53 protein-coding genes, 2 tRNA genes and 1 pseudogene (1 of these 56 running past the window's edge) are annotated in these 57473 nt (G+C 72.8%); 43 read left to right on the plus strand and 13 right to left on the minus strand.

Translation table 11 applies throughout. The features are described 5' to 3' along the window. Positions 1-171: 171 nt before the first annotated feature. Entirely contained in the window at positions 172-432 is a 261-nt protein-coding gene (gene rpsT, locus ASF82_RS05035; RefSeq protein WP_056054191.1) for a 30S ribosomal protein S20, read from the minus strand. Positions 433-668: 236 nt separating this feature from the next. Between rpsT and ASF82_RS05040 the strand changes: the two genes are divergently transcribed. The 5 genes from ASF82_RS05040 (at position 669) to hemW (ending at position 6297) form a co-directional block, all read left to right on the plus strand. Continuing rightward, positions 669-1856 carry a pyridoxal phosphate-dependent aminotransferase gene (locus tag ASF82_RS05040; protein WP_056054195.1) on the plus strand — a complete coding sequence of 396 codons (1188 nt, stop codon included), beginning with the start codon at positions 669-671 and terminating at the stop codon, positions 1854-1856. A 142-nt stretch (positions 1857-1998) separates the two neighbouring features. After that, positions 1999-2313 carry a hypothetical protein gene (locus tag ASF82_RS05045; protein ID WP_156369920.1) on the plus strand — a complete coding sequence of 105 codons (315 nt, stop codon included), beginning with the start codon at positions 1999-2001 and terminating at the stop codon, positions 2311-2313. 108 nt (positions 2314-2421) lie between these two features. Further along, positions 2422-4272 (plus strand): translation elongation factor 4, encoded by a 1851-nt coding sequence (gene lepA, locus ASF82_RS05050; RefSeq protein WP_056054197.1) that lies wholly within the window; start codon positions 2422-2424, stop codon positions 4270-4272. A gap of 4 nt (positions 4273-4276) precedes the next feature. Continuing rightward, entirely contained in the window at positions 4277-5068 is a 792-nt protein-coding gene (locus ASF82_RS05055) for a DUF1990 family protein (RefSeq protein ID WP_082514327.1), read from the plus strand. A gap of 2 nt (positions 5069-5070) precedes the next feature. Then, on the plus strand, positions 5071-6297 hold the full coding sequence (gene hemW / locus ASF82_RS05060; RefSeq protein WP_056054200.1) for a radical SAM family heme chaperone HemW: 1227 nt from the start codon (positions 5071-5073) through the stop codon (positions 6295-6297). A gap of 66 nt (positions 6298-6363) precedes the next feature. On the opposite strand, the gene ASF82_RS15195 is transcribed toward hemW, so the two are convergent. Then, a complete protein-coding gene (locus ASF82_RS15195) occupies positions 6364-6903 on the minus strand; it encodes a DUF4870 domain-containing protein (RefSeq protein ID WP_082514328.1) in 540 nt (179 codons plus the stop codon). A gap of 248 nt (positions 6904-7151) precedes the next feature. Between ASF82_RS15195 and hrcA the strand changes: the two genes are divergently transcribed. The 11 genes from hrcA to leuA all read left to right on the plus strand — a co-directional run bounded on the left by hrcA (position 7152) and on the right by leuA (position 18445). Next, on the plus strand, positions 7152-8174 hold the full coding sequence (gene hrcA / locus ASF82_RS05070) for a heat-inducible transcriptional repressor HrcA (protein WP_056054204.1): 1023 nt from the start codon (positions 7152-7154) through the stop codon (positions 8172-8174). A 139-nt stretch (positions 8175-8313) separates the two neighbouring features. After that, positions 8314-9426, plus strand: coding sequence for a molecular chaperone DnaJ (dnaJ, locus tag ASF82_RS05075; protein ID WP_056054207.1), 1113 nt, complete (start codon positions 8314-8316; stop codon positions 9424-9426). Between the two features lie 2 nt (positions 9427-9428). After that, a complete protein-coding gene (locus ASF82_RS05080) occupies positions 9429-10172 on the plus strand; it encodes a 16S rRNA (uracil(1498)-N(3))-methyltransferase (RefSeq protein ID WP_056054210.1) in 744 nt (247 codons plus the stop codon). A 56-nt stretch (positions 10173-10228) separates the two neighbouring features. Continuing rightward, positions 10229-10651, plus strand: a complete 423-nt coding sequence (locus ASF82_RS05085; RefSeq protein WP_056055846.1) for a histidine triad nucleotide-binding protein — start codon at positions 10229-10231, stop codon at positions 10649-10651. Continuing rightward, positions 10641-11729, plus strand: coding sequence for a PhoH family protein (locus tag ASF82_RS05090; protein ID WP_056054213.1), 1089 nt, complete (start codon positions 10641-10643; stop codon positions 11727-11729). Before ASF82_RS05085 ends, ASF82_RS05090 begins: the two co-directional genes overlap by 11 nt. Then, positions 11726-12187: an rRNA maturation RNase YbeY gene (gene ybeY / locus ASF82_RS05095; RefSeq protein ID WP_056054216.1), complete on the plus strand. Its 462-nt coding sequence runs from the start codon at positions 11726-11728 to the stop codon at positions 12185-12187. Before ASF82_RS05090 ends, ybeY begins: the two co-directional genes overlap by 4 nt. A gap of 7 nt (positions 12188-12194) precedes the next feature. After that, complete coding sequence (locus ASF82_RS05100) at positions 12195-13499, plus strand: hemolysin family protein (protein ID WP_056054220.1); 1305 nt, start codon at positions 12195-12197, stop codon at positions 13497-13499. Beyond that, complete coding sequence (gene era / locus ASF82_RS05105; protein WP_056054223.1) at positions 13496-14434, plus strand: GTPase Era; 939 nt, start codon at positions 13496-13498, stop codon at positions 14432-14434. The genes ASF82_RS05100 and era overlap by 4 nt, the downstream gene beginning before the upstream one ends. Positions 14435-14534: 100 nt before the next feature. Continuing rightward, a complete protein-coding gene (locus ASF82_RS05110; protein WP_056054226.1) occupies positions 14535-15809 on the plus strand; it encodes a sensor histidine kinase in 1275 nt (424 codons plus the stop codon). Further along, positions 15806-16492 (plus strand): response regulator transcription factor, encoded by a 687-nt coding sequence (locus tag ASF82_RS05115; protein WP_056054229.1) that lies wholly within the window; start codon positions 15806-15808, stop codon positions 16490-16492. The genes ASF82_RS05110 and ASF82_RS05115 overlap by 4 nt, the downstream gene beginning before the upstream one ends. Before the next feature lie 192 nt (positions 16493-16684). Then, complete coding sequence (gene leuA, locus ASF82_RS05120; RefSeq protein ID WP_056054232.1) at positions 16685-18445, plus strand: 2-isopropylmalate synthase; 1761 nt, start codon at positions 16685-16687, stop codon at positions 18443-18445. 285 nt (positions 18446-18730) lie between these two features. On the opposite strand, the gene ASF82_RS05125 is transcribed toward leuA, so the two are convergent. Then, positions 18731-19393: a trimeric intracellular cation channel family protein gene (locus ASF82_RS05125; RefSeq protein ID WP_056054235.1), complete on the minus strand. Its 663-nt coding sequence runs from the start codon at positions 19391-19393 to the stop codon at positions 18731-18733. Positions 19394-19427: 34 nt separating this feature from the next. On the opposite strand from ASF82_RS05125, the pseudogene recO reads away from it, so the two are divergent. Then, positions 19428-20147, plus strand: a pseudogene (gene recO / locus ASF82_RS05130) (DNA repair protein RecO); the annotation flags it as partial. 143 nt (positions 20148-20290) lie between these two features. Further along, positions 20291-21091 carry an isoprenyl transferase gene (locus tag ASF82_RS05135; RefSeq protein WP_056054240.1) on the plus strand — a complete coding sequence of 267 codons (801 nt, stop codon included), beginning with the start codon at positions 20291-20293 and terminating at the stop codon, positions 21089-21091. A gap of 3 nt (positions 21092-21094) precedes the next feature. Here ASF82_RS05135 and ASF82_RS05140 read toward each other — a convergent pair whose 3' ends face one another. Both ASF82_RS05140 and ASF82_RS05145 read right to left on the minus strand, forming a co-directional pair. Next, the gene (locus ASF82_RS05140; RefSeq protein ID WP_056054243.1) at positions 21095-21766 is read right to left on the minus strand and encodes a hypothetical protein; all 672 of its coding nucleotides are present in this window, start codon (positions 21764-21766) and stop codon (positions 21095-21097) included. Between the two features lie 59 nt (positions 21767-21825). Further along, on the minus strand, positions 21826-22815 hold the full coding sequence (locus ASF82_RS05145; protein WP_082514330.1) for a LysR family transcriptional regulator: 990 nt from the start codon (positions 22813-22815) through the stop codon (positions 21826-21828). Between the two features lie 81 nt (positions 22816-22896). Here ASF82_RS05145 and ASF82_RS05150 point away from each other — a divergent pair, with 81 nt between their 5' ends. The 6 genes from ASF82_RS05150 (at position 22897) to ASF82_RS15510 (ending at position 28563) form a co-directional block, all read left to right on the plus strand. Beyond that, a complete protein-coding gene (locus ASF82_RS05150; RefSeq protein WP_056054246.1) occupies positions 22897-23985 on the plus strand; it encodes an aminotransferase class V-fold PLP-dependent enzyme in 1089 nt (362 codons plus the stop codon). A 151-nt stretch (positions 23986-24136) separates the two neighbouring features. Further along, positions 24137-25522 (plus strand): glycine--tRNA ligase, encoded by a 1386-nt coding sequence (locus tag ASF82_RS05155; RefSeq protein ID WP_056054249.1) that lies wholly within the window; start codon positions 24137-24139, stop codon positions 25520-25522. A 266-nt stretch (positions 25523-25788) separates the two neighbouring features. Further along, entirely contained in the window at positions 25789-26064 is a 276-nt protein-coding gene (locus tag ASF82_RS15500; protein WP_056054254.1) for a hypothetical protein, read from the plus strand. A 671-nt stretch (positions 26065-26735) separates the two neighbouring features. Further along, complete coding sequence (locus ASF82_RS15505) at positions 26736-27692, plus strand: hypothetical protein (RefSeq protein WP_056054257.1); 957 nt, start codon at positions 26736-26738, stop codon at positions 27690-27692. Next, positions 27689-28402: a DsbA family protein gene (locus ASF82_RS05170; RefSeq protein WP_056054259.1), complete on the plus strand. Its 714-nt coding sequence runs from the start codon at positions 27689-27691 to the stop codon at positions 28400-28402. Before ASF82_RS15505 ends, ASF82_RS05170 begins: the two co-directional genes overlap by 4 nt. Beyond that, positions 28399-28563, plus strand: a complete 165-nt coding sequence (locus ASF82_RS15510; protein ID WP_156369921.1) for a hypothetical protein — start codon at positions 28399-28401, stop codon at positions 28561-28563. Before ASF82_RS05170 ends, ASF82_RS15510 begins: the two co-directional genes overlap by 4 nt. Before the next feature lie 75 nt (positions 28564-28638). Here ASF82_RS15510 and ASF82_RS05175 read toward each other — a convergent pair whose 3' ends face one another. Then, entirely contained in the window at positions 28639-29199 is a 561-nt protein-coding gene (locus tag ASF82_RS05175; protein WP_082514331.1) for an aminoacyl-tRNA deacylase, read from the minus strand. A 15-nt stretch (positions 29200-29214) separates the two neighbouring features. Between ASF82_RS05175 and dusB the strand changes: the two genes are divergently transcribed. From dusB to ASF82_RS05225, 10 genes are all read left to right on the plus strand, one after another. Further along, positions 29215-30372, plus strand: a complete 1158-nt coding sequence (gene dusB / locus ASF82_RS05180; protein ID WP_056054265.1) for a tRNA dihydrouridine synthase DusB — start codon at positions 29215-29217, stop codon at positions 30370-30372. 107 nt (positions 30373-30479) lie between these two features. Beyond that, the gene (locus tag ASF82_RS05185; protein ID WP_056054268.1) at positions 30480-31751 is read left to right on the plus strand and encodes a deoxyguanosinetriphosphate triphosphohydrolase; all 1272 of its coding nucleotides are present in this window, start codon (positions 30480-30482) and stop codon (positions 31749-31751) included. Between the two features lie 82 nt (positions 31752-31833). Further along, a complete protein-coding gene (gene dnaG / locus ASF82_RS05190) occupies positions 31834-33741 on the plus strand; it encodes a DNA primase (protein ID WP_056054271.1) in 1908 nt (635 codons plus the stop codon). Between the two features lie 178 nt (positions 33742-33919). Further along, complete coding sequence (locus tag ASF82_RS05195; protein ID WP_056054273.1) at positions 33920-35551, plus strand: ABC transporter substrate-binding protein; 1632 nt, start codon at positions 33920-33922, stop codon at positions 35549-35551. 141 nt (positions 35552-35692) lie between these two features. After that, complete coding sequence (locus tag ASF82_RS05200; RefSeq protein ID WP_156369972.1) at positions 35693-36784, plus strand: ABC transporter permease; 1092 nt, start codon at positions 35693-35695, stop codon at positions 36782-36784. 1 nt (position 36785) lies between these two features. Continuing rightward, on the plus strand, positions 36786-37796 hold the full coding sequence (locus ASF82_RS05205; RefSeq protein ID WP_056054279.1) for an ABC transporter permease: 1011 nt from the start codon (positions 36786-36788) through the stop codon (positions 37794-37796). Continuing rightward, on the plus strand, positions 37793-39553 hold the full coding sequence (locus ASF82_RS05210; protein ID WP_082514332.1) for an ABC transporter ATP-binding protein: 1761 nt from the start codon (positions 37793-37795) through the stop codon (positions 39551-39553). The genes ASF82_RS05205 and ASF82_RS05210 overlap by 4 nt, the downstream gene beginning before the upstream one ends. A gap of 2 nt (positions 39554-39555) precedes the next feature. Further along, positions 39556-40476: an ATP-binding cassette domain-containing protein gene (locus ASF82_RS05215; RefSeq protein ID WP_255354145.1), complete on the plus strand. Its 921-nt coding sequence runs from the start codon at positions 39556-39558 to the stop codon at positions 40474-40476. Then, positions 40473-41486 (plus strand): D-isomer specific 2-hydroxyacid dehydrogenase family protein, encoded by a 1014-nt coding sequence (locus tag ASF82_RS05220; RefSeq protein WP_056054282.1) that lies wholly within the window; start codon positions 40473-40475, stop codon positions 41484-41486. The genes ASF82_RS05215 and ASF82_RS05220 overlap by 4 nt, the downstream gene beginning before the upstream one ends. Before the next feature lie 145 nt (positions 41487-41631). After that, positions 41632-41704: transfer RNA gene (locus tag ASF82_RS05225), tRNA-Asn, on the plus strand. Between the two features lie 178 nt (positions 41705-41882). Here the strand turns inward: ASF82_RS05225 and def are convergent. After that, the gene (gene def, locus ASF82_RS05230) at positions 41883-42449 is read right to left on the minus strand and encodes a peptide deformylase (protein ID WP_056054287.1); all 567 of its coding nucleotides are present in this window, start codon (positions 42447-42449) and stop codon (positions 41883-41885) included. A 40-nt stretch (positions 42450-42489) separates the two neighbouring features. Between def and ASF82_RS05235 the strand changes: the two genes are divergently transcribed. From ASF82_RS05235 to ASF82_RS05275, 9 genes are all read left to right on the plus strand, one after another. Continuing rightward, positions 42490-43404, plus strand: coding sequence for a DMT family transporter (locus ASF82_RS05235; protein ID WP_056054290.1), 915 nt, complete (start codon positions 42490-42492; stop codon positions 43402-43404). 145 nt (positions 43405-43549) lie between these two features. Then, positions 43550-44788: a glycosyltransferase gene (locus ASF82_RS05240; RefSeq protein ID WP_056054294.1), complete on the plus strand. Its 1239-nt coding sequence runs from the start codon at positions 43550-43552 to the stop codon at positions 44786-44788. A 29-nt stretch (positions 44789-44817) separates the two neighbouring features. Then, positions 44818-44891, plus strand: a tRNA-Ile gene (locus tag ASF82_RS05245). 89 nt (positions 44892-44980) lie between these two features. Beyond that, positions 44981-45298 carry a hypothetical protein gene (locus ASF82_RS05250; protein ID WP_056054298.1) on the plus strand — a complete coding sequence of 106 codons (318 nt, stop codon included), beginning with the start codon at positions 44981-44983 and terminating at the stop codon, positions 45296-45298. A 766-nt stretch (positions 45299-46064) separates the two neighbouring features. Beyond that, positions 46065-47195, plus strand: a complete 1131-nt coding sequence (locus ASF82_RS05255; RefSeq protein ID WP_056055849.1) for an LLM class flavin-dependent oxidoreductase — start codon at positions 46065-46067, stop codon at positions 47193-47195. Positions 47196-47272: 77 nt separating this feature from the next. Next, the gene (locus ASF82_RS05260) at positions 47273-47905 is read left to right on the plus strand and encodes an FMN reductase (RefSeq protein WP_056054301.1); all 633 of its coding nucleotides are present in this window, start codon (positions 47273-47275) and stop codon (positions 47903-47905) included. Between the two features lie 91 nt (positions 47906-47996). Next, positions 47997-48872 (plus strand): DUF1684 domain-containing protein, encoded by an 876-nt coding sequence (locus tag ASF82_RS05265; RefSeq protein WP_082514333.1) that lies wholly within the window; start codon positions 47997-47999, stop codon positions 48870-48872. A 47-nt stretch (positions 48873-48919) separates the two neighbouring features. Further along, the gene (locus ASF82_RS05270; RefSeq protein WP_056054304.1) at positions 48920-50575 is read left to right on the plus strand and encodes a bifunctional 3'-5' exonuclease/DNA polymerase; all 1656 of its coding nucleotides are present in this window, start codon (positions 48920-48922) and stop codon (positions 50573-50575) included. 225 nt (positions 50576-50800) lie between these two features. Then, positions 50801-51292 carry a DUF3145 domain-containing protein gene (locus ASF82_RS05275; protein WP_056054307.1) on the plus strand — a complete coding sequence of 164 codons (492 nt, stop codon included), beginning with the start codon at positions 50801-50803 and terminating at the stop codon, positions 51290-51292. A gap of 107 nt (positions 51293-51399) precedes the next feature. On the opposite strand, the gene fabF is transcribed toward ASF82_RS05275, so the two are convergent. The 6 genes from fabF to aceE form a co-directional block, all read right to left on the minus strand. After that, a complete protein-coding gene (gene fabF / locus ASF82_RS05280; protein ID WP_056054310.1) occupies positions 51400-52638 on the minus strand; it encodes a beta-ketoacyl-ACP synthase II in 1239 nt (412 codons plus the stop codon). A 112-nt stretch (positions 52639-52750) separates the two neighbouring features. Beyond that, positions 52751-52999 carry an acyl carrier protein gene (locus ASF82_RS05285; protein WP_056054313.1) on the minus strand — a complete coding sequence of 83 codons (249 nt, stop codon included), beginning with the start codon at positions 52997-52999 and terminating at the stop codon, positions 52751-52753. An 80-nt stretch (positions 53000-53079) separates the two neighbouring features. Then, positions 53080-54090, minus strand: a complete 1011-nt coding sequence (locus ASF82_RS05290) for a beta-ketoacyl-ACP synthase III (protein ID WP_056054315.1) — start codon at positions 54088-54090, stop codon at positions 53080-53082. Continuing rightward, complete coding sequence (locus ASF82_RS05295) at positions 54087-55007, minus strand: ACP S-malonyltransferase (protein ID WP_056054318.1); 921 nt, start codon at positions 55005-55007, stop codon at positions 54087-54089. The genes ASF82_RS05290 and ASF82_RS05295 overlap by 4 nt, the downstream gene beginning before the upstream one ends. 102 nt (positions 55008-55109) lie before the next feature. After that, complete coding sequence (locus tag ASF82_RS05300) at positions 55110-56321, minus strand: CdaR family transcriptional regulator (protein ID WP_056054320.1); 1212 nt, start codon at positions 56319-56321, stop codon at positions 55110-55112. A 37-nt stretch (positions 56322-56358) separates the two neighbouring features. After that, a protein-coding gene (aceE, locus tag ASF82_RS05305) for a pyruvate dehydrogenase (acetyl-transferring), homodimeric type (RefSeq protein WP_056054324.1) crosses the window boundary here: on the minus strand, positions 56359-57473 show its end. It continues 1630 nt past the right edge of the window; the window shows 1115 of its 2745 coding nt (coding positions 1631-2745); its start codon lies beyond the right edge, outside the window — the gene reads right to left on this strand; it ends in the stop codon at positions 56359-56361.

Raw genomic sequence — 57473 nt, forward strand, 5'->3', positions numbered from 1 at the left:
GGGGGCCGCTCCGGCGGGCATCCCGCAGGAGTTGCCGACAGGGCCCGCCCGCAGCCGCGGCCGCCGGCCGCGGGCACGACGAAGGCCCCGTCTCCGAGGAGACGGGGCCTTCGTCGTCGACGACCAGGTCGTCGGGGATGCTGCGTCAGCGACGCCTCACCGGGGGTCGGCTCAGAGAGCGCTGACCTGCTTGGCGATGGCCGACTTGCGGTTCGCGGCCTGGTTCTTGTGGATGACGCCCTTGCTGGCGGCCTTGTCGAGCTTCTTCGCCGCGAGGGCGAGGGTGCTGGTGGCCTTGTCCTTGTCGCCCGAGACGATGGCCTCGCGCGTGGCGCGGATCGCGGTCTTGAGCTCGCTCTTGACGGCCTTGTTGCGGTCCTGGGCCTTCTTGTTGGTGCCGATGCGCTTGATCTGCGACTTGATGTTTGCCACGTTCGCTACTTCCTTGGTTTCTGTGTCTGGACGAGTGATGCGCCAGCCGACCGGAGGACGGTGCGTCCTGCCCGGGCTGCCGCCGGTGCTGCCACCGGAGCGGCTCACGGCTGGGATCGCGTTCCGTCAGTTCAGACGTAACGCGCAAGCCAACAGGCAACGTTACCAGTCGCGTCCGTCATCCTCAACGACCGAGGGGCCGGAGGCGCGGCGTGTCGCCCGTAGTACCGTTCAGCATGCCTTCGCTCGCCCCGCACGTCGCGTCCGTCCCCACCTCCGGCATCCGACGGATCTTCGAGATCGCGGCGAAGCTGGACGACGTCGCGATGCTCGTCGTGGGGGAGCCCGACGTGCCCGTGCCGCACCACGTCGCCGACGCGGCGAGGCGCGCCTGGGCCGACGACCGCACGAACTACACGCCGAACGGCGGCGTCCCCGCGCTCCGCGAGGCCCTCGTGGCGAAGCTCGCGCGCGAGAACGACGTCCACGTCGACGTCGAGCAGGTCTGGGTGACGGTCGGCGCCACGCAGGCCCTGCACCAGACGATGGGCCTGCTGCTGGCCGCGGGCGACGAGGTCCTCGTGCCCGACCCCGGCTACACGACCTTCACGATGAACGCGCGGATGCTCGACGCCGTCCCCGTGCCCTACGCGCTGTCGCCCCAGCGCGGCTTCGTGCCGCACGTCGACGACCTCGAGAAGCTCGTCACGCCGCGCACCCGGGTGATCATCGTCAACTCGCCGTCGAACCCCCTCGGCGTCGTCTACGAGCGGGAGGTGCTCCAGTCGCTCCTCGACTTCGCGGCGCGCCACGACCTCTGGGTGATCAGCGACGAGGTCTACGAGTACTTCACCTACGGCACGCCCCACGTCAGCCTCGCGAGCCTCGACGCCGACGACCGCGTCTTCAGCGTCTTCTCGACGAGCAAGACGTACGCGATGACCGGGGTCCGGGTCGGCTACCTCGTGACGCCGCGCGGCCTCGCCGACACGATGCGCACGGTGCAGGAGGCCGCGATCAGCTGCGTCGCCGAGCCCGACCAGCTGGCGGCCCTCGCGGCCGTGCTCGGCGACCACTCGCCGGTCTCCGAGGCCCGCGAGCACTACCGCAGCAACCTCGAGCTGGCGAAGGGCCTGCTCGACGAGCGGGGCATCCGCTACCTCGACCCGCAGGGCGCCTTCTACCTCTGGATCGACGTCGGCCACGCCTCGCAGGGCGACGTCGCCGCCTGGGCGGAGGACCTCTTGTTCCAGCACCGCGTCGCCGTCGCGCCGGGCAGCGCGTTCGGCCGCTCCGGCGAGGGCTGGATCCGCGTCTGCCTCGCCTCGTCGCCCGAGGTGATCACGCGGGGCCTGGCCGCGCTGCCCGCTCCCGGCGACCCGCGACGCCCGCTCGGCCGCGCCTCCGTCGTGTCGTCCGACTGAGCGTCGCGTCACTCGGCTGACCCGTCCGGTGTCTTCGGCACCCCGTCCTGCGTCTCAGGCACCCCGGGCGAGGGCGGGCCCCCGGCCGTTTCCGGGGGTCAGCCCCCGAGGAGTCGCGGGTCGATTTTCCTAGGCTCGGTGCATGACCTCGACCACCACCGCCCCCGCCCCGTCCCCCTCCGTCGCCGCCCCCGCCGCCGCCTCCGCGCCCCTCAGCATCACGAGCCTCGTGCTCGGCCTGGTCTCCGTCGCCGCGGGCTTCACCCTCGTCGTGCCGATCGTCGGCCTCGTGCTCGGCGTCCTCGCGCGCCGTCGCGAGCCCGAGGCGCGCACGTTCTCGACGATCGGCATCGTCGCCAACGCCGTCATGCTCGCGGGCGCGGCGATCGTGCTGGGCCTCGGCCTGGCCGTGGGCGTCCCGCTCGGCGTCGCGCACCTCCTCGGCGGCCTCGGCTAGGCGGCCCGGGCCGACCCGCCGGGGGCGCGGGTCGGCGCTGCCGGGCCCTCGCCGCGTCGCCGGCGTGGGAGAATGCTCGGACCCCCGCCCGCCACCCCAGAGGACCGTGTGAGCCCCCAAGCACTCCGAGCACTCGAGCCGGCCCAGACCGCGCCCGAGCAACTCCGCAACTTCTGCATCATCGCGCACATCGACCACGGCAAGTCGACGCTGGCCGACCGCATGCTCGGCATCACCGGCGTCGTCGAGAGCCGCGCCATGCGCGCCCAGTACCTCGACCGCATGGACATCGAGCGCGAGCGCGGCATCACGATCAAGAGCCAGGCCGTCCGCATGCCGTGGGAGCGCGACGGGGCGACCTACGCGCTGAACATGATCGACACCCCCGGGCACGTCGACTTCAGCTACGAGGTCTCCCGATCGCTCGCCGCCTGCGAGGGCGCGATCCTCCTCGTCGACGCCGCGCAGGGCATCGAGGCCCAGACGCTGGCGAACCTCTACCTGGCGCTCGAGAACGACCTCGAGATCATCCCGGTGCTCAACAAGATCGACCTGCCCGCGGCCGACCCCGACAAGTACGCGGCCGAGCTCGCGAGCCTGATCGGCGGCGACCCCGCCGACGTCCTCCGCGTCAGCGGCAAGACCGGCATGGGCGTCGAGGAGCTCCTCGACCGCGTGGTCGACCGCATCCCGTCGCCGGTCGGCGTCGCCGACGCGCCGCCGCGAGCGATGATCTTCGACTCGGTCTACGACAGCTACCGCGGCGTCGTCACCTACATCCGGATGATCGACGGCACGCTGCACCCTCGCGAGAAGGTGCAGATGATGTCGACGAAGTCGACGCACGAGATCCTCGAGATCGGCGTCTCGTCGCCGGAGCCGGTGCCGAGCGCGGGGCTCAGCGTCGGCGAGGTCGGGTACCTCATCACCGGCGTGAAGGACGTCCGGCAGTCGAAGGTCGGCGACACCGTCACGACCCACGCGAAGCCGGCCACCGAGGCGCTGCCGGGCTACACCGAGCCGCTCCCGATGGTGTTCTCGGGCCTGTACCCGATCGACGGCAGCGACTACCCCGACCTCCGTGAGGCGCTCGACAAGCTGAAGCTCTCCGACGCGGCGCTGGTCTACGAGCCCGAGACGTCGGTGGCCCTCGGCTTCGGCTTCCGCTGCGGGTTCCTCGGCCTGCTGCACCTCGAGATCATCACCGAGCGGCTCGAGCGCGAGTTCGGCCTCGACCTGATCACGACGGCGCCGAGCGTGGTCTACGAGGTCACGGCGGAGGACGGCAAGACCGTCACCGTGACCAACCCCAGCGAGTTCCCCGGCGGCAAGATCGCCAGCGTCCGCGAGCCGATGGTGAAGGCCGCCATCCTCGCCCCGAAGGACTACGTCGGCGTGATCATGGAGCTGTGCCAGCAGCGCCGCGGGTCGCTGCTCGGCATGGAGTACCTCGGCGAGGACCGCGTCGAGATCCGCTACGCGATGCCGCTCGGCGAGATCGTCTTCGACTTCTTCGACAGCCTCAAGTCGAAGACGGCCGGCTACGCGAGCCTCGACTACGAGCCCACCGGCGAGCAGGAGGCCGACCTGGTCAAGGTCGACATCCTGCTGCAGGGCGAGCAGGTCGACGCCTTCAGCGCCATCGTCCACCGCGACAAGGCGTACGCCTACGGCGTGCTGATGACCGGGCGCCTCCGCGAGCTCATCCCGCGCCAGCAGTTCGAGGTGCCCATCCAGGCCGCGATCGGCGCGCGGATCATCGCGCGCGAGAGCATCCGCGCGATGCGCAAGGACGTCCTCGCCAAGTGCTACGGCGGCGACATCACCCGCAAGCGCAAGCTGCTCGAGAAGCAGAAGGAGGGCAAGAAGCGCATGAAGACCATCGGTCGCGTGGAGGTCCCCCAGGAGGCGTTCATCGCCGCCCTCTCCGGCGACACGGAGAAGAAGGACAAGAAGTAGCCCCATGCGCCGAGCCACCCACACCGAGACCCGGACCACCTACGGCGAGGTCGGGGCCACCCAGGCCGCCGACCTGATGCAGTACCCGCCGGTCGGCTTCACCCCGGTCGAGTACCGCACCCGGGTGGGCCACGGCGACGCGCGCTTCGAGGCGGCCTGCATCGCCGCCCTGACCTGGAAGATCCAGGAGCGCAGCGGCATCACGGTGCGCGTCGACGACGTGCCGCCCGCCGACGACACCGGCTACGTGCCGGTGACGTTCGACGAGTCGGGCGAGCCGGTCGACCCGGCGCACTGGAGCGAGGAGCGCCCCGACGAGTCGCGCTACGCGCCCGACGGCACGCCCTTCCTCACGGCCGGCACGACCGCGACGCTCGTCATCTCTGCCTGGGGCCGCCAGGTGGAGGCGCCGGTGCGGGTCGTCTACGTCGTCGACGAGCCGAAGCGCAAGGGCTTCGCCTACGGCACGCTCGAGGGCCACCCCGAGAGCGGAGAAGAGAGCTGGATCGTCGACCAGACCGACGACGGCTCGGTGTGGCTGACGATCCGTGCCTTCTCGCGCCCGAGCACGTGGCGCTGGCGCCTCGTGTCGCCGTTCATGAAGCGCACGCAGACCCTCTACACGAAGCGCTACCTCCAGGCCCTGAGCCAGAACGACGAGACCGGCGACGCGAGCGAGACCGTGCCGAGCGTCGACGACGTCGACCTCGCGGCCGCCGCCGAGGCCGCGGCGGACGACGAGGAGTCGCGCCGTCACGGTCCCGACGAGGTCCGCGACGTGCGTCCGGGCCACTGACGGTGCCCGGAGCCCTCCCCGTCGCCGACCCGGCCCCCGCCGACGGAGCCCTGCCCGCCTCCGTGGTCGAGGGCGTCGCCGACCGCGACCTCGGCGTCTACCTCCACGTCCCGTTCTGCCGTGTCCGCTGCGGCTACTGCGACTTCAACACCTACACGGGCGACGAGCTGCGCGGGGCCCGTCGAGACGACTACGCCTCGCAGGCGGTGGCCGAGGTCGCCCAGGCCGGCCGTGTGCTCGAGCGGGCGGGCCTGCCGCCGCGCCGCGCCTCCACCGTGTTCTTCGGCGGCGGCACCCCGACGATGCTGCCGCACACCGACCTCGCGACGATGCTGCGCGCCGTGGTCGACACCTGGGGGCTGGAGGCGGGGGCCGAGGTCACGACGGAGGCCAACCCGGACAGCGTCGACGCGGAGTACCTGCGCGCCCTCGCGGCCGCCGGCTTCACCCGGGTCAGCTTCGGCATGCAGTCGGCCGTGCCGAGCGTGCTGGCGACGCTCGAGCGCACCCACGACCCCGAGCGGATCCCGCTCGTCGTGGCCTGGGCGCGGGAGGCCGGCCTCGACGTCAGCCTCGACCTCATCTACGGCACGCCGGGCGAGACCCTCGACGACTGGACGCGGTCGCTCGACGTCGCGCTCGCGCAGGAGCCCGACCACCTCTCGGCCTACGCCCTGATCGTCGAGGACGGCACGAAGCTCGCCCGGCAGATCCGTCGCGGCGAGGTCGCGCAGCCCGACGACGACACGGCCGCCGACATGTACGAGCTGGCCGACGCCCGCCTGGCCGAGGCCGGCTACGACTGGTACGAGGTGAGCAACTGGTCGAGGGGCGTCGAGCACCGGTCGCGCCACAACCTGTCGTACTGGACGGGCCAGGACTGGTGGGGCGTCGGGCCCGGTGCGCACAGCCACGTGGGCGGCGTCCGCTGGTGGAACGTCAAGCACCCGGCCGCCTACGCCCAGCGGATGACCGCGGGGGAGTCGCCCGGGGCGGGGCGGGAGACCCTCGACGACGAGACGCGCCGGGTCGAGCGCGTGCTGCTCGCCGTCCGCACCCGGGACGGCCTGCCGACGAGCGACCTCGACGCGACGGGCCGGGCGGCGGTCGCCGGGCTCATCGCGGACGGCTGGATCGACGGCCGCGCCGCCCTAGCAGGCCGTGTCGAGCTGACGCGCACCGGGCGCCTGATGGCCGACGCCGTCGTCAGCCGGCTGCTCCCGGCGTGACGCGAGGCGCGCCTCCCCGGGGGAGACGCGCCTCGGTGGGTGCGGCGACGCCGTCGCCTCGGCGGGCTACGCCTTGATGAACTCGATCGTCAGCGGGTACTTGTAGTACTCGCCCTTGTTCGCGGCCAGGGCCGCGAGGATGCTGAAGACGAGGATGACGATGGCGACGGCGGCCGAGATCAGGTAGCCGACGAGCACGATCCAGAGCAGGGCACCGACCACGCTCGCGATCGTCATCGTGATCTGGAAGTTGAGCGCCTGACGCGTGTGCTCCCGGATGAACGGACCGCGGTCCTTCAGCACGAGGTAGCCGACGAGCGCCGGGATGAACCCGAACAGGATCCCGCCGACGTGGATCAGCGTCGACCAGAGCTTCTCGTCCTCGGGGCGGAGGGGCTGGCCGGCCTGCTGGTAGCCGGCACCGCCGCCCGGGGCCTGCTGCCCCCAGGGCTGCTGCTGGCCGTAGGGCTGCGGGCCGCCCTGCGGCGCCTGCTGGCCGGGTGCCTGCTGGCCGTACGGCGGCGGGCCGGGCTGGCCGGCCGGGCCGCCCTGGCCGGGCTGCTTCGCGTAGGGGTCGTGCGGCTCTGCGGGCGGGGTGTCGGTCATCTGCTCACCTGGTTCGTCGTGGTCGGAGGTGACGGCCTCCCGCCCCGGAGGGGCCGGTGCCCGAGGGCGTCGACCGGACCGCGCGGTCCGGTGTCCGTCACGCCGAGCATAGGACAGGGAGGCGCGGCGCGAGTAGGTGCCGCCAGGCCGGTGGCGTAGCATTGGCAGTCTGGTACGGCGAGTGCCAGCCGGTCCGTGTCGACGCCCTCGGGGCGCAGCGGGCCCGTGGTGCGATGAGGAGGTGTGCGGTGGTCTCGGAACGAGGGCTCGAGGTGCTGCGCGTCATCGTGCACGACTACGTCGCCTCCCGCGAGCCCGTGGGCTCGAAGTCCATCGTCGAGCGGCACCAGTTCGGCGTCTCCGCCGCGACGATCCGCAACGACATGGCCCTCCTCGAGGAGGAGGAGCTCATCGCGGCCCCGCACACCTCGAGCGGCCGCGTCCCCACCGACAAGGGGTACCGCCTCTTCGTCGACCAGCTCGCCGACCTCCGACCGCTCAGCGCCGCGCAGCGCCAGGCGATCGAGACCTTCCTCGGCGACTCCACCGACCTCGACGAGGTCCTCGGCCGCACCGTCCGCCTGCTCAGCCAGCTGACGAACCAGGTCGCCCTCGTCCAGTACCCCTCCTTCTCCCGGGCCCGCGTCCGCCACGTCGAGCTCGTCAGCCTCGCCGAGCGCCGGGTCATGACGGTGCTCATCACCGACACGGGCCAGGTCGAGCAGCGGGTCGTGGAGCTCCCCGCGCCGGTCGACGAGTCCTTCCTCGGCGAGCTGCGCTCCTCGCTCAACGCCCTCGTCGGCGGGGCTGCCCTGAGCGCCGCCGCGACGGCGCTGGCCGACCTGCCGGCGCAGCACCCGCCCGAGCGCGCGGCCACCGTCGGGCTCCTCGTGGCGAGCCTCGTCGAGCAGCTCGCCACCGGCCGCCAGGACCGCCTGGTCATGGCGGGCGCGGCGAACCTCGTCCGCATCGGCGACGACTTCAGCGGCAACCTCTACCCCGTCCTCGAGGCCATCGAGGAGCAGGTGGCGCTGCTCCGGCTCTTCGGCGAGATGCAGCTCGACGCCGTCGACGTCGCCGCCAGCATCGGCCGCGAGAACGAGTCGTTCGGGCTCTCGCAGGCGTCCGTCCTCGCGAGCGGCTACTCGTCGTCGGGCAGCGAGATCGCCCGCCTGGGCGTGCTCGGCCCGATGCGCATGGACTACTCCACCAACATGGCGGCGGTCCGGGCGGTCGCCCGCTACCTCTCGTCCCTGCTCTCCGAGCGCTGACGAGGGCCGGCGCCGGCCTGCGGCCCCGACCACCGACTCCACCCCCAGACACGACACACGACCAGCAGACATCCCACCCAGACATCCGCCCCGCGGCCCCCGCGGAGCGCAGACGCACACCAGAGGCAGACGAGAACCAGTGGCAGATCATTACGACGTGCTCGGAGTCGACCGCTCGGCGACCCCGGAGGAGATCAAGAAGGCGTACCGCAGGCTCGCGCGCGAGCTGCACCCCGACGTGAACCCCAGCCCGGAGGCGTCCGAGCGGTTCAAGGACGTCACGCACGCCTACGACGTCCTCAGCGACCCCCAGCAGCGGGAGCGCTACGACCTCGGCCCCCAGACCGGCTTCGGCGGTGGCGGCGGCGCCGCGGGCTTCGGCGACATCTTCGACGCCTTCTTCGGAGGCGGGGGAGGCGGGGGTCAGCGCCAGGGGCCGAGGTCGCGTCGCGAGCGCGGCCAGGACGCCCTGCTCCGCCTCGAGGTCGACCTGGAAGAGATCGTCTTCGGCACGCAGCGCGACATCGAGGTCGACACGGCGGTGCTCTGCGAGACCTGCTCCGGGTCCTGCTGCGCGCCCGGCACCTCGCCCCAGACCTGCGACATCTGCCACGGCTCGGGCCAGATCCAGCGTCAGGTCCGCTCGCTGCTCGGCAACGTCATGACCTCCAGCCCCTGCGGCACCTGCCGCGGCTACGGCACCGTCATCCCGAACCCGTGCCCGACCTGCCAGGGCCAGGGCCGCGTCCGCGCCCGCCGCACGATCCCCATCGACATCCCCGCGGGCGTCGACACCGGCCTCCGCCTCCAGCTGCCCGGGCAGGGCGAGGTCGGCCAGGCCGGCGGCCCGAACGGCGACCTGTACCTCGAGGTCAAGGTCCGCCACCACGAGACCTACAGCCGCAACGGCGACGACCTGCTGGCGACGCTCGAGGTGCAGATGTCCGACGCGATCCTCGGCACCGAGACGACCCTCGACGGCCTCGACGGCGCGGTGGAGATCGAGCTCAAGCCGGGCACCCAGAGCGGCGACGTGCTGACCGTCCGCGACCGCGGGGTCACGAAGCTCCGCGGCACGGGCCGCGGCGACCTCAAGATCGGCGTGCAGGTGGTGACGCCGACCAAGCTGAGCCACAAGGAGCGCGAGCTGATCGAGAAGTTCGCCGCCGGCCGTCGCGAGCAGGCGCCGGAGCTGTCGCAGTTCCAGCAGGGCCTGTTCGGCAAGCTGCGCGACCGGTTCCTCAACTTCTGATCGTGGCGCACTTCTACCTGGTCGACGACCTGACGGAGGCGGTGGCGGGCTCGACCGTCACGGTCACCGGCGCCGAGGCACGGCACGCCGTCACCGTCAGCCGGGTGCGGGTCGGCGAGCAGCTCACGCTCGGCGACGGCCGCGGCACGGTCGTGCGGGGCGAGGTGACCGAGGCGACCGGCGACCGGCTGTCGCTGGTGGCGGCGACCGTCACCGCGCATCCTCGGCCCGGGGTCCGGATCGCGCTGGCCCAGGCCCTCGCCAAGGGCGACCGCGACGAGCTGGCCGTCCAGGCCGCGACGGAGCTCGGCGTCGACGAGGTCGTCCCCTGGTCGGCGTCGCGGTCGGTGTCGCGCTGGGAGGGCGCCAAGGTCGCGAAGGGCACGAGCCGCTGGCGCGCGATCACCCGTGAGGCGACCAAGCAGGCGATCCGGCCCTGGGCGCCCGAGGTCCTCGACCTCGCGACGACGAAGCAGCTCGCGGCCCGCACGGCGCTCGGCCCCGTGCTCGTGCTGGAGCCGACGGCCGACCTCGCGCTCTCCGCGGTCGACCTCCCGCCCGAGGGAGGCGCGGGCTCGGTCGTCACGGTGGTGGTCGGCCCCGAGGGCGGCGTCTCGCCCGCCGAGCTCGCCCTCTTCGTCGACGCGGGCGCCACGCTCGCGAGGCTCGGCGACAGCGTGCTGCGGACCTCGACGGCGGGCCCGGCGGCCCTGGCCGTCCTCAGCGTGCGGCTCGGTCGCTGGTAGGCGGCCCCGTCGTCGACGTCGGGCCGGTGTCACCGGCCGCCGGTACGATGAGCGGCATGTCCGACGACCAGACCAGCCAGGCCCCCGGCGGCTCCGACCAGCCGTCCGTCTTCAGCCGCATCGTCGCGCGCGAGATCCCGGCCGACATCGTCTTCGAGAACGAGCGGGTCATCGCGTTCCGCGACGTCGAGCCCAAGGCTCCCGTCCACCTGCTCGTCGTCCCCAAGACCGAGCGGTGGCACGACGTCGCCGAGCTGGCCGCGGGCGACCCCGCGCTGCTCGCCGAGATCGTGGCGACGGCCTCGGCCCTGTCGGCCGACCCGGCCGTCTTCCGCTCCGACGACGGCACCGACCTCTCGGTCGGCCGCGGCGAGTTCCGGCTCGTCTTCAACACCGGCCCCTCGGCCGGCCAGACCGTGTTCCACGTGCACGCCCACGTGCTCGGGGGACTCCTCCAGGAAGGCACCCTTGCCCACTAGCGACACTCCGTCCACCGGCTCCGACGCCCGCGCCGAGGGCGCGACCCGGGTCGACATCACCGTCGACGGCGTCGCGATGGTCCAGCTGCTCGGTCCCCACGACCGGCTCCTCAAGACCGTCGAGAAGCAGTACCCCGACGTCCGCGTGCTCGTGCGGGGCAACGAGGTCGGACTCGAGGGGCCGGCGGCGTCGGTCGCCCGGGCCCGGGGCCTCGTCGACGAGCTCGTCTCTCTGGTGCGCAACGGCCACGACCTCGTCCCGGCCGAGGTCGAGACCAGCGCGAAGCTGCTCGACTCCGGGCAGGCCGCGCCCGCGGACGTCTTCGGCCAGCCGATCGTCTCGAGCCGCGGCAAGTCCGTCCGGGCGAAGACGCTCGGCCAGGCCCGCTACGTCGAGGCGATCGACCAGCACACCATCACGTTCGGCATCGGCCCGGCCGGCACCGGCAAGACCTACCTCGCCATGGCGAAGGCGGTCCAGGCCCTGCAGCGGCGCGAGGTGCAGCGCATCATCCTCACGCGCCCCGCCGTCGAGGCGGGGGAGCGCCTGGGCTTCCTGCCCGGCACCCTCACCGACAAGATCGACCCCTACCTCCGCCCCCTGTACGACGCGCTCAACGAGATGATGGACCCGGAGATCGTGCCCAAGCTGCTCGCGGCCGGTACCGTCGAGGTCGCCCCGCTCGCCTACATGCGCGGCCGGACGCTGAACGACGCCTTCGTCGTGCTCGACGAGGCGCAGAACACGACGCCCGAGCAGATGAAGATGTTCCTCACCCGGCTCGGCTTCGGCTCGCGCATGGTCGTGACGGGCGACGTCACCCAGATCGACCTGCCGACCGGCGCGAGCGGGCTCCAGCTCGTGACCCGCGTGCTCGACGGCATCGACGACATCCACTTCGCCCGCCTGACGAGCGACGACGTCGTCCGGCACACCCTCGTCGGCCGGATCGTCGACGCGTACACGACGTACGACGCCGAGCGGCAGGCGCAGCGCGCCCACCGAGAAGAGCAGGCGGCGGCCGCGCGGCCCTCGTCCGCCGACGGGGCGTCGCGGTCGACGGGAGGCAGCCGATGAGCATCGAGGTCAACAACGAGTCGAGCATCGAGGTCGACGAGGCCGCGCTGCAGCGGCTCGCGACCTTCGCCCTCGACCAGATGCACGTGCACCCCGAGGCCGAGCTGGCGATCGTGCTCGTCGACGAGGCCGCCATGGAGCAGCTGCACGTCCAGTGGATGGACGAGCCGGGCCCGACCGACGTGCTCAGCTTCCCCATGGACGAGCTGCGCCCCGGCACGGAAGACGACCCCACCCCGGCCGGTCTGCTCGGCGACATCGTGGTCTGCCCGCAGGTCGCGGTCTCGCAGGCGGCGACGGCGGGCCACTCGCCCCTCGACGAGATGCTGCTGCTCACCTGCCACGGCGTCCTGCACCTGCTCGGCTTCGACCACGCCGAGCCGGAGGAGGAGCGCGAGATGTTCGGGCTGCAGCGCGAGATCCTGGCCGCCTTCGCGGCCGCCGACGAGAGACGGTGACGCCGTGATGGTCACCGTGTTCGTCATCGTGGCCGTCGTGCTCGTCGTCCTCGGAGGGCTGCTCGCGGCCGTCGACTCGGCCCTGGGCGTCCTCAGCCGGGGCGACCTGCACGAGGAGGCCGAGGCCTCCCCGCGCAGCCGGGCGGCGCTGCTCGCCGTCGCCGACGACGTCGGCGCCCACGTCAACGCCGTCAACTTCATGCGCATCGTCGCCGAGACGTCGGCGGCCGTGCTCGTCACGCTCTCGTTCGCGACGGCCGTCGACCAGTGGTGGCTGGCCCTGCTGCTGTCGGCGCTGATCATGACCGTCGTGTCGTTCGTGCTGGTGGGCTCGAGCCCCCGCAGCGTCGGCCGTGCCCACGCCCGCGGGCTCGTGGTCGTCACGGCCGGACTCGTCCGGGCCCTGCGGCTCGTGCTCGGCCCCCTGGCCGACGCCCTTGTCGCCGTCGGCAACCGGGTCACCCCGGGGCGGCCGCGCACCGCGTCCTTCTCGTCGGAGGAACAACTGCTCAGCATGGTCGACGAGGCCACCGAGCTCGACGTCCTCGAGGAGGACGACCGGGAGCTCATCCACTCGATCTTCGAGTTCAGCGACACCGTCGTCCGCGAGGTCATGGTGCCCCGCACCGACATGGTGACCGTCGAGGCGACGGCGACCGTCGGCTCGGCCATGAGCCTCTTCCTCGGCCGGGGCGTGTCGCGCGTGCCGGTCGTCGGCCGCGACAGCGACGACGTCGTCGGGGTTGTCTACCTGCGCGACCTCGCCCGGCGCCTGCACGAGCACGTCGGCGACGACTCGGCGCCGGTCGTGGCGCTCGCCCGCCCCGCCCTCTTCGTCCCCGAGTCGAAGAAGGCCGACGACACCCTCCGCCAGATGCAGGTCGACAAGAACCACCTCGCGATGGTCGTCGACGAGTACGGCGGCATCGCCGGGCTCGTCACCCTGGAGGACCTCATCGAGGAGCTCGTCGGAGACATCAGCGACGAGTACGACCGTACTGTCGCCGCCCACCGCGAGGTCAGCCCCGGGGTCTTCCGCGTCAGCGCGCGCATGCCCGTCGACGAGCTCGGCGACCTGTTCGGCCTCGAGCTCGACGACGACGACGTCGACTCCGTCGGCGGCCTCCTCACCAAGGCCCTCGGCCGGCTGCCCGAGAAGGGCTCGGTCGTGACCGTGTCCGGTCTCGTGCTGACCGCCGACCGGACCGAGGGCCGCCGGCACGACCTCCAGACCGTGCTCGTCGAGCGCAGTCCCGACCTGACGGCCGCCGAGGCCGACCCCGCACCCGCCACGACGAGAGAAGCACCATGACGAACACCGACGACGCCGACCGCACCTCCGCCGCGCCTCCGGCGGGGTCCACCTACCGCGCGGGCTTCGTCTCGTTCGTCGGCCGCCCGAACGTCGGCAAGTCGACGCTGACGAACGCCCTCGTCGGCGAGAAGGTGGCGATCACCTCGTCGAAGCCGCAGACGACGCGCCGCGCCATCCGCGGCATCGTCCACCGCGAGGTCGGTCAGCTCGTCGTCGTCGACACCCCGGGCATGCACCGCCCGCGCACCCTCCTCGGCGAACGCCTCAACAGCGTCGTCCAGACGACGCTCGGCGACGTCGACGTCATCGGTTTCTGCGTGCCGGCCGACGAGAAGATCGGCCCCGGCGACAAGTTCATCAACGAGCAGCTCGACGCCTTCCCCCGGGCGAAGAAGGTCGCCATCGTGACGAAGACCGACACGATCTCGCGGCCCGCCTTGGCGGAGCAGCTGCTCGCCGTGAGCAAGCTGCGCGACTGGGAGGCGATCATCCCGCTCTCCGCCGTCGAGGGCGTGCAGCTCGACGTGCTCACCACCGAGCTGATCAAGCTGATGCCGGTCTCGCAGCCGCTCTACCCGGCCGACGCCGTCACGGAGGAGGTCGTGCAGGACAGGATCGCCGAGTTCATCCGCGAGGCCGCGCTCGAGGGCGTGGAGGACGAGCTGCCCCACTCGCTGGCCGTCACGATCGACGACATGATCGAGCGCGACGACCGCGACCTGCTCGAGATCTACGCGAACCTCTTCGTCGAGCGCGACAGCCAGAAGGGCATCGTCATCGGGGGAGGCGGCGCTCGCCTCCGCGAGGTCGGCGCCCGTGCCCGTGCACAGATCGAGCCGCTCGTCGGCAAGCAGGTCTTCCTGTCGATCCGGGTCAAGGTCGCGAAGGACTGGCAGCGCGACCCGAAGCTGCTCGGCCGCCTCGGCTTCTGACCAGGGCGGTGTCCCTCCACAGGATGATCCCCGTCGTCCTCTCGTCGTCCGGGACGCCGTCGGTGTCGTGGGGCCGGGTCGTGGGCCGTACGGTGGTGCGGTGATCTTCCGACGACTCGCCCCCTACCAGGTGGTCGTCGACGTGTCGGCCGCGGTCGTCCTCGGGGTCGTGGCGCTGGGGCTCAGCGCGGGAGGCACGGCGGCCGGGCTGGTGATCGCGGGCATGACGGCGACGCTCGCCGTCCGCCGGCTCGCCCCGGGCCCGTCGCTCGCGCTCGCCTGGGTGGTGGCGATCGGCGAGATGCTCTCGCAGACCAGCCCCGGCGTGAGCAACCTGGCGATCTGCGCGGTGCTCTACACGGTCGCCGCCTACGGCACCGAGGCGACGAAGTGGGCGGGGCTCGTCTCCACGGTCGTCGGGGCCGCCGTGGGCACCTTCTACGTCACGAGCGTGCAGACCACGCTCTTCGGCATCGACTACACGGTGTACGGCCTGCAGGACGTCGTGCGGATCCTGCTCCAGCTGGGCATCACCTTCCTCGGTTTCCTCGCCCTCCTCGGCCTGCCGTGGGCGGGCGGCCTCCTGGCGCGGGCACGGTCGTCCGAGCGGCTCAGCCGTGAGGCGCAGCTCATCGCCGAGCGCGAGACGGCGCGGGCGGAGGGCGAGGTCGCCCGCATCGAGCGGGAGGCCGCCCGGGCCGAGCGCGACGTGGCGGTCGAGCAGGAGCGCAACCGCATCGCCCGCGACATGCACGACGTCGTCGCGCACTCCCTGGCCGTCGTCATCGCCCAGGCCGACGGCGCCCGCTACGCGGCCAGGGTCGACGCCGGGTCCGTCGACGACGCCCTCGTCACCATCGCGACCACGGCCCGGGAGGCGCTGGGCGACGTCCGCGTGCTGCTCGGGCAGCTCCGCCACAGCCAGGGGGAGGCGCCCCAGCCGGCCCTCGGCGACCTCGACCGGCTGCTGGAGCAGATGCGCGCCTCCGGCCTGGTCATCGAGCACCGGGTGCAGGGCGAGGCGCAGGTGCTGGGCACCAACCGGCAGCTCGCGGTCTTCCGGATCGTGCAGGAGTCGCTGACGAACGTGCTGCGCCACGGCGCCGCGGGCGCGCCCGTCGACCTCCTCTTCGACTGGCGGTACGAGGCCCTCCACCTGGTCGTCACGAACGTCGTCCGGCCCGCCACCCAGCCCGTCGACACCCGCCCCGGCGGAGACGACCGACGCGGCGGCGGGCACGGCCTCGACGGGATGCGCGAGCGCGCGACCCTCGCCGGGGGCTCGCTGACCACGCAGGACGCCGACGGCCGCTTCGTCGTGCACGCCGTCGTGCCCACCCTCGCCCTCACCCAAGAAGTAGGAATCCGCCGATGAGCCCCACCACGCCCGCCACCGCCGTCCGAGTCGCGCTCGTCGACGACCAGGCCCTCTTCCGGGCCGGCATCAAGATGCTCGTCAGCTCGCAGCCCGACCTCGAGTTCGTCGGCGAGGCCAGCAACGGGGAGGAGGGCGTCGCCATGGTCGCGGCGACCCGCCCCGACGTGGTGCTGATGGACATCCGCATGCCCGTCATGGACGGCATCGCCGCGACGACGGCAGTCCTAGCCCAGGCGCAGGCCGCCTCCCGCAAGCCTCCGCGCGTCATCGTGCTCACGACCTTCGACCTCGACGAGGCCGCGACCCGGGCCATCCGGGGCGGGGCCAGCGGGTTCGTCCTCAAGGACGCCGACCCCGAGTTCCTGCTCGCGGCCATCCGGACCGTGCACGCCGGCAACGCCGTCATCGCCGCCTCCGCCACCCGCGAGCTCTTCGAGCACTTCGACGGGCGGTCGGCGCGGGCCGCCGCGGTGCCCGCCGCGTTCGGCACGCTCACCACGCGCGAGCGCGACATCTTCGACCTCGCCGCCCGCGGGCTCAGCAACTCCGAGATCGCCGGGCGGGAGTACCTCAGCGAGGCCACAGTCAAGACGCACATCAGCCGCGTGCTGTCGAAGCTGTCGCTGCGCGACCGGGTGCAGCTCGTCGTCTACGCCTACGAGCACGGGCTGGCGGAGTAGCCGGGCGCCTGCGTCGTCACGGTCCTGCGGGCCGTCGGGGTCGGTGCTAGCCTCGGCACGTGCTCACCTGTGTGCTCCTCCTCCTTCGCCGCCGCGACGAGTCCTGACCCTGGCCTCCCTCGTCGCGGAGTTCGCCGTCGGCCGACCCACACGCGAAGACAGCCCCTCGCGGGGCGAGAGAGACCTGAGACCATGAAGAACGCACAGCAGCCCTCGGCCATGCCGATCCACAAGTACCGCCCGTTCCACGAGCAGATCGTCGTCGACCTGCCCGACAGGACGTGGCCCGCCAAGCGGATCGAGCAGGCCCCGCGCTGGTGCGCCGTCGACCTCCGCGACGGCAACCAGGCGCTGATCGACCCGATGAGCCCCGAGCGCAAGCGCATCATGTTCGACCTGCTGGTCGGCATGGGCTACAAGGAGATCGAGGTCGGCTTCCCGAGCGCCTCGCAGACCGACTTCGACTTCGTGCGCAGCCTCATCGACGAGGGCGCCATCCCCGACGATGTGACGATCCAGGTGCTGACGCAGGCGCGGGAGCACCTCATCGCACGCACATACGAGTCGATCGCGGGGGCGAAGCAGGCGATCGTCCACCTGTACAACAGCACGAGCGTCCTCCAGCGTGACGTCGTCTTCCGCACCGACCGCCAGGGCATCGTCGACATCGCCCTGGAGGGAGTCCGGCTCTGCCGCGAGCACGAGGCGACGATCCCCGAGACCACCGTGTTCTACGAGTACTCGCCCGAGAGCTACACCGGCACCGAGCTGGAGTTCGCGCGCGACATCTGCAACCAGGTGATCGAGGCCTTCGACGCGACTCCTGACCGCCCCGTGATCATCAACCTGCCGGCCACCGTCGAGATGGCGACGCCGAACGTGTACGCCGACTCGATCGAGTGGATGCACCGCAACCTGGCGCGTCGCGACAGCGTCATCCTGTCGCTGCACCCCCACAACGACCGCGGCACCGGCATCGCCGCCGCCGAGCTGGGCTACCTGGCCGGCGCCGACCGCATCGAGGGCTGCCTCTTCGGCAACGGCGAGCGGACGGGCAACGTCGACCTCGTCGCCCTGGGCATCAACCTGTTCACGCAGGGCATCGACCCGCAGATCGACTTCAGCGACCTCGACATGGTCAAGCGCACCGCGGAGCACTGCAACCAGCTGCCCGTCCACGAGCGCAGCCCCTGGGCGGGTGACCTGGTCTACACGGCCTTCTCCGGCTCGCACCAGGACGCCATCAAGAAGGGCTTCGAGGCGATGGCCGCGACCGCCGCCGAGCGGGGCGTCGACGTCGACCAGCTCGAGTGGGCCGTGCCCTACCTGCCGGTCGACCCGAAGGACCTCGGCCGCAGCTACGAGGCCGTCATCCGCGTCAACTCGCAGTCCGGCAAGGGCGGCGTGGCCTACCTGCTCAAGGCCGACCACGCGATCGACCTGCCCCGCAAGCTGCAGATCGAGTTCAGCGGCGTCGTGCAGTCGCGCACCGACGCCGAGGGCGGCGAGATGACGAGCGCGCACATCTGGTCGATCTTCCAGGACGAGTACCTGCCCGCCGACGACGCCGACGAGAAGTGGGGCCGCTTCGAGCTGACCCGCACGGGCACGTCGAGCGACATGAGCGGCGAGACCAGCCTCGACGTCGAGCTGCGCGTCGGCGACGAGCGTCAGCTGACGACGGGTCGCGGCACCGGTCCGATCGCGGCGTTCCTCTCCGTGCTCAGCGAGCAGGGCGTCTCGGTGAAGCTGTACGACTTCGTCGAGCACACGCTCAGCGCGAGCGGTGACGCGCAGGCCGCGGCGTACGTCGACCTCGACGTCGACGGCACGCGCCTCTGGGGCGTCGGGATCGACGCCGACAGCTCCACCGCGTCGCTCAAGGCGATCGTCTCGGCCGTCAACCGGGCCATCCGCCAGACGTCGGAGACGCGCGAGCTCGCCGCCGTCTAGCCCTCGTGGCCGTAGTCGTGGCCGTGGCCGGGGCTCGAGGCCGTGGCCTCTGTCGTGGCCGTAGCTGCAGCCGCAGCCGCAGCCTCGGCCTCTGGCCGGCCTCGTCGGCTCGTCACGCGCATCCCGCGGTCGGCAACTCCTGCACACCGTCGTCTCGAGCGACGCCGGAGCCGCTGGCGCGCCACGGGGCAGGAGTTGCCGACCGGGCCGTCCCGGGGCCCGGCGAGCGGGGGCCCGGCGCGAGCGGGGGCAGCGGCCCGCGACCGCGAGGAGGCGCGGGACGGCTCAGCGGGGCCGGCGCCAGCGGGGCAGGCGGCTGAGCGAGCGCTGCTCGGGCAGCGTCCAGCCGAAGCGCACGGCCAGCAGCCGGATCACCAGCGTCACCGACGTGCCGATCACGGCGGCGGCCGCCGCGGGCACGCCGAGGGAGACGAGGCTGACGAGCACCACGGTGCCGCCCGCGGCCGCGACGGCGTAGAGCGACCCCACGTGCATCATCGCGATCGTGAGGTTCATGAGCACGTCGCGCAGCACCGAACCGCCCACGGCGGAGATCACCCCCACGAAGATCGCCGGGATCTCCGGCAGCCCGAGCGACAGCGCCTTCGTCGAGCCGATCGCGCCGAAGAGCCCGATCGTCAGGGCGTCGAGGGCCGTGATGACGCTGGCGAGCCGGTGGAAGAGGCGCTGCAGCGCCATGCCGACGAGCGCGGCGGCGACCGCGACCAGCAGGTACCAGTTGCTCGCCATCATGCGCGGCACCTGCCCGAGCAGGACGTCGCGGAGGATGCCGCCGCCGAGCCCGGTCGCGATGCCGATGATGGCGACGCCCAGCAGGTCGAGGCGGCGGTCCTTGAACTCGGAGGCGAACATCGCGCCCTGGAGGCTCCCCACGCCGACGGCCAGGAGATCAGCCCAGAGGGGGATGGCGAAGGCCGTGGCGTGCATCCGACGTTTGTACCACGCGTGGGATCATGGGTCGGTGCCCGTCTACCGTGATGAATGCGTCGTGCTGCGCACCCACAAGCTGGGTGAGGCCGACCGCATCGTCACCATGCTCAGCCGCCAGCACGGCAAGATCCGAGCCGTCGCCAAGGGCGTCCGTCGCACCGCGTCGAAGTTCGGGGCCCGGCTCGAGCCGATGATGGTCGCCGACCTGCAGCTCTACGAGGGCCGCTCGCTCGACATCGTCCAGCAGGCGGAGTCCCTCGGCTCGTACGGCGCCCTCATCGCGAGCGACTACGCCAGCTACACCGCCGGCAGCGTCATGGTCGAGACGGCCGACAAGCTGACGGAGGCGGAGGCCGGCCTCCAGCAGTACCTCCTGCTGGTGGGGGCGCTGCGGTCGCTCTCACGGCACGAGCACGCGCCGCAGCTGACGCTCGACTCGTACCTCCTCCGGGCCCTCAGCGTCGCCGGGTGGTCACCGAGCTTCGGGGACTGCGCCGTCACGGGTGCACCCGGGCCGCACTCGGCGTTCGTCGTCCAGCTGGGCGGGGTCGTCGCGGACTCGCACGCGCCTCCCGGGGCTCCTCGCCTGTCGCGCGAGGCGCTCGGCCTCCTCGCCGCGCTGCTCACCGGCGACTGGGCCACCGCGGAGGCAGCGAGCGAGGCGACGCGCAACCAGGCCAGCGGCGTCGTCGCGGCCTACACGCAGTGGCACCTCGAGCGAGGCCTCCGGTCGATGCAGCACCTCGATCGCGAGCCGGGGCGACCGCAGCTCTCGCCCGGCGTCCGCGCGACGGCCGCGGCCGAGGCGGCAGCACTCGCGGCCACCGTCGTGCCCGTGCCCGTGCCCGCGGTCGATCCGACCACCCCGACCCTGCACGCCCCCGGAGGGACCCCGTGAAGAAGACCCACCGTGACGCCGTCGACTTCCGCCCCCTCGACTGGACAGGCCTCTACCCGCCCGAGCTGCCCGCAGCGGCCGTGCCCGAGCACGTCGCCATCGTGATGGACGGCAACGGCCGCTGGGCCAACGGTCGCGGCCTGACTAGGGTGGAGGGCCACAAGGCCGGCGAGGCGAGCCTGCTCGACGTCGTCGCGGGCGCGATCCAGCTGGGCGTCAAGCACCTCAGCGTCTACGCCTTCTCGACCGAGAACTGGAAGCGCTCGCCCGACGAGGTGCGCTTCCTCATGGGCTTCAACCGCGAGGTGCTGCACCGTCGACGCGACCAGCTCAACGCCTGGGGCGTCCGGGTGCGCTGGGCGGGCCGGAAGCCGCGGCTGTGGGGCTCCGTCATCAAGGAGCTGCAGTTCGCCGAGCAGCTCACGCGCGACAACGACGTGCTGACCCTCACGATGTGCGTCAACTACGGCGGCCGCACCGAGATCGCCGACGCCGTCCGCGAGATCGTCGAGGGGGTCGCGGCCGGGCGCATCAAGCCGTCGGGGGTCAGCGAGAAGCTGATCCAGAAGCACCTCTACACGGCCGACCTGCCCGACGTCGACCTCTTCGTCCGCAGCTCGGGCGAGCAGCGGACGAGCAACTTCCTGCTCTGGCAGTCGGCCTACGCCGAGATGGTCTTCCTCGACACGCTCTGGCCCGACTTCACCCGCGAGGACCTCTGGGGAGCCGTCACCACCTACGCCCGTCGGGCGCGCCGGTTCGGCGGGGCCGTCGACGCTCCCGGCCAGGGCGCCTGAGCCTCAGAACTGGACGTTGGCCCCGAGGAAGATGCGCTCGGCGGGCCAGAGGAACTGAAGCGTCAACGGCCCGTCGGCCTGACGGTGGAACCAGGCGTTGCCGAACACGACCTGTTCGCCGGGCAGCAGGTACCACGACGTCGCGTCGGCGGGGAACTGCGTCGCCAGCTCGGTCGACCAGCCCTGGCTCGTGATGAGGTCCTGCCCGGCGAAGGTGTCCTGCTGGGCGAGGTCGTTGCCGTACGACGAGTAGTCGGCCGAGAGGTCGGTGAGGTCGAGCCGGCGCTGCGAGGCGTTCGACAGCACGTAGACGGTCGCCTCGACCGTCGTGCCGGCCGGGTAGGGGTCGGTGCCGTCCGGCCGCGCGAAGATCGACGGTTCGGTGGTCGTGAGCTCACCGACGCCGTAGACGTAGATCGTGAGGTCCTTGTAGTTGACCTGGTTCAGCAGCGCGCCGCCGGGCACGAGGTCGTCGGCGGCCGAGCCGCCGCCGGTGCCGGGCGCCCCGGTCACCTGGGGCTGCGGGACGCCGGAGGAGCCCTGCCCGGGGTCGGACCCCGACGACCCGGACGAGCCGTCGGCGGGGCGCAGGGTGTCGAGGTCGGCGTAGCACCCGGTCAGCCCCAGGAGGGCCGCGGAGAGCAGGGCGGCGGAGGCGAGGGTTCTTCTCGACACGGGGCAGGCACCTCTCGGGCGGGAGGCCGGGCGGGCGGCACGGCGGGCGGATCGCCAGCCTAGCCGGGGCCCCCGACGCCGACGCGGGAGGCGGGGGCCGGAGCGGCCTCGGGCCCCACGACGCCCCGGAGCCCGTGCACCGGGGGATCGACCGCGTGCAGGGCCTCGGCCAGCAGCCGCACGCTCGGCACCCGTCGGGCCCCGCGTCGGTGGACCACGGAGATGACGCGGGCCATCCCGCGGGGCAGCGGCACGACCCGCACGCCGTTCGGCACCGCCGCGGCCTGCAACGAGAGCCCCGGCAGGAGGGCGACGCCGAGCCCCGACGCGACGAGCCCGAGCACCGCGAGGGCGTTGTCGGTCTCGAGCACGATCTCGGGCTCGAAGCCCGCCGACGCGCACGACGCGAGCAGGTGACCCCGACAGCGCGGGCACCCGCCGATCCAGCGCTCCGCCGCGAGCGAGGCGAAGTCGTCGCCGGGCTGGAACCCGTGCGCGCGCGGCACCACGAGCACGGTCTCGTCGACGAACGCGGGGTGCTCCCGCAGGGAGTCCGGCAGCGGGGCCGGCGAGGGCACGCCCGCCCCGGCGTGCCCGAAGACCAGGGCCACGTCGGCGAGGCCGTCCCTGACCAGGGCCAGCGCCTCCGGCGGCTCGGCTTCGACGAAGTCCACCCGCAGCCCGGGGCGGCTCCGGTGCAGGGCGGAGAGGACCTCGGGCACGAGGGTCGAGGAGGCGCTGGGGAAGCCCGCCAGGCGGACCCGGCCGGACGTCGCCCCGCCCAGGTGGTCGAGCTCCTGCCGCGCGGCGTCGAGCGCGGCCTGCACGTGCACGGCGTGCTCGGCGAGACGTCGGCCGGCCTCGGTGAGGGCGACCCCGCGGCCCGACCGCAGGACGAGCGGGTGGCCGACCCGCGCCTCCGCGCGTCGCAGGTGCTGGCTGACGGCGGGCTGGCTGTAGCCCAGGCGGGCGGCCGCCGCGGTGATGGTGCCCGTCTCGGCCAGGGCCCTCACGACCCGGAGGGTCTGCAGGTCGACGTCGTCGCTCATGGCTCGACCATAACCCCGGGTTATGGATCACGAGCAGAGCTGGCGGTTGTCGTGACGGAGGCGGGTCGTCACGCTGGAGGCATGACCGCACCCGCCCGCACCCTCCCGGCCCCGACCGGCGCCCCGCTCTCCGTCGCGGACCTCGCGGGGCAGTTCGCCCGCGGCACCGGCTACCTCGCGGCCTGCACCATGGGGCTGCCGCTGGCCGCGACGCTGGAGGCGCAGCAGCGTGACCAGGAGGCCTGGTGGACGGGCCGCCGGTCGCCCGTCGACTACGGGGCGATCGTCGAGGAGTCGCGGGCCGCGTGGGCCCGGTCGGTCGGCGTCCCGACGTCGGCCGTCGCGATCGGCTCCCAGACGTCGGTGATGGTGTCGGTGGTCGCCGCGGCCGTCCCCGACGGCGCCGATGTGCTCTGCGTCGACGGCGACTTCAGCTCGATGGTGTTCCCGTTCGTGGCGCAGGCGCACCGGGGCGTCACGGTGAGGAGCGTGCCGCTGGCCGAGCTCGCGGAGAGCGTGGGGGAGCGCACCGCCGTGGTGGCCTGGTCGGCCGTGCAGTCGGCCACGGGGGAGGTCGCCGACCACGCCGCGGTGGTGGCGGCGGCGGCCCGGCACGGCAGCCTCACCGTCTGCGACCTGACCCAGGCCGCCGGCGTGCTGCCGGTCGACGCCGCGACCGTCGACGTGACGGTCTGCCACGCCTACAAATGGCTCTGCAGCCCGCGCGGCGCGGCCCTCGCGACGTTCTCGGCGCGGGCCCTCGCCGAGCTCCGGCCCGTCCAGGCCGGGTGGTACGCGGGGGAGTCCGTGTGGTCGTCCTGCTACGGGCCCGAGATGCACCTCGCGAGCGACGCCCGGGCGTTCGACGTGTCGCCGGCCTGGCAGGCGTGGGCCGGCGCCCTGCCCGCCCTCGACGCCTTCTCCCGGCTCGACGTCGCGGAGGCCTGGACCCACGCCAGCGGGCTCGGCGACGAGCTGTGCCGACGCCTCGGCATCGCCGAGCAGGGGCAGGCGATCGTCACCTGGCCCGACGCGGAGGCCCGCGACGTCGCGGCGATGACCGCGGCGGGCCTGACCGTCTCGGGCCGTGCGGGGCGGGCGCGCGTCGCCTTCCACCTCTGGAACGACGGCGACGACGTCGAGGCCGTCGTGCGGGCCCTCCGGACGTGATGCCGGGCCTCCGGCCCTGACGCCGGCCGGGGCCCCGGACGTGGCGCCGGCCCGGGCCCCGGCCCTGGCGTGGCGACCTCGGCGGCTAGAGTTGCCGGGTACCTCGACCCACCGGGCACCCAGCTCGGCCTGACTCTCTGGAGCATCACACGTGGCAGCACCCAACCGTCTCGATTCCGTCATCGCCCTGGCCAAGCGCCGAGGGTTCGTCTTCCAGTCGGGAGAGATCTACGGCGGATCGCGGTCGGCGTGGGACTACGGCCCCCTCGGCGTGGCCCTGAAGGAGAACATCAAGCGCCAGTGGTGGCAGACCATGGTGCAGGGCCGCGACGACGTGGTCGGGCTCGACTCGGCGGTCATCCTGCCCCGTCAGGTGTGGGAGGCCTCCGGCCACGTCGAGGTCTTCAGCGACCCGCTGGTCGAGTCGCTGCACACCCACAAGCGCTACCGCGCCGACCACCTGCTCGAGGCGTACGAGGCCAAGCACGGCCACCCGCCGGAGAACGGCCTCGCCGACGTGCGCGACCCCGAGACCGGCCAGCCCGGCTCGTGGACGGAGCCGCAGAACTTCTCCGGCCTGCTGAAGACCTTCCTCGGCCCGGTCGACAACGAGCAGGGCATGGCGTACCTGCGCCCCGAGACGGCCCAGGGCATCTTCACCAACTTCGACAACATCCTGCAGTCGTCGCGCATCAAGCCCCCGTTCGGCATCGGCCAGATCGGCAAGAGCTTCCGCAACGAGATCACGCCCGGCAACTTCATCTTCCGCACCCGCGAGTTCGAGCAGATGGAGATGGAGTTCTTCGTCGAGCCCGGCACCGACGAAGAGTGGCACCAGTACTGGATCGACCAGCGCTTCCAGTGGTACGTCGACCTCGGCATCGACCCCGACAACCTCCGCCTCTACGAGCACGCGGCCGAGAAGCTGTCGCACTACTCGAAGCGCACCGTCGACATCGAGTACCGGTTCCGCTTCGCGGGCGGTGAGTTCGGCGAGCTCGAGGGCGTCGCGAACCGCACCGACTACGACCTCAAGACGCACGCCGCCGCCTCCGGCAAGGACTTGTCGTACTTCGACCAGGCGAAGAACGAGCGCTGGACGCCCTACGTCATCGAGCCCGCGGCGGGCCTCACCCGCTCGCTGATGGCCTTCCTCGTCGACGCCTACACGGAGGACGAAGCGCCGAACGCGAAGGGCGGCGTCGACAAGCGCACCGTCCTTAAGCTCGACCGCCGCCTGGCGCCGATCAAGGTGGCCGTGCTGCCGCTGAGCCGCAACGAGCAGCTGTCGCCGCTCGCCCGGGGCCTGGCTGCCGACCTCCGCAAGTACTGGAACATCGACTTCGACGACGCCGGCGCCATCGGGCGTCGCTACCGTCGCCAGGACGAGATCGGCACGCCGTTCTGCGTCACGGTCGACTTCGACTCCCTCGACGACGATGCGGTCACGGTGCGCGAGCGCGACACGATGGCCCAGGAGCGCATGCCGCTCTCGGCCCTCCGCGGCTACCTGGCGGAGCAGCTGCTCGGCGCCTAGGCCTCCGGCACGCCGAGAGGGCCCCGACAGCGCGTGCTGTCGGGGCCCTCTCTCCGTCCAGGTCTGCGCCTGTGCCGCGTCCTGGCCTGGGACGCGCCCCTGAGTCCGAGCCTGCGGCCTGCACGCGCGGTGTCGTCGCTCGCGACGGCACCGGAGTCCGTGCATGGCGCCGCCCTCGTGCCCGGCCCGCAGCGCGTCCTCCGCGCGTGGTCGGCAACTCCTGCTCGCTGTCACGCCGCGCGGCCCAGCCCCTTCCCACGTGCAGCGTGCAGGACGAGCCGACCGCCGCGTCGCGCAACCGGCACCGGACCGTCGACGCCGGGCTGGAGGCGGCAGGTCCTCCGCCGCGCCCCCGCCTCCGCCTGGTGGTGCTGGGCAGCGACCCCCGCCTCCGCCTGGTGGTGCTGGGCGCTGACGCCCGCGTCCGCCTGGTGGTGCTGGGCGCTGATCCGTGCCTCCGCCTGGTGGTGCTGGCCAGCGACCCCCCGCCTCCCACCCTGGGCGTCTCCCCACCGCTCGCCGCCGGTGTCCCCTGGTGCTGAGGTCGGGAACTCCTGCCCGGTGTCTCCGGCGCGCGCTCCGCGGCTCGGGCCGCGACAGCGGGCAGGAGTCGCCGACCGGTCCCTGGGCGGTGGGGGCCTCCGGGCGTGGCGGAGGGGGCTGCCCGCGTCGGCTCGGCCGCGGTCGGCAACTCCTGCCGGGTGTCGTCACGGCGCGCTCGGCGGCTCCGCCCACGACAGCGCGCAGGAGTTGCCGACCGGCCCCGGAGCGACGCGGGCTGAGGCGGTGCCGTCACCGGCTGTGCGACCGGCGTCGGCGCCGTCGGCAACTCCTGCCGGGTGTCGTCGGCGGGGGCGTCGAGGCGCGTCACGCCGCAGGGAGCAGGAGTTGCCGACGGAGGGCGGGTGACCGGGTGGGGTGGGGGAGAGCGGGAGAGCGAGACAGCGTGACGGCGAGAGGGGGAGGCTCGGGGAGCGCGTGCGGGGACGGGAGGCGCGGGGAGCGCGAGAGGGGGAGGCGCGGGCGCGCGTGCTTGGGAGGCGCGGGGAGCAGGTGCGGGGGAGGCGCGGGGAGCGCGTGAGGGACGGGAGGCGCGGTGCGGGAGGTGCACCGGTGCGGGACGCGTCCTCCCCAGCGGCCGCAGGGGGATCCCTGTCCACGGGAGGGCGGGCGCCGCCGGGACCCTGCCCTCGCGGAGCACCAGGATCGGCCCATGACGACGATCCGAGAGCTGGTGCACGACGCCGGGGGACTGCTGCACAAGCGCGACCTGGTCGCGCACGGCGCGTCCGACCGGCACCTCACCGCTGCCGTCCGCCACGGGGGAGTGCTGCGGCCCCGCCGGGGGTGGTACTCGACGTGGAGTCCGACCGATCCGCGCTTCGTCGCCGTCGGCGTCGGGGGCCGCCTCGCGGGGGCGTCCGCGCTGGCCCTGCAGGGAGCCTGGGCCTGGCGGCCACCGTCGCAGGTCGTCGTCTCCGTGCCCCGCACGGCGTCACGGCTCCGCCGCCGGCCGGGCACGAGGGTGGTGTGGGACGGTCCGGCCGTGTCGGCCCGAGGCGCGACGGCCGTCGTCCACGTGCACGACGCCCTGGCGCGAGCCGTGGTCGAGGCCGACTCGTTCGAGGACGCCGTCGCCCTCGCCGACTGGGCCCGACGGGCCGCAGTGGTCGACCGGGTCGACGTCGAGCCCGTGCTCGGAGCTCACCGGAGCGACGCGGCGGGCCTGGCGGCCTGGAGCGACGACGGCGCCCAGAGCATCCTCGAAAGCGTGGCGGGCACCCGCCTCCGCCTCCGTGGTCGCCGGGTGGCTCGGCAGGTGGTCGTGGGCCCCCTGGGGGAGGCGGTCGACCTGACCGTCGACGGGCTCGTCGGTCTCGAGACGGACGGCCGAGAGCACCACGAGGGCCGGTTCGAGCGCGACAGGTGGAAGGACGGCCTGACGGCCCGGGCCGGGTACCTGCCGCTCCGGGCGAGCTTCCTCGCCGTGCGCCACCGGTGGGCCGAGACCGAGGCCGCCGTCGACGCGATGATCAGCACCGCCGGCGGTCCTGCCCCCGGCCGACGGCCCGGGCCGGGGCTCCCGCGGCTCCTGGCTGCTCGGGGCGGGCGGTCCTGGAGGCTGTCCCGGGAATGCCGGGGGCGTGGCCGGACTTGGCTCCAGGCGTGACCGACTCGACCCCCGCCTCCACCGTCCCCTCTCCCCGCGACCCCGTCGTCGTCGACGTGTGGAGCGACATCGCCTGCCCGTGGTGCTTCATCGGCAAGCGCAAGTTCGAGGCCGCGGTCGAGAGGTTCGAGGGCGACGTCACCGTCGAGTACCACTCGTTCGAGCTCTCGCCCGACACCCCGGTGGACTTCGAGGGCGACGAGATCGACTTCCTGTCGAAGCACAAGGGCATGCCGGCCGACCAGGTGCAGGGCATGCTCGACAACGTCGCCGGGATCGCGGCCGAGGTCGGGCTCGCCTACGACTTCGACGCCCTGAAGCACACCAACACCGTCAAGGCGCACCAGCTGCTGCACTTCGCGAAGGCCCGGGGTCGCCAGCTCGACATGAAGGAGCGCCTCCTCTCGGCCTACTTCGAGGAGGGGCGGCACGTCGGCCGGGTGCAGGACCTCGCCGACCTCGCCGCCGACATCGGGCTCGATCGCGACGAGGTCGTGGCGGCCCTCGAGTCGGACGCCCACCTCGCCGACGTCCGGGACGACCAGCGGCAGGCCCAGGCGTACGGCATCTCGGGGGTGCCCTTCTTCGTCCTCGAGGGCAAGTACGGCATCAGCGGCGCCCAGGCGCCGGAGACCTTCCTCGGGGCGCTGCAGCAGGTCGTCGCCGAGCGCGTCGCCGCCGCAGCCCCTGCCGTCGGGGCCGACCGATGAACGCGGCCTTCACGATGCTGGGCGACGCCGACGCGCTCGCCTGCGAAGGGGAATCGTGCCTCCTGCCGGCCGTCGTCGCCGACGTGCACGCAGCGACCGCCAGCGGTCGGGCGCCCGCCCGGGCCGTCGTCGAGGCGCTCGACGAGGGCCGCCAGATCTGACGCGACGTCCGTCGTGCCCGACGACGACGGCGTCCTCCGCCGTCATCGTCCACCTCGCGACGGCGGGGATCGGGCTCAGTCGCTGATGTCCGCCACCGTCGCCGAGAGACCCTCGACGAGCGCGTCGGCGTCGACGAGGGCGCTCCGGCCGTGGACCCCGGCCCCGAGGGCGACGCGGAGGCCGAGGACGCGCTCGTCGGCGAACACCGGCCACGCCGTGGAGCTGCCCAGCGGGGTGATCGTGCCGCGCTCGTAACCGGTGGCCTCGAAGGCCACCTCGGCCGAGGGCATCGACAGCTTGTTGACGCCGACCACGGAACGCAGCTTGCTCCACGAGATCTGTCGGTCTCCCGGCACGAGCGCGAAGAGGAACGTCCCGTCGTGCCGCTTCACGACGAGGCTCTTCACCACCGACGAGGCGTCGAGTCCGAGCAGGGCCGCGGCCTCCTCGAGGCTCTCCGCGGCGGGCCGCTCGACGACCTCGACGGCGAGGCCCAGCCGGTCGGCCGCGACCGACACCCGGTCGGCGCCGGGAGCTGCGGGGGAGCCACCGTCGCCTCGTCCCTCCCCGACTCCCCGCTCCTCCGACTCGTCCACACCCGCTGCCGACCCGACTGTCGCGCCCTCGTCGCTCATGGGAGAATCGTACCGATGTCCACCACCACCCTTCCTTCCCCCGGCCTCTCGATCGGACCGATCGACGTGGCCTCGCCCGTCGTCCTCGCCCCGATGGCCGGCATCACGAACACCGCCTACCGCCGCCTCTGCCGCGAGTACGGCGCGGGTCTCTACGTGAGCGAGATGATCACGAGCCGTGCGCTGGTCGAGCGCACCCCCGAGTCGATGAGGCTCATCCAGCACCACGAGAGCGAGACCCTCCGCAGCATCCAGCTCTACGGGGTCGAGCCCAACACCGTCGCCGAGGCGGTCACCATGCTCGTGGCGGAGGACCGCGCCGACCACATCGACCTCAACTTCGGCTGCCCGGTGGCGAAGGTGACGCGTCGGGGCGGGGGAGCAGCCCTCCCCTGGAAGCTCGGCCTGTTCCGCGAGATCGTCGAGCGGGCCGTGCGCGCCGCCGGTGACGTCCCGGTCACGGTGAAGATGCGGAAGGGCATCGACGCCGACCACCTGACCTACCTCGAGGCCGGCCGAGCGGCCGAGGGCGCGGGCGTCGCGAGCATCGCGCTCCACGCGCGCACCGCCTCCGAGTTCTATTCCGGCACGGCCGACTGGTCGGCCATCGCCACCCTGAAGGAGACCATCAGCAGCGTGCCCGTGCTGGGCAACGGCGACATCTGGTCCGCGGCGGACGCCCTGCGCATGGTCGACGAGACCGGCTGCGACGGCGTCGTCGTCGGCCGGGGGTGCCTCGGGCGACCGTGGCTCTTCGGCGACCTCGCGGCGGCCTTCCGCGGCGAGGACGCCAAGGCCGAGCCCACGCTCGGCGAGGTCGCCGCCGCCTTCCGGCGTCACGCCGAGCTGCTCGTCGAGTTCTACGACGGCGACGAGCCGCACGCGTGCCGCGACATCCGCAAGCACGTCGCCTGGTACTTCAAGGGGTACCCCGTCGGCGGCGAGACCCGTGCCAGCCTGGCGGCGGTCGAGTCCCTGCAGCAGATGGACGACCTGCTGTCGACCCTCGACGGCTCGCAGGAGTACCCGGGCGAGGCCGCCGAGGGCCCCCGGGGCCGCGCCGGCAGCCCGAAGCGCCCGTCCCTGCCCGACCGCTGGCTCGAGAGCCGCGAGCTCGACGTCGCCTTCAAGGCCGAGCTGGCCGCGGCCGAGCTGCACCACAGCGGCGGCTGAGGCGTGTCGATCCGCGTCGCCCCGCACCTGCCGGCCCGCACCCGTCCCGTCGTGCCCGCCCGCGACTCCGCCCGTCTTCCTGCCTGCCCCGAACCGAGAGGTGACCGGTGACCGCTGCGTCCCCGCACGCCGTGAGCGTCGCCTACGACCCCGCCGACTCCGAGCGGTGGCTGCCCGAGCAGCACTCGAACCGACGCAGCGACTTCGCCCGCGACCGCGCTCGGCTGCTGCACTCCAGCGCGCTCCGTCGCCTCGCGGCCAAGACGCAGGTGCTGAGCCCCACCGCGGGCCTCGACTTCGCGCGCAACCGGCTCACGCACTCGCTCGAGGTCGCGCAGGTCGGCCGGGAGCTCGCGACGAGCCTGGGCCTCGACCCCGACGTCGTCGACACGGCGTGCCTGGCACACGACCTCGGGCACCCGCCCTTCGGCCACAACGGCGAGCGGGCCCTCAACGAGTGGTCGCGCGACATCGGCGGCTTCGAGGGCAACGCGCAGACCCTGCGGCTCCTCACGCGCATCGAGCCCAAGGTCATCGACGCGACCGGCCGCAGCTTCGGCCTCAACCTGACGCGTGCCAGCCTCGACGCGAGCTGCAAGTACCCGTGGCCGGCCGCCCAGGGCGTGCCCGACCCCGGCGGGCGCATGAAGTTCGGCTTCTACGACGACGACACGGCCGCGTTCGAGTGGCTGCGCGCCGGGGCACCTCGCCGCCGTCGCTGCATCGAGGCCCAGGTGATGGACCTCTCCGACGACATCGCCTACTCGGTGCACGACTTCGAGGACGCCGTGGTCAACGGCTACGTCGACGTCTCGAGCCTCGGCTCGCTCGACGGCCACGACGACCTCGTGACGGCCATGCACGCCTGGGTCGGCGGCGAGCTCAGCCGTGACGAGCTGGTGGAGGCGTTCGAGCGGCTGCGTCGCCAGCCCTTCTGGCTGCGGTCGTACGACGGGGGCCGGCTCGACCAGGCCCGGCTGAAGAACCTCACCAGCCAGCTCATCGGCCGCTTCGCGGGCTCGGCCACGCAGTCGACCCGGGAGTCGTACGCGGAGGAGTCGCTCATCCGGTTCCGCGCGAGCATGGTCATCTCGCCCGACGTCATCGGAGAGATCGCGGTGCTGAAGGGGATCACCGCGGCGTTCGTGATGACCCAGGGCGCACGCCAGCCCATCTACGAGCGTCAGCGTGAGGTGCTGACGACCCTCGCCGAGTCCCTCTGGCAGCGGGGTGACTCCGAGCTCGACGCGGGCTTCGCGGCCGACTGGGCCAGCGCCTCCGACGACGCCGCCCGCCGCCGCGTGGTCGTCGACCAGGTCGCGTCGCTGACCGACCAGAGCGCCATGGCCTGGCACGACCGCCTCGTCGGCTCCCGGTGACGCGCCCGAGCGACACCGCACCCGTGCACACGGGCCTCCGGGGCACAGCTCCCGTGTCGGCCCCCCGACCTAGGATCGATCCGTGGCAGGGCTGATCAAGCGGGACGACATCGACGAGGTGCGCTCGCGCACCAACATCGCCGACGTCGTCGGCGACCACGTCACGCTCAAGGGCGCCGGCGTCGGCAGCCTCAAGGGCCTCTGCCCGTTCCACGACGAGCGCAGCCCGAGCTTCCACGTGCGGCCGCAGGTCGGCCGGTACCACTGCTTCGGCTGCGGCGAGGACGGCGACGTCTACAGCTTCGTCATGAAGATGGACCACACCACCTTCCAGGAGGCGGTGGAGCGCCTAGCCGGCCGCATCGGCTTCGCCCTGCACTACGAGGACGGCGGTCAGGCGAGCGACCACGGCAACCGGGCGCGTCTCCTGGCGGCCAACGAGGCGGCTCGCGAGTTCTTCGTCGAGCACCTCACGGCGGCCGACGCCGACCCGGCCCGACGCTTCCTCGGCGAGAGGGGCTTCGACCCGGCAGCCGCCGAGCGCTTCGGGGTCGGCTTCGCGCCGAAGTCGTTCGACGCCCTCCGCTCGCACCTCAAGGGCCTGCGCTTCACCGACGAGGAGCTCGTGACGGCGGGCCTGCTCAGCCAGGGCGACCGCAGCCCCTACGACAGGTTCCGGGGCCGTCTGCTCTGGCCGATCCGCGACGTCACCGGCTCGACGATCGGCTTCGGCGCGCGCCGCCTGCTCGACGACGACAAGGGCCCGAAGTACCTCAACACGCCCGAGACGCCCGTCTACCACAAGTCGCAGGTGCTCTACGGGCTCGACCTCGCCCGACGCGACATCGCCAAGGGCAAGCAGGTCGTCATCGTCGAGGGCTACACCGACGTCATGGCGTGCCACCTCGCGGGCGTCACGACGGCCGTCGCCACCTGCGGCACGTCGTTCGGCGTCGACCACATCAAGTTGCTGCGCCCGATGCTCGGCGACGTCGGCGGGGCCGACACGTCGACGGCCGGTGAGGTCGTCTTCACCTTCGACCCCGACGAGGCCGGTCAGCGGGCCGCCTCCCGCGCCTTCGCCGAGGAGAGCCGCTTCTCGGCGCAGACCTTCGTGGCCGTCGCGCCCGACGGGCTCGACCCGTGCGACCTGCGGCTCAACCGCGGCGACGACGCGGTCCGCCGCCTCGTCGACACGAAGCGGCCGATGTTCGAGTTCATGATCCGCCGCGTGCTCGACGCCCACGACCTGGAGACGGTGGAGGGGCGGGTCGCCGCCCTGCGCGCCGCGGCTCCCGTCGTGGCCGGCATCCGCGACCGGTCGATGACCCAGGGCTACGTCCGCTCGCTCGCGGGCTGGCTGGGGCTCGACCCGGGGGAGGTCGCGACCAGCGTCGAGGAGGCGCGCCGCGCCTCCGGTGCCGTGGCCGCCCTCGAGCGGGCCCAGCCGAAGAGCGTCTCCGACGGGCGGCAGTCCATCACCAGCCTGCCGCCGCTGCCCGAGGAGCCCGCGGGGCCCAGCCTGATGACGCTGCCCGGCGACCTGACCACCACGACAGAAGCATTCGCGTTGATGGCCATGCTGCAGCACCCCGACGCGGTCGGTTTCGAGCTCATGCGTCAAGCTGTCTCAGTGCGTCTAGAGACGACCTCGCTGGCGGTAGTGCGAGACGCCATCGGGGCGAGCCTCGATCGGTTCGGAGACACAGCCTGGCTGGACGTGGTCTTAGGACAGACTCCGTCACCATTCGACGCCCTCGCCAAGGAGTTGGCGGTTGCGCCGATCCCCGAGCGGCCAGGTCGCGAGATCACGACGTACTGCAGAGGCATCGTCGTGTCGATCGTGGAACGTGACTTGATCAGGAGAAAGTCGGAAGCGATGGGACGCTCCTTCAGGACTGATGTCAAGACCGACCCCCAGGCGTGGCGCGAGATCCAGGTCGAGCTAGCGGCCCTGGAGGCCGAGCGCCGGGCACTCACCAGCGAGTGAATCGCACCTCGAGACGACCAGACCACGTGGCAAGGTTCGTTGCCGTCTTGTTAACGATCCGGCCTGGGCTACGACCCGGGGCCGGGCGTGTGTTACCAATGAGCACTCCCAGAAACGGCCGCACCTCACAGCAGCGGTGTCGGGAGCCCCTCGTACCCAGAGAAAGAGGCAACCGGATATGACAACGTCCGACATCAGGCTCGGCCGTCGCGTCCTCGCGATCACCGGTGGCGTCGCCGCCACCGCCCTCGTCCTCGCCGGCTGCGCGTCCGGAGGCGGCGACGCCGCCGACGACGCGCTGAACGGCATCAGCGTCGGCACCACCGACGTCATCACCTCGCTCGACCCGGCCGGCTCGTACGACAACGGCTCGTTCGCCGTGCAGAACCAGGTCTTCGGCTTCCTGATGAACTCGCCGTACGGCAGCCCCGACGTCGAGCCCGACCTCGCGGCCTCCGCCGAGTTCACCGACCCGACGACCTACACGGTCACCCTCAAGGACGGCCTGACCTTCGCGAACGGCAACGCGCTCACCTCGAGCGACGTCAAGTTCACGTTCGACCGCCAGCTCGCCATCGCCGACGACAACGGCCCCTCGTCGCTGCTCGCGAACCTCGACAGCACCGACGCGCCCGACGACACGACCGTCGTCTTCCACCTCAAGGGCGCCGACCAGACCTGGCCGCAGATCCTCTCGAGCCCCGCCGGCCCCATCGTCGACGAGGACGTCTTCTCGGCCACGAGCCTGACCGCCCCGGCCGACATCGTCTCGGGCGACGCCTTCTCGGGCCAGTACTCGATCACCGACTACAAGGAGAACGAGGCGATCCAGTACGAGGCCAACGACTCGTACGACGGCGTCCTCGGCGCTCCGAAGGCCTCCTCGATCACGGCCACGTACTACACCAAGGAGACCGACCTCAAGCTCGCCGTGCAGGAGGGCGACGTCGACGTCGCCAACCGCAGCCTCAGCCCGACCGACCTCGCCGACCTTGCGAAGGACGACTCGCTGACGGTGCACAACGGCCCCGGCGGCGAGATCCGCTACATGGTGTTCAACCTGAACACCCAGCCCTTCGGCGCCACGCAGCCCGACGCCGACCCGGCCAAGGCCCTGGCCGTCCGCCAGGCCGTCGCCGACAGTGTCGACCGCGCTGCCCTCGCCAAGGACGTCTACAACGACACCTACACGCCCCTCTACTCGGTCGTCCCCGACGGCCTGACCGGCGCGACCGAGCCCCTCAAGGAGCTCTACGGCGACGGTGAGGGCGGAGCCGACGTGGCGAAGGCCACCGAGGCCCTCTCGGCCGCCGGTGTCTCGACGCCCGTGTCGATCGACCTGCAGTACAGCCCCGACCACTACGGCGCCTCGAGCGACGAGGAGTACGCGCTGATCAAGACGCAGCTCGAGGCCACCGGCCTCTTCACCGTCAACCTGCAGTCGACCCTCTGGGACACCTACTCGAGCGAGCGCCGCGAGGACGCCTACCCCGTGTACCAGCTGGGCTGGTTCCCCGACTTCTCGGACGCCGACAACTACCTGTCGCCGTTCTTCGTGAAGGACAACTTCGTCGGCAACCACTACGACGACGCCGAGGTGCAGGGCCTGCTCACGCAGGAGATCGCCGAGTCCGACGAGACCGCCCGCACGGCGCTCATCGGCCAGATCCAGGACGCGGTCGCCGCCGACCTGCCGACGCTGCCGCTGCTCCAGGGCACGCAGGTCGTCGTCTCGGCCTCCGACATCCAGGGAGTCGACGACACGCTGGACGCGTCGTTCAAGTTCCGCTACGGCGCCCTGAGCCGCTGACGGCCGCACCGCTGACCCGCCCCGAGCGGGTCGGCACCGACCGAGACACCGCGTGACGCGGAGGGGGTGTCCCGCCCACGGGCGGGACGCCCCCTTCCCGCGTCCGCTCCGCACCACCACGAAAGGCACAGTGACGTGACAGTGCTCACCGGGAGCGCCACAGCTCCCGCGACGCCCCCGACGACCACCGAGAAGAGGCGGAAGTCCGCCGGCGGCGGCCTCGGCCGCTACCTCGTGGTCAGGGCCCTCCTGATCATCCCGACCGTCTTCATCCTGGTCACCCTGGTCTTCTTCCTGATGCGGGTCGTCGGGAACCCGATCACCGCCTCCGTCGGGGGCCGCCTCACCGAGGCGCAGCTGCAGGAGCGTCTGCACGCCGCGGGCTACGACCGGCCGATCATCGTCCAGTACCTCGAGTACCTGGGCCAGATCGTCCGCCTCGACTTCGGCACGACCGCGACCGACAACCGCCAGATCAGCGAGGTCATCGTCACGTACGGCGCGGCCACGGTCGAGCTCGTCTTCTACGCCCTGATCGTCGCCCTCGTCATCGGCATCCCGCTCGGCATGCTCGCCGCCTACGTGCGCGACCGCTGGCCGGACGCCGTGCTGCGCATCCTCGCGATCCTCGCCTACGCGACCCCCGTCTTCTTCGCGGGCCTGCTGCTCAAGCTCGTCTTCTCGGTCTGGCTGGGCTGGCTGCCGCTCAGCGGCCGCGCCGACACGAGGGTGGGCATCGCCCTGGGGCGGATCGAGAACCCCACCGGCATCTACATCATCGACGCCCTGCGCATCGGCAACGCCACCATCACGACGAACGTGCTGAGCCACGCCGTGCTGCCCGCCCTGACCCTCGGCCTCCTCACGGCCGGCATCTTCCTGCGCCTGGTGCGCACGAACGTCATCGGCACCCTCGGCTCCGAGTACGTCGACGCCGCCCGCTCGCGCGGGGTCTCGGAGTTCCGCCTCGTCCGCAAGCACGCGCTGAAGCCCGCCCTCATCCCGATCATCACCGTCATGGGCCTGCAGATCGCCATGCTGCTCGGCGGCTCGGTGCTGACCGAGACGACCTTCGGCTGGCGCGGCCTCGGCTTCGAGCTGCAGCAGTACCTGTCGGCGCGCGACTTCGTCGCCGTGCAGGGCATCGTGGCCGTGCTGGCGGTGATCGTCGCCGTGACCAACTTCGTCGTCGACGTGATCGCGGCTCTCATCGACCCGCGAGTGAGGTACTGACATGTCCACCGTCCCCACCGCCGTCCTCGCCGACCGCCGCGAGCCGCTCTGGAAGCGCCTCCCGGTCGTCTCGCACCTCCGCCGCTCGGTCGGGCTCCAGCGCGGCATGCTCGTCGCGGGCCTCGTGCTCTGCGTCGTCTTCATCGTCCTGGCCCTCTTCGCCCCCCTCATCGCGCCCTACGGCTTCGGCCAGCTGAGCGACGCCGACGGCAACTTCGCCCGTCAGGCCGCCCCCTCCGCCATGCACCTCTGGGGCACGACGGTGGGCGGCTACGACGTCTTCAGCCGGGTCGTCTGGGGCACCCGGACGGCGATCGCCGTGATCGTCGTCGCCGTGGTCCTCTCGATCACGATCGGCGTCGTGCTCGGCCTCGTCTCGGGCTACCTCGGCGGCTGGCTCGACCGCGTGCTCGTGGTCGTCGCCGACGCCGTCTACGCCTTCCCGTCGCTGCTGCTCGCCATCGTCATCTCGATCGTCATCAGCGGGGGGCAGTCGAGCCTGTGGGGCGGCATCCTCTCCGCCGGCATCTCGATCACGGTGGTCTACGTGCCGCAGTACTTCCGCGTGGTCCGCGCCGAGGCCGTCCGCCTCAAGGCCGAGGCCTTCGTCGAGTCGGCCAAGGTCGTCGGCAGCAGCACCCCGCGCATCATGTTCCGGCACGTGCTGCGGAACGCCACGCGGAGCCTGCCGCTCATCCTCACCCTGAACGCCTCCGAGGCGATCCTCACCCTGGCCGCCCTCGGGTTCCTCGGCTTCGGCATCGGCCCGACCTCGGCCGCGGAGTGGGGCTACGACCTCAACCGGGCGCTCAGCGACACGGCGAGCGGCATCTGGTGGACGGGCGTGTTCCCGGGCTCGGCGATCGTGCTGATGGTGCTCGGCATCACCCTCGTGGGCGAGAGCCTCAACGACCTGGCCGACCCGCGCCTCCGGACGCGTCGTCGTGCGGGGCGCAAGAAGACGACGGCCGCGGCGCAGGCCCCGGCCGAGACGACGGAGGTCCCCGCATGAGCGACGACACCAGCACCACGGCCGGCGGCACGACGAGCGCGGGAGGCGCGGTGGCGGTCCGCCACGCCGCGCACGACCTGCCCCGCGACCAGCGCGACGTCGCGGTCGGCATCACCGACCTGCGCGTCACGTTCGCGACCGACGGCGGCGACGTGCCGGCCGTCCAGGGCGTGACCCTCGACGTCCGCGCCGGCGAGGTCCTCGCGATCGTGGGGGAGTCGGGGAGCGGCAAATCCGTGACGGCCAAGACGATCCTGGGGCTGCTGCCCGAGACCGCGACCGCGAGCGGCGCCGTGGTGCTGAGCGGGAGCGACGTGCTCTCGGTCGGCGCCGGCAAGGTGCGGGAGCTGCGCGGCACCGAGGTGGCCATGGTCTTCCAGGAGCCCTCGACCGCGCTCAACCCCGTCTACACGGTGGGCTGGCAGATCGCCGAGGGCATCCGCGCCCACGGCAAGGTCAGCCGGAAGGACGCGAAGGCCCGCGCCGTCGACATCCTGCGCCGCGTGGGCATCCCTGACCCGGAGACGCGGGTCGACCACTACCCCCACCAGTTCTCGGGCGGGCAGAAGCAGCGCGTCGTCATCGCGATGGCGCTCGTGCTGAACCCGTCCGTCATCGTCGCCGACGAGCCGACCACCGCCCTCGACGTGACGGTGCAGGCCGAGATCCTCGACCTGCTGCGCGACCTGCGCGACGAGTTCGGCACGGCCATCGTGCTGATCACCCACAACATGGGCGTCGTCGCCGACCTGGCCGACCGTGTCGCAGTGATGTACCTCGGCCGCGTCGTCGAGCAGGCGTCCGCCACGGACCTCTTCGCCGCGCCGCAGGACGACTACACGAAGCGCCTGCTGGCGTCCGTGCCCAAGCTGGAGGCGCGGGGCGCGCAGGTGCAGGCGGCGGAGGCCGACCGCGAGGTCGTCGTGCGCGCCACGGGGCTCGAGATCGAGTACCCGGGCCGCTTCGGCCGCAGCGGCTTCCGTGCCGTCAAGGGCGTTGACTTCTCCATCGCTAAGGGAGAGGTGCTGGGCCTCGTCGGCGAGAGCGGCTCGGGCAAGACGACCATCGGCCGGGCCATCGCCGGGCTGACCAAGGTCACCGGCGGGTCGCTCGAGGTGCTGGGCGTCGAGATGAACGGCGTGCACGAGCGGGACTTCAAGCCCCGCCGCGCCGACATCGGCTTCGTCTTCCAGGACCCGGCCTCCAGCTTCAACCCCCTGTTGACGATCGCCGAGTGCGTCGCCGAGCCCCTGGTGGTGCACGGTCGTGCCCCGCACGCCCGTGCGGCGCGGAAGCGCGTCGACGAGCTGCTCGAGGCCGTGCAGCTGCCCCGGGCCTTCGGCGACCGGTACCCGCACGAGCTCAGCGGCGGCCAGCGTCAGCGTGCGAGCCTGGCCCGGTCGCTCGCCCTCGAGCCGACCCTGCTGATCGCCGACGAGCCGACCAGCGCGCTTGACGTGTCGGTCCAGGCGCGGGTGCTCGAGCTGTTCCGCGAGCTGCAGTCCGACCTCGGGTTCGCCGCCCTGTTCATCAGCCACGACCTCGCCGTCGTCAACATGCTCGCCGACCGCATCGGCGTGCTCTACCACGGCGACATGGTCGAGATGGGGCCGAACGACCAGGTGCTCGGCGCCCCCGAGCACCTGTACACGCAGCGGCTGCTGGCCTCGCTGCCCGTGCCCGACCCGGCCGAGCAGGCGGCGAGGCGGCAGCACCTCGCCGAGCTCGACCGCGTGGCGGCCGAGGGCGCGGCCTGACCGTGGCGGGGCTCGACCTCGACCTGTCGCGACCGGTCGCGACCGACGACCTCTCGCTCGAGTACCCGGCGCGCGCCGGCAGCCCCGCCCTGCGCGCGGTCGACGGCGTCACGCTCTCGGTGGCGCCCGGTGAGATCATCGCCGTGCTGGGCGAGAGCGGGTCGGGCAAGTCGACCCTGGCCCTCGCCCTGGCGGGCCTCGTCGGCCGCGGCCGGGCGCCCGAGGGGCGGCCCCGCATCGTCGGCGGCGCCGCCCGCGTCTTCGGCCAGGACCTCCTGCGGGCGTCGCAGCGTCGTCGCGACCGGCTCACGGCCGTGGTCGGCTACCTCGCGCAGGACGACGGCGAGGCGCTCAGCCCCGACCTCACCGTGGGGGAGGCCATCGCCGAGCCGATCTACCTCCGCGACAAGCGGTTCGACCGACGGGAGGCCGGTCGTCTGACGTCGACGCTCGTCGACGCGGTGCACCTGCCGCTCAGCGTCATGCTCAAGCAGACGTGGGAGCTCAGCTCGGGCCAGCGGCAGCGCGTGGCGCTCGCCCGGTCGCTCGTGCTCGAGCCGAGCCTGCTCGTCGCCGACGAGCCCGCCCGCGGGGTCGACGTGCTGGTGCGGCAGGCCGTGCTCGACGTGATCAAGAACCTGCACGAGGACCGCCAGTTCTCGGCCGTCGTCGTCACCTCGTCGGTGGCCGAGGCGCGCGCCGTGACCGACCGGGTCGCGGTGATGCGCGGGGGCCGTCTCGTGGGTCACGGCCAGATCGACGAGGTGCTGCGTGACGGGGTCGACCCGTACGTGAAGGTGCTCGCGCGGACGTCGCCGATCGACGTCATCCGACGGGGGTCGAGCGGCGCGGTCGGCTCGGCCGGCCCGCTCGGCGAGGCCGACGGCGATGCCGGGCAGATCGCCGGGGGAGACCTGCGATGACCGGGGGCGCTGACGTTCCGGTCGCCCGCGGGCACCGCTCCACCGACGTGGTCGCCGCCCTGCCCGCCGACCGCCGACCCCGCCCGGGCGCCGTCACCGTCGCGCCGCGGGAGTCCCCGGTCTTCGTGGCCGCGGTCGAGGAGGCCGGGGGCACGCTCGTCCCGCTCGGCCCCGACACGCGCGGCCTGATCTGGCTGTCGTACCGTGACGTCGCCGGCCTCGACGCGGCACTCGCCGCCCATCCCGGCATCGAGTGGGTCCAGCTGCCCTGGGCCGGCGTCGACGCCTTCTCCGACGTGCTGGCCCGGCACGCCGACGCCCCCCGGCCCCTCTGGACGAGCGCGAAGGGCGCGTACTCCGAGCCGGTCGCCGAGCACGCCCTGATGCTCGTCCTCTCGCTGCTCCGGGTCGTGCCCTCGCGCGTCCAGGCCACCTCGTGGCAGACCGAGCAGCGCGGCGTCTCGCTGTACGGCCGACGGGTCGTCGTCGTGGGCGCCGGAGGGATCGCGCGCGAGCTGCTGCGGCTGCTCGCGCCCTTCGAGTGCCGCGTGACGATGGTCCGCCGGTCGGCCGAGCCCGTGGCGGGCGCCGAGCGCACGGTCACCGTCGAGCAGCTCGACGAGGTGCTCCCCGACGCGGACGTCGTCGTGCTCGCGGCGGCCTCGACCGCCGAGACGGCGCGCCTCGTCGACGCCCGGCGGCTCGCGCTGCTCCCTCCGCGGGCCGTCCTGGTCAACGTCGCGCGCGGTGACCTCGTCGACACGGAGGCGCTGGTCGCCGCCTTGGACGACGAGCGTCTCTGGGGCGCCGGCCTCGACGTGACGTCGCCCGAGCCCCTGCCCGACGGGCACCCGCTCTGGGGGCACCCCCGGGCGATCGTGACGCCGCACCAGGCCGACACCCCCGAGATGACGGCGCCGCTGCTCGCGGGCCGCATCCGCCACAACGTGCGCGCCCTGGCCGGCGACGGCGACTTCGCGGGGGTCGTCGACCCGCGCGCCGGCTACTGAGGTCCGGTCCCACGGCCGCCCGCGGGCGGTGGGGGCAGGGGCCGCGGCGCGACGCGCCCGGCGCGCGCCCGGTGTTCATCCGGAGGTCAGATGTGCGCTACAGTTGGACCCGCTGTTGAGAACTCAGGTTCGCAGCAGTTGCCATTCCTCGATAGCTCAATTGGCAGAGCAGCCGGCTGTTAACCGGCAGGTTCTTGGTTCGAGTCCAAGTCGGGGAGCGAAGGCCCAGCGGCTCCACCCGCTGGGCCTTTTCACGTTCCTGGGGGAGTGTCGAGGCTCGTGGCCCCTCCGGCCTGGCTGGTGCGGCGGGCCTGCGGAAGCCAGCCCGCGACTCCCCGGGGTCAGCACCGCGTCGCGGGCCGGCCCCGGCGTGCCGTCGTCTGAGGACGACGCCGATCAGTCGTCGAGGTGGTCGACGCCCGGCAGCCAGGTCTTGCCGGGCACGCCCCAGCTCGCGCGCTTCACGGCCTTGACGGCCGCCTTGTGGAACGGGTGCTCGAGACGGTCGGCGTAGAGCACGCCGTCGAGGTGGTCGTACTCGTGCTGGAAGATGCGGGCGAGCCAGCCGACCGCCTCGATCTCGAACGGCCGCCCGTCGAGGTCGGTGGCCCGGAGCAGCACGCTGTCGGCGCGGCGCAGCGGGAAGCGCTCGCCCGGGATCGACAGGCAGCCCTCCGACTCGCCCTCGTCGTCGAGCGGCTCGATCGTCAGCGGGCTCTGCCACAGGGTCGGGTTGATCGCGACGCCGCGCTGGTCGCCGCCGTCGTCGTCGATCCACGACCAGACGAAGAGGCGCAGGCCCACGCCCACCTGCGGGCCGGCGAGGCCGACCCCGGGAGCGGCGTCCATGGTCTCGAACATGTCGGCGACGAGCGTGCGCAGCTCGTCGTCGATGTCGAGCACCTCGGAGGCGCGGTGGTGGAGGACGGGATCACCCGTGATCGAGATGGGACGTACGGCCATTCGTCCAGACTATCGACGACACGCCCGCTACCGTGGTCGCGTGAGCGCTGACCTCGGGGACCTGACCGCCCAGGTCTCGCTGACCCCGTACCAGGCGCTCGGCATCCCGCTCGCCCTCGTCGGCGCCGTCTTCCTGTCCATCGGCGCGCAGCTGCAGAGCCGGGGCGTCGCGAAGGTCGAGCACCGGCTCGGCGCGGCGCACAGCGGAATGTCGGTGCGCCAGGTGCTCGCCCTGCTCGGGCGGCCCTCGTGGGTGATGGGAACGGCCATGCTGGGCCTCGCCATCGTCTTCCAGCTCACCAGCCTGAAGATCGCGCCCCTCCTCGTCGTGCAGCCGCTCGGCGCCGTCGCGCTCGTCGTCACGGCCCTCGTCAACGCCAGGGTGACGGGGCGTCGGCTGACCGGCAGGGTCAAGCGCTCGATCGCGATCTGCGTGGGCGGCATCGGGCTGTTCGCGACCGTCGCCGCCTTCACCGCCACGGAGAGCGCGATCACGACCCCGCAGCTCGTCACGGTGCTGGTGCTGCTGCTCGTCGTGGGGGCCCTGCTCGGTGGGGCGTTCGTGCTCCTGCGCCGTCGCCGCAGCGCGCTGTTCTACATCATCGGGGCCGGGGTGCTCTACGGCTTCGTGGCGACGCTCGCCAAGGTCGTCCTGAACAGGATCACGGCGGGGGAGTTCGACTGGCTCAGCGTGGTCTGCCTCGTGATGCTCCTCGCCGCCGGGGCCCTGGGCGGGTACTTCGTGCAGAACGCCTACTCGTCGGGCTCGCCCGACCTCGTCATCGCCGGCCTCACGGTGGTCGACCCGATCATCGCCGTCACGATCGGCATCGTCGTGCTGGGGGAGGCCGCGACCGCGCCCGCCGTCGCCGTCGTGCTCTTCCTGCTCGCCGGCGCGGTCGCCGTCTACGGCGTGTTCCAGCTGGCCAAATACCAGCCCGTGAAGAAGACCTGAGCTAGCGTGGCCACGCCGCGACGGGAGCGGGCCGCTCACCGGACGCGCGCCTCCTCGGCACGACCCGCGCCTCCTCGGCCTGACCCGCGCCTCACCCGACCACCGTTCGACCTGACCACCGAGCCTCACGAAGGACGCCCGAGACGTGACCGACGCCCCCGATCCCGCCGCGCCGACCCGCCCGGAGGCCGACTCCGACGCCCGCCTCACCGTGCTGATCGCCGCCGACACCTTCCCGCCCGACGTGAACGGCGCCGCCAACTTCGCCGAGCGCCTCGCCGTCGGGCTCGCCGACCGTGGCCACGACGTGCACGTGCTGGCCCCGGCGGCCACGCGTCGCCACGGCACGTTCCTCGAGCAGCACGCCGGCACGACCCTGACCGTCCACCGCCTGTACTCCACGCGCTGGCCGCTGCACGACTGGCTGCGCTTCGCGACCCCGTGGCGGGCGCAGCGCAACGCCGAGCGCGTCATCGCGCAGGTGAAGCCCGACGTCGTGCACATCCAGTCGCACATCGTCGTCGGGCGCGCGGTCGTCCGCGTCGCGAACCGCCTCGGCATCCGCGCCGTCGCGACGAACCACTTCATGCCCGAGAACCTCCTCGAGCACACCGGGCTGCCCCAGGGGCTCCGGGCCACCGCCGTCGCGCTGGCGTGGAAGGACGCGAGCTCGACGTTCCGCCGCGTCGAGGCGATCACGACGCCGACCCAGGCCGCCGCGGACTTCCTCGAGCAGGCCGTCGACGTGCACGGGGTGCTCGCCGTCTCGTGCGGCATCGACGCGGCCGACTACACCGCCAGGACCGACCGCCCGGCCGAGAACCGCATCGTGTTCGTCGGCCGGGTCACCGCCGAGAAGCAGATCGACGTGCTGCTGCGGGCCGTGACGCAGCTCGACCCCGCCCTCGGCGCCACGCTGACGATCGTCGGCGGGGGCGACCTCATGAAGCAGCTGCAGCAGCTGACCGTCGACCTGGGCCTCTCCGACCGGGTGACGTTCGCGGGGTACCTCTCCGACCACGACCTGCGGCAGACGCTCACCGACGCCACGGTGTTCGCGATGCCCTCGATCGCCGAGCTGCAGAGCATCGCCAGCCTCGAGGCGATGGCGTCCGGCCTGCCGATCGTCGTCGCCGACGCGATGGCGCTGCCGCACCTCGTGACGGAGGGCGTCAACGGGCACCTCTTCCGGCCCGGCGACAGCCGGGACCTCGCGGCGAAGCTGACCCGGGTGCTGACCCTCCCCGACGACGAGTACCTCGCGATGCGGCGGGCCAGCCTGCGGGTCATCCAGGGGCACGACATCCAGCGCACGCTGAGCGTGTTCGAGGGGCTGTATCGTGGTCAGCCGGTGGCACCCACCACCGAGGTCGACCCGGCCTGACCCGCCTCGGCGGCCCGACGGGTCGGCGGGGGGCGGTAGCTCAGCCGGTTAGAGCAGTCGACTCATAATCGATCGGTCACGGGTTCAAGTCCCGTCCGCCCTACTGGTGTCGATGCGGTGCGTCGTCGTGCGCCGCGTCTCGCTCCTCGCGTCTCGCGCCTCGCGCTGAGGTGCCTGTGGCACGATGTGCGCATGTTCACGAGGCGACCGCGCGACCTGCAGTCCGACGACGACGGCCCCGCGGCCGGCCCGGCCCGCATGGGCATCGGGGCGCAGGTGTACGTGCTCGACTCCGACGAGGACGCCGCGTCGCCCTTCCCCTACGGCCCCACCGGCGTGGTGCTCCGGGCCGGTGGCTCGGCCTGGCAGGGAGTCTCCGCCATCGGCGGGTCCGCCCGCACCTGGTGGGTCGAGTTCGACTCGCCGCAGATCGACCGTGACGGCGACGGTCCCGTCGAGCGTGCCCAGGTCGCCGAGCGCTTCCTCCGCCTCGCGCCCCCGCTGGCCTGACCCGCTCCTCCTTCTCCTCGTCCTGCTCGGGCGCCCCGTCCGCGCCGGAGGGCGGCGTCCTTCCCTCCACGACCTCCGGGCCCCCGACCGGACCCCTCGTGCGCGACCCTCCTCGTCCGCGACCCTCCTCGTCCGAGCGCCCGCCTCCCGTCTCGTCTGCCGCCCTCCGGCCTGTCGGCAACTCCTGCTCCGTGCCCCGGAGCGGCCCCGTCGGCCGGAACGGGCGTGCCCGAGCAGGAGTTGCCCACACACCTGAGCCGATCGAGTGGGCCCCGGTGCGTCGGGTGCGCGACGGGGCACGCCTCCGTCCACCGCGACTCCTCGCTGGTCTCGGGATCGCCGCGCTCGGTCGGCAACTCCTGCGCTGTGGTGCGCGGAGCGGGTGGAGTCGCGGTGTCGGACGCAGGGAGCAGGAGTTGCCGACAGGGCGGGCCGTGGAGGGCGTGCCCGGCGATGACGAGGTGGCCGGACACGGCTGGCGCGGGGGCTCGTCCGTGGGTGCTCTGGGGCCCCTCGTGCTCGGTCGGCAACTCCTGACTCGTGGTGCGCGGAGCGGGGGAGTCGCGGTGTCGGAGGCAGGGAGCAGGAGTTGCCGACACGAGGGGTGGGAGCGGGGAGCGGGAGTTGCCGACGGGGGGCGCCGAGCGCGGGGCGGGAGCCGGCGACGCGGTCGAGAGAGAGGACCCGTGGGACGGGAATGCCGCGGGGGAGGCGCGCGTTCGGACAACTACATGCAAACGCATGCAGTTGAGCTAGGGTGGACACCATGCAGCTAGGGATCTTCAGCGTCGGCGACATCACGACCGACCCGACCACGGGGCGGACCCCGACCGAGCACGAGCGCCTCGAGGCGATGGTCACCATCGCCAAGAAGGCCGAGGAGGTCGGCCTCGACGTCTACGCCGCCGGCGAGCACCACAACCCGCCCTTCGTGAACTCCAGCCCGACGACCCTCCTGGCCTGGATCGCCGCGCAGACCGAGACGATCACGCTCAGCACCTCGACCACGCTCATCACGACCAACGACCCGGTCAAGATCGCGGAGGACTTCGCGACCCTCCAGCACCTCACGAACGGCCGCGTCGACCTGACCCTCGGCCGCGGCAACACCGGCCCGGTCTACCCCTGGTTCGGCAAGGACATCCGCCAGGGCATCAACCTCGCGATCGAGAACTACGCGCTGCTGCGCCGGCTCTGGACGGAGGACGTGGTCGACTGGAAGGGGCACTTCCGGACGCCCCTGCAGGGCTTCACCGCGACTCCCCGGCCCCTCGACGGCGTGGCGCCGTTCGTGTGGCACGGCTCCATCCGCAGCCCCGAGATCGCCGAGCAGGCCGCGTACTACGGCGACGGCTTCTTCGCCAACCACATCTTCTGGCCCGCCTCGCACACGAAGCAGATGGTCGAGCTGTACCGCACCCGCTTCGAGCACCACGGCCACGGCCGCGCCGACCAGGCGATCGTGGGCCTCGGCGGCCAGGTCTTCCTGGGGAAGAACTCGCAGGACGCCAAGGCCGCGTTCCGCCCCTACTTCGACCAGGCCCCCGTCTACGGCCACGGGCCGAGCCTCGAGGACTTCACCCGGCAGACGCCCCTCACGGTCGGCAGCCCGCAGGAGGTCATCGACCGCACCCTCGGCTTCCGCGAGTACGTCGGCGACTACCAGCGTCAGCTGTTCCTGATGGACCACGCCGGGCTGCCGCTGAAGACCGTGCTCGAGCAGCTCGACATCCTCGGCGAGGAGGTCGTCCCGGTGCTGCGCGCCGAGTTCGACGCTCGGCGCGCCCCCGGCGTGCCCGACGCGCCGACCCACGCCTCGCGGGTGGCCGCGGCCGACGCCGCCGCGCTCGACGCGCAGGCGCTCCGCGAGGCCGACCCCGTCGCCACCGCGCGCTGAGCGCCGGCCGGAGCCCCGGCACGCACCAGCACCAGCACCAGCACCAGCACCAGCACCACAGACAGGAGCACCACCCCGTGAGCACCAAGACCGTCGTCGTCGTCAGCGCCGGGCTCAGCCAGCCCTCCTCCACGCGGCTGCTCGCCGACCGCCTCGCCGAGGCGACCGCCCGCGAGCTGCTCGCCGGCGGGACGCCCGCGCGCGTCGAGGTCGTCGAGCTGCGCGACCTGGCGCACGAGATCACCGACGCCCTGCTCACGGGGTTCGCTCCGGAGGCGCTGGCCGCGGCCCTGGAGCAGGTCGCGCGGGCAGACGGCCTGATCGCCGTCACTCCCGTGTTCACCGCGTCGTACAGCGGCCTGTTCAAGTCGTTCTTCGACGTGCTCGACAAGGACGCCCTGAGCGGGACCCCGGTGCTGCTCGGGGCGACCGCGGGCACGGCGCGCCACTCGCTCGTGCTCGACCACGCGCTCCGGCCGCTGTTCTCGTACCTGCGGGCGGTCGTGTCGCCGACGGCCGTCTTCGCCGCGTCGGAGGACTGGGGCGGGGGAGACGAGACGACGACCGGCCTGCCCGAGCGCGTCAGCCGCGCCGCCGGTGAGTTCGCCGCCCTCGTCGCCCGCCACGACACCGAGCGCGACGACCCGTTCGCCGACGTCGTGCCGTTCGCCGAGCAGCTGCGCCGCCTCGGCGGCGACACGACGCCGTAGCCCGCCGCGCCGCGGCACGGCCCTCCGCGCCGCGCCGTGGGGCATGATCGGACGCCCCGCGAGGTTCACCCCGACAGACCCAGGAGGACCCATGGCCGACACCACGCCCCGCACCCCCGACGCTGTGCCTCTCGAGCCCGACTCCGCGTCGGCGGCCGCCGAGCTCGAGCGCTTCCGCGCTCTCCGGCACGCCCACGTCGTCGGCACCCGCGGCCCGCTCGCCCTCGTGAACACGCAGTGGGTCGACTCGCCCCAGCCGATCTGGGGCGTGCCGGGCACGTGGGAGCCGACCCCCGCGGGCGTCTCCGGCCTGCGGGTGACGGCCGCCGCCTCCGACGGGATCGTGGTCGACGGCGACCTCGTCGACGGATCGGTGCTGGTCTCGGGGGACGACGCGATCACCCCGAGCAGCGTGCGGTTCTCCGACACGGTCACCGGCACCGTGGTCGCGAACGACGACCGCACGAGCTGGGCGCTCCGCGTCTGGGACGCCGCGTCGCCCGACATCGGCCGCTTCGGCGAGATCGACGCCTTCCCCCACGACCCGGCCTGGGTCGTCACCGCCGAGTTCGTCCGCAGCGAGGAGGGGGCCCAGGTCGACATCCGCCACCAGGCCGACCTCGAGCTGAGCCGGCCGAAGCCGCTGCCCGGCGTCATCCGCGTCACCCTGGGCGGCGTCGACCACGAGCTCGTCGCGTTCCCGGCCGGGCAGGGCGACCGCCTCCAGCTCGTCTTCTCCGACGGCACGACCGGCGACAGCACCTACTCCGTCGGCCGCTTCCTCTTCCCGACGCCGTCCGACGACGGCACGATCGTGCTCGACTTCAACCGGGCGGTGCTGCCGCCCTGCGCCTTCAGCTACGCGTTCAACTGCCCGGTGCCGCCGCCGCAGAACCGGCTCACGGTCGCGGTCGAGGCGGGCGAGAAGACCGTGCTCGACACGGCCGGGGCCCCGCTGCACGAGTAGCGCGGGGCGCGGCCGGGCGGGCTCCCGTCAGGTGGCAAGATCGACGGGTGTTCATCCTCGTCCGCCGTCTCGACGACGGCGACGTCGAGCTGACCCCGTGGAGCCGCGAGGCCCCGGGCGCCGCGCTCGCCCCCGGCCCCTCCCGCACGGTCGCCGACGGCGAGCTCGCCGAGGTGGTCAGGAGGCGCGAGGCCGACCCCGAGGTCGCGTCGCGGCCCCGCTGGGTCTGGGACGACACCCCGCGGTGGTACCCGCGCCTCCTCGAGGCCGGCGTCCGGGTCGCCCGCTGCGTCGACCTGCGCCTGTGCCACGCCCTGCTGCGGGCCTCGGCCGCCACCGTCGGCTCCGAGCTGCACGGGGCCCCTCGGGGGCCGTGGGACGTGCCCCAGGCGAGCGAGTCCCCGCGCGACGGGCTCTTCGACGTCCTGCCCGAGTCCCTCCCCGACCCCGCGGCCGAGTTCGCCCGCCAGCGCGCGGCGATCGAGGCCGCCGAGGGGCGGGGCAGGCTCGAGCTGCTGACGGCCGCCGAGTCGACGGGGGCCCTGATCGCGGTCGAGATGCGCCACCGCGGCGTGCCCTGGTCGCCCGTCGTGCACCACCGGCTGCTGACCGAGATCCTCGGGCCGCGGCCCGCGCCGGGCGAGCGCCCGAGCCGGATGCGCGCCGACCTCGCCGAGGTGCGCGAGGCGCTCGGGGCGCCCGACCTCAACCCCGACTCGCCCGCCGAGCTCGTCCGGGCGCTGCACGGCGCCGGCGTCATGGCCGCGTCGACGAGCAAGTGGGAGCTCGAGCGGCACGACCACCCCGTCGTCGAGCCCCTGCTGCGGTACAAGAAGAAGCAGCGGCTGCTCGTCGCGAACGGCTGGGCCTGGCTCGACGCGTGGGTGCGCGACGGCCGGTTCCGCCCCGACTACGTGCCGGGCGGCGTCGTGACCGGTCGCTGGGCGACGAGCGGGGGAGGCGCGCTGCAGCTGCCGAGGGCGGTCCGCGGCGCCGTCGTGGCCGACCCGGGCTGGTCGCTCGTCGTGGCCGACGCCTCGCAGCTCGAGCCGCGCATCCTCACCGGCCTCAGCGGAGACCGGGCGATGGCGGCCGCGGGGGAGGGGGACCTCTACGAGGGCATCGTCGCGAGCGGCGCCGTCGCGAGCCGCGCCGAGGCGAAGGTCGCGATGCTCGGCGCCATGTACGGTGCGACCCAGGGCGAGAGCGGGCGCCTCGTGCCCCGGCTGGCACGGAGGTTCCCGCAGGCGATGCAGTTCGTCGAGGACGCGGCGCGGACGGGCGAGGCGGGCGGCGTGGTCAGCACGCTCCTCGGCCGCACCTCGCCCTCGCCGGCCGACGCCGCCGACGAGCTGCCGCCCGAGATGCCCCGCGCCGCGGTCGACCGCGACGCGCGCTCGTGGGGCCGCTTCACGCGCAACTTCGTCGTCCAGGGCACCGCTGCGGAGTGGGCCCTGTGCTGGATGGGCGCGCTGCGCTCCCGGGTGCACGACCGCTGGGGCCACCTCGGCGACGGCGCTCCCCACCTCGTCTTCTTCCTCCACGACGAGGTCGTGCTGCAGGCCCCGCGGGAGGCGGCGGCGGAGGTCGCCGAGATCGTCACCGAGGCCGCGGCGGAGGCCGGGCGCCTCCTCTTCGGGTCGGCGCCGGTGCGGTTCCCGCTCACGGTGGCGGTCGTCGACGACTACTCGCAGGCCAAGTGACGGGCCGGCCCGCGGCGCGCGCCTCGTCCGCCCACGCCGACGCGCCCGGGCGCACAGCTGTTACACGGTTGTGATGCACGGGCGGCATCTGCGATGATCTCCCCAGCGGGCTCGCCCGCGCACAACTGAACACGCACGAGAGCAACGATCGCAGCCGCGCTGCACCGTTCGAGAGGTCGATGGGGAAGTCGCACCTGACCGAATGGAGGAATCGTGGCTGCTGCAATGGCTCGGGGAGTGCTCTACGTGCATTCATCCCCTCGTGCACTGTGCCCACACGTGGAGTGGGCAGTCGGTCGTGCCCTCGGGCACGCCGTCAACTTCGCGTGGGTCGACCAGCCCGTGCTGAAGGGCTCCCAGCGCACCGAGTTCTCCTGGCAGGGAGACGAGGGCGCGGGTGCCCGAATCGCCTCTGCCCTCCGGGGCTGGGAGCACCTCCGCTACGAGGTGACCGAGGACCCGGGCGCCGAGAACGACGGCGGGCGGTGGATGCACTCGCCCGACCTCGGCGTGTTCTTCGCCCAGACCGACACCGCGGGCAACACGGTCGTCCCCGAGGACCGCATCCGGTACGCCATGGACATCGCGGGCTCCAACGCCCTCGAGCTGCACCGCGAGCTCCGGCTCGCGCTCGGGCAGGCGTGGGACGACGAGCTCGAGCCGTTCCGCCACAGCGGCGAGGGCAACCCCGTCGTGTGGCTGCACAAGGTGGGCTGACCGCTCAGCCGACCCGCGCCTCCCGGGTCACGTGACGAAGGCCGGCACCCTCGCGGGTGCCGGCCTTCGTCGTGCTCGCTACGACGCGTCGGGGCGCGTCGCGCCGGTCAGACCGAGCGGAACGCGATGACCGCGTTGTGGCCGCCGAAGCCGAACGAGTTGCTGATCGCGACGATCTGGCCGTCGGGGAGGCGACGCGGCTCGCCGAGCACGACGTCGAGGTCGATCTCGTCGTCCATCTGCGTGACGTTGATCGTCGGGGGAGCGATCTTCTCCTGCAGCGCCTTGACGGTGAAGACCGCCTCGATCGCGCCGGCCCCGCCGAGCAGGTGACCGGTCGCGGCCTTCGTGGCCGACACGACGAGCTTCGAGGTGTGGTCGCCGAAGACGCGCTTGATGGCGCGGTACTCGGCGATGTCGCCCACCGGCGTGCTCGTGGCGTGGGCGTTGACGTGCACGACCTGCTCACGCTCGACGCCGGCGGCCTCGAGCGTGGCGACGACGGCACGCGCCGCGCCGGAGCCCTCGGGGTCGGGCGCGGTGATGTGGTACGAGTCGCTGGTCACGTCGCCGCCGATCAGCTCGGCGTAGATCTTCGCGCCGCGGGCGAGCGCGTGCTCCTCGGTCTCGAGGACGAGCGCCGCGCCTCCCTCGCCCAGGACGAAGCCGTCGCGGGTGACGTCGTAGGGGCGCGAGGCGGTCGCCGGGTCGTCGTTGCGCTTCGACAGGGCCTGCATGGCCGCGAACGACGCGAGCGGCATGGGGTGGATCGCCGCCTCGGAGCCGCCGGCGATGATGATGTCGGCGAGGCCCTGCTGGAGGTGCGAGTACGCGTTGGCGATGGACTCGGTGCTGGAGGCGCAGGCCGACACGACGGTGCGGGCGCCGGCACGGGCGCCGAGGCCCATGGAGATGGCCGCGGCGGGGCCGTTGGGCATGAGCATCGGGACGGTCATGGGCAGGACCCGGCGGGGGCCCTTCTCCCGGAGGGTGTCCCAGGCGTCGAGGAGGGTCCAGACGCCGCCGATGCCGGTGGCCCAGTCGACGCCGAAGCGCTCGGGGACGACCTCGGGGGAGCCCGCGTCGGCCCAGGCCTCGCGCGCGGCCGTGAGCGCGAACTGGCTGGAGGGGTCGAGCCGCTTCGTCTCGCGGCGGTCGAGCACGTCGGCCGAGGGCGTCCGCGCCTGGCCGGCGATGGTGACGGGCAGCTCGTACTTGGCGACCCAGTCCTGCTCGAGGGTCGTGATGCCGGACTGGCCGGCGAGGAGGTTGGCCCAGCTGTCGACGGCGGTGCCGCCGAGGGGCGAGGTCGCACCGATGCCGGTGACGACGATCTTCTTGGTCATGACGGTTCTCCCTGGAGTGGCGCTGTCGCCCGGCCGTGCAGGGGCGCGACGGAGAGCGGCGGAACGGGTGCGCCCGGCCGGCCCCTGGGGGCCGGGCCGGGCCGCGACGTCGTTAGTCCTGCGCCTTGGTGATGAAGGTGACGGCGTCGCCGACGGTCTTGAGGTTCTTGACCTCTTCGTCGGGGATCTTCACGTCGAACTTCTCTTCTGCGTTGACGACGATCGTCATCATCGAGATGGAGTCGATGTCCAGGTCGTCGGTGAACGACTTGTCCATCTCGACGGTGTCGGTCGCGATGCCCGTCTCGTCGTTGACGAGCTCGGCCAGGCCGGCGAGGACTTCTTCGGTGGACAGTGCCATGGTGTTGTTCTCCTTGAGGGGGTGTCGTGGTGACCGAGGTAGAGCCTATACAGGCGGGGGCGAGGGGGAGGCGCGGCGCGCTACGGCAGGACGACGACCTGGGCGCCGAACACGAGGCCCGCGCCGAAGCCGATCTGCAGCGACAGGCCGCCGCTGAGCTCGGGGTTCTCCTCGAGCAGGCGGTGCGTCGCGAGCGGGATGCTGGCGGCCGAGGTGTTTCCGGTGGTCGCGATGTCGCGGCCGATCACGACGGTGTCGGGCAGCCCGAGCTGCTTCGCGAACTCGTCGATGATGCGCATGTTGGCCTGGTGCGGCACGAAGGCGGCGAGCTGGTCACTCGTGACGCCGGCTCGTTCGAGGGCGAGCTTCGCGACCTTGACCATCTCCCAGACGGCCCAGCGGAACACCGTGGGGCCCTCCTGGCGGAGCGTCGGCCAGGCGACCTCGCCGGCGCCCTCGCGGTACTCCTGCATGGTCGACGTCATGCCGATCGCGTCCCACTTGCTGCCGTCGGAGCCCCAGACCGTCGGTGAGATGCCGACCGTGTCGCTCGGGCCGACGATCGCCGCGCCCGCGCCGTCGGCGAGGAGGAACGAGATGGTGCGGTCGGTCGGGTCGATGATGTCGCTGAGCTTCTCGGCGCCGACGACGAGCACGTGCTCGGCGAGGCCGCTGCGCACGAACGAGTCGGCCTGGGCGATGCCGTAGGCGTAGCCGGCGCAGGCGGCGCTGATGTCGTACGCCGCGGCGGGGTTCGCGCCGATGCGCTCGGCGAGCAGGGTGGCGACGGAGGGCGTCGCCACGCCGCCGCTGACGGTCGAGACGAGCACGACCCCGATCTGGTCGGGGCGGATGCCGGCGCGCTCGATCGCCTGGCGGGCGGCCGTCTCGGCGAGGTCGACGACGTGGACGTCCTTCGAGGCGCGGACCCGGGTGATCACGCCGGTGCGCTGCTGGATCCACTCGTCGGAGGAGTTGATCGGCTCGATGATGTCGGCGTTGGGCACGACGTTCTCGCCGCGGGCGGCGCCGAGCGAGAGGATGCGCGTGTACGCCGCACCGGTGGTCTGGTTCATCTGGGGGGTGGTCATGCTGCTCCCTCGAGGAGGTCGACGGCGGCCTGGAGGTCGTCGGGGGTCTTGACGGCGACGCTGGGGACGCCGCGGAGGGCACGCTTGGCGAGCCCGGTGAGGGCGCCGGCCGGGGCGAGCTCGACGATGCCGGTCACGCCCTCCGCCGCGAACGACTCCATCGTGGCGTCCCAGCGGACAGGTGAGGCCACTTGGCCCACCAGCAGGTCGACGAAGCGCGGGCCCGAGGTGACGACGGTGCCGTCGTGGTTGGTCCAGAGGCGGAGCGTCGGGTCGGCGGGCGTCACCGAGGAGGCGGCGGTGCGGAGGGCCTCGACGGCCGGCTCCATGAAGCGCGTGTGGAACGCGCCGGCCACCTGCAGCGGGACGACCCGGGCCTTGGCGGGGGGCTGCTCGGCGAGGGCCGCGAGGCCGGCGAGCTCACCGGCGACGACGATCTGTCCGCCGCCGTTGTAGTTGGCGGGCGACAGGCCCAGCTCGGCGAGGCGGGCGGTGAGCTCGTCGGCGTCGCCGCCGAGCACGGCACTCATGCCGGTCTCGACCTGGGCCGCGGCGGCGGCCATGGCGCGCCCGCGCTCGGCGACGAGGCGGACGGCCTCCTCGTCGGTGAGGACGCCGCTGACCGCTGCGGCCGTGAACTCGCCCACGGAGTGGCCGGCGACGCCGCCGACACGACCGCGGTCGACCCGGGCGAAGAGGGCGTGCGCCGTGAGCAGGCCGGCGGCGACGATGAGCGGCTGAGCCACCGCGGTGTCGCGGATGGTGTCGGCGTCGGAGGTCGTGCCGTGCGCGACCAGGTCGAGGCCGGAGGCGGTGCTCAGCGTCTCGAGGAGGCCGCGGCTCTCCGGGTCGGCGAGCCAGGGGGCGAGGAAGCCGGGGGACTGGGAGCCCTGCCCGGGCGCTACGACAACGATCACTGCTCCATCATGCCCTCGACACCGTGGGCCGTGGTGTAGCAACTCGACCAAAGATCGCGACGAGCCTTGTCGATCTCCACGAGGCCCCGCCTCCTGGGCTCGTCAGCGGCGACGCGTGACCGGGGCGTCGTGGTCGGCGATCGAGCCGAGGATGAGCGCGCTCTGGAGGATGAGGGCCTCCCGGGCGCCGGTGGCGTCCCAGCCGATGACGTCGGAGACGCGCTTGAGGCGGTAGCGCACGGTGTTCGGGTGCACGAAGAGCTCACGGGCCGTCGCCTCGAGCGAGCGCCCGTTGTCGAGGTAACACCAGAGGGTGGTGAGGAGCTCGGTGGAGTGGTTCTTGAGCGGCTTGTAGACGCGGTTGACGAGCGTCGACCGGGCGACGGGGTCGCCGGCGAGGGCCCGCTCGGGCAGGAGGTCGTCGGCCAGGACGGGTCGGGGCGCGGCTCGCCACGACCGCGCGACCGCGAAGCCGGCGAGGGCCGCCTTGGCGCTCTTGGACGCGTCGACGAGGCTGGGCACCTCGTGGCCGAGGACGAGGTGCCCGTCGCCGAAGCCGGGCTCGAGGGCCGAGGCGATCTCCGTGAACGACGTCCGGCGGTCGGGGGCGGCCGTCTCGCCGTCCGCGTCGGTGACGACCTGCTCGGCGCGGCCGATGACGAGGACGAGCCTGCTGCCCTGCACGCCGATGAGCACGTCGGCCTCGAGGTGCCGGGCCGTGCGCCGGAGCATGTCGACGTCGAGCATCCTCGGGGCCGTGCCGACGAGGACGGAGACCTCGCCGTGCCCGTGCCAGCCGAGCGCCGCGATCCGGCTCGGCAGCTCGTCGTCGTACTCGCCGCTGAGGATCGAGTCGACGACGAGGGCCTCGAGCCGGGCGTCCCAGAGGCCGCGTGCCTCCGCGGCCCGCGCGTAGACGTCCGCCGAGGCGAACGCGATCTCGCGTGAGTAGAGCAGGATCGCCTCGCGGAGGGAGTCGTCGCCGTCCTTGACCCGCTCCTCCACGACCTCGACCGTCACGCGGATCAGCTGCAGGGTCTGCTGCAGGCTGACGCTCCGGAGCAGCTCGCGCGGAGCTGCCCCGAACACGTCGGCGGCGATCCAGGGCGTCGACTGGGGGTTGTCGAACCAGCTGATGAACGACGTGATGCCGGCCTGGGCGACGAGCCCCACGGCGGAGCGCCGCCCGGGCGGCATGTCGCCGTACCAGGGCAGCGTCTCCTCCAGGCGTTTGATCGTCGCCGTCGACAGCTCGCCCGAGACCGTCCGCAGCCACGCGAGCGTGCGCTCCTTCGTGGCGGCGGACGGTTCCATGGGCGAGTGCGACACCCGCTCAGCGCTCACGTCGCGGTCAGCTCTCCCCGCCGGCGCTGCCGCTGGTGCCGGCCGTCACGTCGTGCAGCCGGTAGCGGTCGATCGCCTGCTGGACGACGCTCGGGTCGACCTCGCCGCGGCGGGCCAGGGCCTGCAGCGTGCGGACGACCATCGACGGGCCGTCGATCTTGAAGAACCGACGGGCCGCGGCGCGCGTGTCGGAGAAGCCGAAGCCGTCGGCACCGAGCGTCAGGTAGTCGCCGGGCACGAACTCGCGGATCTGGTCGGGCACGGCGGCCATGAAGTCGCTGGTCGCGATGAACGGACCCTCGCTGCCCCGGAGCTTCTCCGTGACGTAGGGGGTGCGCTGCTCGGCGCCGGGGTTGAGGAAGTTGTGCTCCTCGGCGGCGAGGCCTTCGCGGCGCAGCTCGTTCCAGGAGGTGACGCTCCAGACGTCGGCCGCGACGTTCCAGTCGTCGGCCAGCAGCTGCTGCGCCTCCAGGGCCCACGGCACGCCCACGCCGGACGCGAGCAGCTGGGCGCGCGGGCCCAGGTTGTCGGCGCCCTTGAGCTTGTAGATGCCGTGCAGCAGCCCGTCGATGTCGAGGTCGTCGGGCTCGGCGGGCTGGGCCATCGGCTCGTTGTAGACGGTGATGTAGTACATGACGTTCGGGTCGGAGTGGGCCGGCGAGCCGTCCTCCGTCGAGCCGTACATGCGGTCCATGCCCGCCTTGACGATGTGGCCGAGCTCGTAGCCGAACGCGGGGTCGTACGAGACGACGGCCGGGTTCGTTGAGGCGAGCAGGAGCGAGTGGCCGTCCGCGTGCTGCAGGCCCTCGCCGGTCAGCGTCGTGCGGCCCGCGGTGGCGCCGATGATGAAGCCACGTGCCATCTGGTCGCCGGCGGCCCACATCGCGTCGCCGGTGCGCTGGAACCCGAACATCGAGTAGAAGACGTACACCGGGATGAGCGGCTCGCCCTGGGTCGAGTACGAGGTGCCGACGGCCGTGAAGGCGGCGAACGCGCCGGCCTCGTTGATGCCGACGTGCAGCAGCTGGCCCTGGGGGCTCTCCTTGTAGGCGAGGAGGAGCTCACGGTCGACCGACGTGTAGTGCTGGCCGTTCGGGTTGTAGATCTTGGACGTCGGGAAGT

This window comes from Frigoribacterium sp. Leaf164 (assembly GCF_001423665.1).
Lineage (GTDB): Bacteria > Actinomycetota > Actinomycetes > Actinomycetales > Microbacteriaceae > Frigoribacterium > Frigoribacterium endophyticum.

What these genes read in the sequence shown, in the direction of transcription:
- ASF82_RS05040 (WP_056054195.1), top strand. Translation starts at nt 669, where the DNA reads ATGCCTTCGCTCGCCCCGCACGTCGCGTCCGTCCCCACCTCCGGCATC.
- ASF82_RS05045 (WP_156369920.1), top strand. Translation starts at nt 1,999, where the DNA reads ATGACCTCGACCACCACCGCCCCCGCCCCGTCCCCCTCCGTCGCCGCC.
- ASF82_RS05055 (WP_082514327.1), top strand. Translation starts at nt 4,277, where the DNA reads ATGCGCCGAGCCACCCACACCGAGACCCGGACCACCTACGGCGAGGTC.
- ASF82_RS15195 (WP_082514328.1), bottom strand. Translation starts at nt 6,903, where the DNA reads ATGACCGACACCCCGCCCGCAGAGCCGCACGACCCCTACGCGAAGCAG.
- ASF82_RS05085 (WP_056055846.1), top strand. Translation starts at nt 10,229, where the DNA reads ATGTCCGACGACCAGACCAGCCAGGCCCCCGGCGGCTCCGACCAGCCG.
- ybeY (WP_056054216.1), top strand. Translation starts at nt 11,726, where the DNA reads ATGAGCATCGAGGTCAACAACGAGTCGAGCATCGAGGTCGACGAGGCC.
- ASF82_RS05100 (WP_056054220.1), top strand. Translation starts at nt 12,195, where the DNA reads ATGGTCACCGTGTTCGTCATCGTGGCCGTCGTGCTCGTCGTCCTCGGA.
- era (WP_056054223.1), top strand. Translation starts at nt 13,496, where the DNA reads ATGACGAACACCGACGACGCCGACCGCACCTCCGCCGCGCCTCCGGCG.
- ASF82_RS05115 (WP_056054229.1), top strand. Translation starts at nt 15,806, where the DNA reads ATGAGCCCCACCACGCCCGCCACCGCCGTCCGAGTCGCGCTCGTCGAC.
- leuA (WP_056054232.1), top strand. Translation starts at nt 16,685, where the DNA reads ATGAAGAACGCACAGCAGCCCTCGGCCATGCCGATCCACAAGTACCGC.
- ASF82_RS05125 (WP_056054235.1), bottom strand. Translation starts at nt 19,393, where the DNA reads ATGCACGCCACGGCCTTCGCCATCCCCCTCTGGGCTGATCTCCTGGCC.
- ASF82_RS05145 (WP_082514330.1), bottom strand. Translation starts at nt 22,815, where the DNA reads ATGAGCGACGACGTCGACCTGCAGACCCTCCGGGTCGTGAGGGCCCTG.
- ASF82_RS05150 (WP_056054246.1), top strand. Translation starts at nt 22,897, where the DNA reads ATGACCGCACCCGCCCGCACCCTCCCGGCCCCGACCGGCGCCCCGCTC.
- ASF82_RS15505 (WP_056054257.1), top strand. Translation starts at nt 26,736, where the DNA reads ATGACGACGATCCGAGAGCTGGTGCACGACGCCGGGGGACTGCTGCAC.
- ASF82_RS15510 (WP_156369921.1), top strand. Translation starts at nt 28,399, where the DNA reads ATGAACGCGGCCTTCACGATGCTGGGCGACGCCGACGCGCTCGCCTGC.
- ASF82_RS05175 (WP_082514331.1), bottom strand. Translation starts at nt 29,199, where the DNA reads ATGAGCGACGAGGGCGCGACAGTCGGGTCGGCAGCGGGTGTGGACGAG.
- dusB (WP_056054265.1), top strand. Translation starts at nt 29,215, where the DNA reads ATGTCCACCACCACCCTTCCTTCCCCCGGCCTCTCGATCGGACCGATC.
- ASF82_RS05195 (WP_056054273.1), top strand. Translation starts at nt 33,920, where the DNA reads ATGACAACGTCCGACATCAGGCTCGGCCGTCGCGTCCTCGCGATCACC.
- ASF82_RS05205 (WP_056054279.1), top strand. Translation starts at nt 36,786, where the DNA reads ATGTCCACCGTCCCCACCGCCGTCCTCGCCGACCGCCGCGAGCCGCTC.
- ASF82_RS05210 (WP_082514332.1), top strand. Translation starts at nt 37,793, where the DNA reads ATGAGCGACGACACCAGCACCACGGCCGGCGGCACGACGAGCGCGGGA.
- ASF82_RS05220 (WP_056054282.1), top strand. Translation starts at nt 40,473, where the DNA reads ATGACCGGGGGCGCTGACGTTCCGGTCGCCCGCGGGCACCGCTCCACC.
- def (WP_056054287.1), bottom strand. Translation starts at nt 42,449, where the DNA reads ATGGCCGTACGTCCCATCTCGATCACGGGTGATCCCGTCCTCCACCAC.
- ASF82_RS05250 (WP_056054298.1), top strand. Translation starts at nt 44,981, where the DNA reads ATGTTCACGAGGCGACCGCGCGACCTGCAGTCCGACGACGACGGCCCC.
- ASF82_RS05255 (WP_056055849.1), top strand. Translation starts at nt 46,065, where the DNA reads ATGCAGCTAGGGATCTTCAGCGTCGGCGACATCACGACCGACCCGACC.
- ASF82_RS05265 (WP_082514333.1), top strand. Translation starts at nt 47,997, where the DNA reads ATGGCCGACACCACGCCCCGCACCCCCGACGCTGTGCCTCTCGAGCCC.
- ASF82_RS05275 (WP_056054307.1), top strand. Translation starts at nt 50,801, where the DNA reads ATGGCTCGGGGAGTGCTCTACGTGCATTCATCCCCTCGTGCACTGTGC.
- fabF (WP_056054310.1), bottom strand. Translation starts at nt 52,638, where the DNA reads ATGACCAAGAAGATCGTCGTCACCGGCATCGGTGCGACCTCGCCCCTC.
- ASF82_RS05285 (WP_056054313.1), bottom strand. Translation starts at nt 52,999, where the DNA reads ATGGCACTGTCCACCGAAGAAGTCCTCGCCGGCCTGGCCGAGCTCGTC.
- ASF82_RS05290 (WP_056054315.1), bottom strand. Translation starts at nt 54,090, where the DNA reads ATGACCACCCCCCAGATGAACCAGACCACCGGTGCGGCGTACACGCGC.
- ASF82_RS05300 (WP_056054320.1), bottom strand. Translation starts at nt 56,321, where the DNA reads ATGGAACCGTCCGCCGCCACGAAGGAGCGCACGCTCGCGTGGCTGCGG.